Below are 57671 nucleotides of genomic sequence, written 5' to 3' on the forward strand. Positions count from 1 at the left end.
GGGAACGATCGAGTTCGGCAGGGATCGGGTAAGGCACGGCCGCCCTGCCCCAGATAAGCTGCACCAGTTCGACCAGCACATACGACAGGCCGAAGGTAAACAGCAATTCGGGAATATGTCCGAATTTGTGCACCGAACGCAGGCCATAGCGTTCGACAACCGCGCCTATGACGCCGACCAGAAGTGGCGCCACCACGAGTGCGGGCCAGAAGCCGATCGTGGTACTGATTGCGTACGCGAAGTAAGCGCCGAGCATGTAGAAACTGGCATGCGCGAAATTCAGCACACCCATCATGCTGAAAATAAGCGTCAGACCCGACGAAAGCATGAACAGCAAGAGCCCATAGCTCAAACCGTTAAGCAAAGTAATTAGCGTGAACTCCACGTAGTGCCCCTATTCGGAATATTCTTGTACGACCGTACTTTTTTGAACGAAAAAAAAGCAGCGCGACACCCTCCCGGTGTCACGCCGCACATTTGGTACTGATTAACCGCCAGGACGCTTCATCTGGCAGGACGTCGGCTGGGCTGCAACGTAGGTATCAAGTTTGACGTCGGTCTTCCAGCCGTAGCCGGTGTTTTCCTGGTCGAACTTCACATCCTTGCCGTTCACCTTGGTCCATGTGGAGATATACAAAGGCTGCTGCAACTGGTGATCCGTCTTGCGCATCTCGACTTCGCCGTTCAGGCTCTTGTACTTCATGCCTTCCAGGGCAGGTGCCACCTTGACCGGATCGGTTGATTTGGCCGTCTTGAATGCCTGGGCCAGCATGCCAACCGCGGTGTAAGTCGCCATCGCATAATAATCGTCGTTGTACTTCTTCTTGAAGCTTTCGACGAGTTCCTGTCCGACAAACTTCTCGTTGTTGACGTTCCAGTAGCCGACCGACTTCACCTTGCCTTCGCCGGCCGCGCCCATTGCGGTAGGAACGCCGGTGGTCGCGCCGTAATACGTGTAGAAGTTGGCTTCCAGTCCCGCATCCTTCGCGGCCTTGATCAGCAACGCCAGATCGGCACCCCAGTTGCCGGTAATCACCGTATCCGCCCCGGATTGCTTGATCTTCGCAACATAGGGAGAAAAGTCCTTGACCTGCCCGATCGGATGAAGGTCATCGCCGACGATCTGGATATCCGGACGCTTGCGCTTCAGATAGTCCTTTGCGGCACGAGTAACCTGATGCCCGAACGCATAGTTCTGGCCAATGATGTAGACCTTCTTGATATTCTGGTTCTGCTGCATGTAGGTCGTCATCGCCTCCATCTTCTGATCCGAGTTGGCATCGAAGCGGAAGTGCCAGTAACTGCACTTGCTGTTGGTCAGATCGGGATCGACCGCCGCATAGTTGATGAAGATGACTTCCTTGCCGGGATTGCGCTCGTTATGCTTGTTGACCGCATCCAGGATCGCGGCTGCCGCACCGGAACCATTGCCTTGAATGAGATAGCGATAGCCCTGGTCGATCGCCGTCTTTACTTGCGTCAAGGATTCTTGCGGGCTGGCCTTGTTATCGAAGCCGACGACTTCAAAGGTATGTTCGCCGCCCCACTTCTCCTTGTTGGCCAATTCGGCTACGTGTTGCCAGCTTCTGAGAATGTTTTGGCCGACTGGTGCGAAGGGGCCTGAGAGAGGATCGATGAACGCCATTTTGACGTTTTCCGCCTGTGCGCCAGCCGAGGAGAAAGCAGCTGCCACCGACAGGGCCATTACGAGTGGACGTAACTTGAGTGTCATTTGTCTCTTCCTTATAGATATTGAGTTTATAGAATATCGGCGGTTGTACCCGCTGTAAAGCTAAGACACGTTACGCGCTCGATTTGCGCGATGATGGTGCATTTCACGCAGGCCGAACCTTCTGGCTTCCAGGCAATTCGGCATGCGGGGAATGCTTGATCACGAAATCGGCACGGTGCTTCACACCATGGCGACGCCTACCTGCTTCAACGTTCAGGGGCGTGGATTAGATGACATCGATTATCTCCGCGGGGACGATGCGGCAAACTATCTGCCGCATCGTCGTCAAGCGGCTTACTTGGACGGACGCTTCATCTGGCAGGAGGTCGGCTGCGACGCGACGTAGCTATCGATCTTCTGATCGTTGCTCCAGCCGTAACCGGTGTTCTCCTGATCGTACTTGACCTTCTTGCCGTCGACCTTGGTCCAGGTCGAGATGTAGAGCGGCTGCTGCAACTGGTGGTCCGCTGCACGCATTTCCACGTCACCATTGATGGCCTTGACCTTCATGCCTTCCATGGCAAAGGCGATCTTGACCGGATCGACGGAATTCGTGTCTTTGGCTGCCTTACCTACCATCTGCATGATGGTATAGATATCGCTGACATAGAAGTCGTCGTTGTACTTTTTCTTGAACGCTTCGACGATTTCCTTGCCGGCGAATGTCTCGTTGTTCGGTATCCAGTATGCAACCTGCTTGACCAATCCTTCGGTCGCGCCACCCATCGCCGTCGGAACGCCGGTTGTGCCGCCGTAATAGGTGTAGAACTTCGCGGTCAGGCCGGCATCCTTGGCGGCCTTCACGAGCAACGCAAGGTCGGCGCCCCAGTTGCCGGTAATGACCGAATCGGCACCCGAAGCCTTGATCTTTGCGACGTAAGGCGCGAAATCTTTCACTTGCGCGATCGGATGCAGGTCATCGCCCACGATCTGGACGTCAGGACGCTTGCGCTTCAGGTAATCCTTCGCTGCACGCGTCACCTGGTGGCCGTGTGCATAGTTCTGACCGATGATGTAGACCTTCTTGATGTTCTGGTCCTTCGCCATGTAGGAGGTCAGCGCCTCCATCTTCATATCGGAGTTGGCGTCGAAGCGGAAGTGCCAGAAGCTGCACTTGCTGTTGGTGAGATCCGGATCGATCGCGGAATAATTCAGAAAAACAATTTCCTTGCCCGGGTTACGTTCGTTGTGCTTGTTGACCGCGTCGATCAATGCGGCTGCGACGCCGGATCCGTTGCCCTGGGCGATGAAGCGATAACCCTGATCGATGACGGTCTTCAGCTGGTTCAGCGATTCCTGCGGGCTGCCCTTGCCGTCGAAAGCCTGCACGTCGAATGTGTGGTTACCGGCCCATTTCTGCTGGTTCGCCATTTCCGTGAACATACGGAATGTATTCAACTGGTTCTGTCCAATCGGAGCAAATGCGCCCGACATGGTTTCGATCATCGCAATCTTGATCGTATCTGCGTGCGCGGCCGGAGCAGCAAAGGCGGCTGCAACCGAGCATGCCAGAACCAAGGGGCGAATCATTTTCATCATCTGTCTCTTCCTTTTATGTGGATACTGAAATAAACACTGGCCGTCGGCCTGTTGGTGTTGCTGTGAAATTCGAATGCAAGAAGTTATGCCGTAGGCAGTTTGTACTCCTTGAACTGCTCCCTTATCCTGTTTTTGAGGATCTTGCCGGTGGCGCCGATCGGCAGCGCATCGACAAAGGTTACGTCGTCCGGCGTCCACCATTTTGCGATTTTGCCGTCGTAGAACTTGATGAGTTCTTCCTTGGTCACTTCGACGCCCGGCTTCTTGACCACGACCAGCAGCGGGCGCTCGTCCCACTTCGGATGGAAGATGCCGATGCAGGCAGCCTGCTGAACAGCAGGGTGTGCCATCGCGATGTTTTCAAGGTCGATGGTGCCGATCCATTCGCCGCCGGATTTGATGACATCCTTGCTGCGGTCGGTGATCTGCATGTAGCCTTCGGGGCTGATGGTGGCAACGTCGCCGGTCGGGAACCAGCCGTTTTCCAGCACGTCGCCGCCTTCATTCTTGAAATAACTGCTGATGATCCATGGCCCCTTCACGTACAGGTTGCCATATGTCTTGCCGTCCCACGGCAGTTCCTTGCCGGCATCGTCGACGATCTTCATGTCGACACCGTAGATCGCGTGCCCCTGCTTCTCCAGCACCGCTTGCTGCTCTTCGTCGGACAGCTTCAGATGGCGGCTTTGCAGCGTGCACGCCGTACCGAGAGGCGACATCTCCGTCATGCCCCATGCATGCACCACTTCGATGCCGTACTGGTGGCGGAAGGTTTTCATCATCGCAGGCGGACAGGCGGACCCGCCGATCACGGTGCGCTTGAAACTGGAGAACTTGAGGTTGTTCTGGCCGACATAGGTCAGCAGGCCGAGCCACACGGTGGGAACACCGGCGGAAAAGGTGACCTGCTCCTGCTCGAACAACTCGAACAAGGACTTGCCGTCGAGCGCCGGGCCCGGAAATACCATCTTTGCGCCGGTGAGCGGCACGGAATACGGCAGGCCCCATGCATTCACATGGAACATCGGCACTACTGGCAATACCGCATCTCGTGCGGACACGTTGAGTGCGTCGGGCATCGTCGATGCATAGGAATGCAGGATCGTGGAGCGATGGGAATACAGCGCGCCCTTCGGATTGCCGGTCGTGCCCGACGTATAGCACAAGCTCGACGCGGAATTCTCATCGAACAGCGGCCATTCATAATCTGCCGAGTTTTTCTCGATCAAATCTTCATAGCACATCAGGTTGGGAACCTTGGTTTCCTGCGGCATGCGATCGCGGTCGCACATCATCACGAAGCCTTTTACCGTCTTGCAGTGGGCGGCAAATGCTTCCACCAGCGGAAGGAAGGTCATGTCGAAGAACAGGTATTGATCTTCGGCATGATTGACGATGTATGCAATCTGTTCGGGATGCAGGCGCGGGTTGATGGTATGCATGACTGCGCCGGAACCTGAAATCGCGTAGTACAGCTCCATGTGCCGGTAGCCGTTCCATGCCAGGGTGGCGACGCGGTCGCCCATCTTTACGCCGAAGCCGCCGAGTGCGTTCGCCATCTGGCGCGAACGGCGGTGGCAATCGCGGTAGGTATAGCGGTGAATGTCACCTTCCACGCGCCGTGAAACTATTTCATTCGCACCGAAATATCGGTCGGCATGTTGGATGATGCTGGAGATGAGCAAAGGCTGGCTCATCATCTGCCCCATCAGGGGGCTCATCGGATACTGCGCCATCATGTCTCCTGTCGTTATACGAGCGTCTAACAAAATGCCTCTGGCAGACGCGTGCCTGCCAGAGAACGCTACGCTGGCGTTCAATCATTTTGTTAGACGCCCATTAGAATGGTTTTTCTAATCAAGGCATGATTTTTGAACGACCGTACTAAACCGTCAACGACTTTCGATGGTGCGCCGCATCAATGTCACCTACGCGACTTTTTCCTCCGTAACCGCTTTGTAGATTGAATTTTTGGGTCGCGCCATTACGCGGCGCAGCATGGGCTCGAAAAACGATAAGGGCAAGGTGTCGTAATCGGGGTCAAACGCCGGCGCATCATACTTTTCGCAAAACTCGAGTGTGATGTCATACAGTTTCTGCCCCGCAAACTGTTCGCGCAGATTTCGGTCCATGCCGAGATGATGGAAGAAGTAATAGCCCTGGAAGATGCCGTGCTTTTCCACCATGGTGAAATTCTCTTCGCTGACGAAGGGCTTGAGGATCGACGCAGCGATGTCCGGGTGATTGAAGCTGCCGAGCGTATCGCCGATGTCGTGCAGCAGCGCACAGATCACATATTCCTCGTCGCGTCCGTCGCGGAAGGCCCGGGTCGCGGTCTGCAGGCTGTGGGTAAGGCGATCGACGGCGAAGCCGCCGCAGTCGCCTTCCAGCAGCCGAAGATGGGCCAGCACCCGGTCCGGCAGCGCAGCGGCATAAGGTTTGAATTCCCTGGAAATGATTTTCCAGTCTTCGGCGGTGCTCTGCTGCATGTCGCGGAAGGTGGCTTTCTCTTGCATGAATGTCTCCGTCGTTATTGTAGGGATCAGGTCCGGTAGGATGGATCGAGGCGATCAAGGCGACGCAACAGTGCGGGCCATGCCAGCATGCCGCCCTGCGACTTGGTGACCTTTTTCGCCGACTGCTGCGCGCCGTTGATGATCGCCGCCGGAATCGGGATCAGTTCCCCGCCGCCTGCCTGGGCGCGGATCTGGATCATGCATGCTGCTTCGAAGATATACATATTGACGAAGGCATCCGCGATGGTCTTGCCGATGGTCAACAATCCGTGATTGCGCAGCATCAGATAGTTCTTGTCGCCCAGATCCGCGACGAGGCGCGGCTTTTCTTCGTCGTTCAGCGCCACGCCCTCATAATCGTGATAGGCAAGACTCGACAACACGAAGATCGACTGCTGCGACAGCGGCAGAACGCCGTTTTTCTGTGCCGACACCGCCACGCCGTTGATGCTGTGAACATGCAATACGCACTGCGCATCATGCCGTACGGCATGGATTGCGGAGTGAATCGTAAAGCCGGCGGGATTGACCGGGAATGGCGAGTCCTCCACCTTGTTGCCATTGATGTCGATCTTGACCAGCGACGACGCGGTGATCTCGTCGAACATCATGCCGTAGGGATTGATCAGGAACTGGTCCTCGGTGCCCGGCACGCGCGCGGTGATATGCGTGAACACCAGGTCGCTCCAGCCAAAGTCCGCCACCAGGCGGTAGCAGGCGGCGAGGTCAACACGGGCTTGCCATTCCTCCGGGGAAACCCGGTCCTGGATCGAGGGGATTTGGAGTTTTTCAGGGGCGTTCATATCGGGTTTCCTCTTCTCTGTCAAAATACGGGTTGCATACGAGGCGACGCGGCGCACGCGTTCGCATAGGGTCAGTATCCATATAGTCCATTGCGGAAGACTGTCAATTTTTTTACATTTGCCATGACAAACAGGGTCACTCCCGACATCGATAAGATCGCGCTGCTGCGCTCGTCATGGCTGGCCAATTTTCCGGATGACATCATCGCGGAGGCCGCCGCCGCCGGAAGCCTGCGCGCGGTGAAGGACGGCACGCTGCTGCATGCGCGGGGGGCGGCATGCGACGGGTTTTACACGATTGCCAGCGGTTCGGTGCGCTTCTCGCGCACGACCGCCGACGGCTATGCGACCACCATCGCGGTGCTGGAAGCACCGAACTGGTTCGGCGAACTGTCGATTTTCGATGGCCTGCCGCGAACACATGACGGTCGAGCATCCGGACCCACAGTCGTTCTATTCCATGCGAAGTCGGATTTCAAGCGCTTGCTGGCCAAGCATCCGATCATTTATGAACGTTTCGCCCGCATGCTGAGCCTGCGCCTGCGAGCGACATTCGACCTCGTCGAAGAGGCGGCGATCGCGCCGCTGGCGCAGCGCCTGGCAAGAAGGCTGCTCGAACTCGCGCAGTTCGAGCCGTCGGCCATGAACGCCGCCACGACTTCCCGCGGACGCGAAGTGCCGCTCACCCAGGAGGAACTCGGCCACCTGCTCGGCAAATCCCGTCAGAGCATCGCCAAGCTTCTGCGCACCTGGGAACAGGCCGGCCTGGTGCAAACCAAGTATGGCCGCGTTTCCATCAAGAAGGCGGACGAACTGACTCGCCTCGCCTATCCGGAACGTATCTCGCTGCCCCGGTTCAAAGTGAGACTTGACGCACGGCCCAGTGCTACCAGCGTCCCACCAAGCAAGGAACCGACATGAATGCACCCGGCCTGCCGAACGGCAGTTTTCGCACCGACACGTTACCGTTTCTCAACTCGTTTGCCGGGTTGCCTCCAGCGTTTTATACGCGGCTCATGCCGACACCGGTGCCGTCCCCATATCTGGTCTGTGCAAGTGAATCCGCGGCGGCACTCATTGATTTCGACACGCGCGAATTTAACAATCCGCTTTTCGTTGAAACATTCGCCGGCAATCGGGTGCCCGAGGGGTCGGCTCCGCTTGCGGCGGTTTACTCCGGCCATCAGTTCGGCGTATGGGCAGGCCAGCTCGGCGATGGCCGCGCGCTTCTGCTTGGGGACGTTCCCGCCCCGGGCACTCCGCACCCCGGCGCACTGGAATTGCAACTGAAGGGCGCCGGCATGACGCCCTACTCCCGCATGGGTGACGGCCGCGCGGTGCTGCGCTCATCCATCCGCGAGTTCCTTTGCTCCGAAGCGATGGCCGCGCTCGGCATTCCAACCTCACGCGCGCTATGCGTCATCGGCTCCGATATGCGCGTGCTGCGCGAAACGCCGGAGACCAGTGCCATCGCTACGCGCATGGCACCGACCTTCATCCGGTTCGGCTCGTTCGAGCATTGGTTCTACAACGACCGCAAGGACGAGCTGCAGACACTCGCCGACTACACCATCGATCGCTGCTATCCTGAGCTGCGCGATGCCGCCAATCCCTATGAAGCGTTCCTTGCCGAAGTCACCCGCCGCACCGCGCGCCTGATGGCGCAGTGGCAGGCGGTCGGATTCATGCACGGCGTCATGAATACCGACAATATGTCGATCCTCGGGCTGACTATCGATTACGGCCCCTTCGGGTTCATGGAAGCGTTCGACGCCCGGCATATCTGCAACCATACCGACCAGCAGGGGCGATATTCCTACCAGATGCAGCCAGGTATCGGCCAATGGAATTGCTACGCACTCGGCCAGGCACTCTTGCCGCTGATCGGTGACGTCGATATCACGCAGGCGGCGCTGGAAGTCTACAAGCCGGAATACCAGCAACATTTCGACCGGCTGCTGCATCAAAAACTCGGATTGCGTTCCTCGCAGCCCGATGATGACAAGTTGTTTGACGCCATGTTCGGTCTGATGCAGAACAACCATGTCGATTTCACGCTGTTCTTCCGCCGCCTCGGCAGTCTTGCCCTCGACAATACGTCCGCCGACGAGCCGCTGCGGGATCTGTTCATCGACCGTCCCGCATTCGATGCCTGGGCAACACAGTACCGCGCACGGCTGCGGCAGGAAAACAGCGACGATGTCCAACGCAAAATTGCGATGAACGCGGTCAACCCAAAATATGTGCTCCGAAACTACCTGGCACAGGTCGCCATCCAGAAAGCACAGGACAAGGATTTTTCCGAGACCGAGCGCCTTTTGAAGCTGCTCGAAAAACCCTTCGACGAGCAGCCGGAAAACGAAGCCTATGCCGCCCTTCCGCCCGACTGGGCAAGCCACCTTGAAGTGAGTTGTTCCTCATGACAGAAAAAATCCGCAAGAGCGACGAAGAATGGAAATCCCTGCTGGACCCGATCCAGTACCAGGTAACCCGCCATGCAGGCACCGAGCGCGCATTCACCGGCCGCTACTGGGATCATCATGAGCATGGCATTTATACTTGTGTTTGCTGCAACACCCCGTTATTCGAGTCCGATGCCAAGTTCGACTCCGGTTGCGGCTGGCCCAGCTACTTCGAGCCGCTCAATCCCGACAACGTAGTCGAGCGCATCGACCGCAGCCATGGCATGATACGCACCGAAATCCTGTGCAATGTGTGCGACGCGCATCTCGGGCATGTCTTTCCGGATGGCCCGCCCCCCACGGGATTGCGTTATTGCATCAACTCCGCGTCGCTGCGCTTCGATCCACTACCTGTGAAAGACGACAATCCGGTATGAAGTTCCTGTTTGATCTGTTCCCCGTCATCCTGTTTTTCGGCGTATTCAAATGGGGGGAAGGCAATCCCGCCGCTGCGCAGTCCGTTGTGCAGGAAGACCTTGCGGGCATCGTTTCGGGTGGCGTGGCGGCACTGGATCAGGCGCCGATCATGCTCGCCACCGCCGTTGCAATTCTTGCGACACTGGGACAGATCGGCTACCTTTTGCTGCGCCGGAAGAAGGTTGACGGCATGCTCTGGGTCTCGCTGGCGATCATCACCGTCTTTGGGGGCGCGACGATCTACTTCCATAACGAGACCTTTATTAAATGGAAGCCGACGGTGCTCTATTGGATCTTCGGTGCCGCGTTGCTGATTAGTCAAGCATTGTTCAGGAAAAACCTGATCCGTCTGATGATGGAAAAGCAGATCATGCTGCCCGACCCGTTATGGCAGCGCCTTAATCTGGTCTGGGCCGGCTTTTTTGCTGTCATGGGTGTGCTGAACCTCTACGTCGCCTACTCGTTCTCGACCGCAATATGGGTGAATTTCAAGCTGTTCGGCTTCACTGGACTGATGTTCGCGTTCATCATTGCGCAGAGCATGTTTCTTTCCAAGCATATCAAGGACCCAAGTTGAGCGACCGCCTCGAAAAAATACGTTCCCGGCTGGTTGCAACTTTTTCACCGCTTGAATGTCAATTGGCCGATGAGTCCCACCTGCATGCCGGTCATCCGGGTGCTGCAACGGGTGGCGGCCACTATCGACTACATCTGATATCAGCTCGTTTTGAGGGCCTGAACCGCGTTGCGCGACATCGGCTGGTGTATGATTGCCTGCGCGACATGATGCAGGCCGAAATCCACGCGCTTGCCATCAATGCATTGGCACCGTCCGAAATTCAAAAAAAACAGGACGTGGCTGACTGACTTCGCCAGGCGTCACCGATATTCAACCTGTAGTAAGCTCTGCCAGGATGACTGTTTAACCCGTATAGAGACTGACACTCAATCTTCTACACTTAATTAATTACGCATTAGGACCGAACAATGACTTTACAACCCGCTCGCCTGTTGATGATTCTTCTTGCCGCCGCAGCGTTTCCGGCCATGGCGCAGAACCTTGCCGTCGTCAACGGCAAGCCAGTTCCTTCTTCACGTGCAGATGCGCTGATCAAGCAGCTTTCGACGCAAGGACAGCAGGACTCGCCGCAGCTTCGCAACATGGTCAAGGAAGAACTGATCAACCGTGAAATCCTGATTCAGGAAGCCGACAAGCGGGGCCTCAGCAATAGCCCGGATGTAAAGAATCAGGTGGAGATTGCCCGTCAGTCGATCGTTATCCGCGCGCTCGTCGCCGATTACCTCAAGAAGAACCCGGTCAGCGACGCTGAAGTCCAGGCCGAGTACGACAAGTTCAAGGCCCAGGCTGGCGACAAGGAATACCGTGCGCGCCACATCCTGGTTGAAAAGGAAGAGGATGCCAAGGGCATCATCGCGAAGCTGAAAGGCGGCGCCAAATTTGAAGATCTGGCGAAGCAATCGAAAGACCCCGGTTCGGCTGCCAACGGCGGCGACCTTGACTGGGCTTCTCCCGCGTCGTTCGTAAAGCCATTCTCGGATGCGATGACCGGTTTGCAAAAAGGCCAGATCACCGAAACTCCCGTCAAGACGCAGTTCGGTTTTCACGTGATCAAACTGGAAGACGTCCGCGCCGCCAAGATTCCGGCAATGGACGAAGTCAAACCGCAGATCGCCGAATCGCTGCAGCAGAAGAAGCTGCAAGCGTTCCAGCAGCAGCTGCGCGAAAAAGCGAAGATCCAGTAATCGCTGTTCCGCCAAGCGAAAGGGCGCTTTTCGACAAGCGCCCTTTTTGTTTGCAAACGCGGGTCGCCGCGGCTGCTCAAGTTGAATGAGCGGGATTTCAGGTAGTAAAATTCTGTTGACCTCGCCGAGCCCAGGCGGCTCGAATTGTCTCCAAGCGCTTACTCAATAAACACGATGGATTTATCACCCCCTGCCTCCGCATTGGACGCAATGCGGAAAGCAACCAGCGACCTGCATCAGGGCCTCGAACAGTCCCTGCTGGTGGCTGCTCCCGGCGCAGGACAATCCGAATATCTTTCTTATGCTGCCGCCCTGCTCGGCTGGATGGCCCCGTTTGAAGAACAGCTCTGGAACGCGCCATGGCCTGAAAACATGCGCGCCGCCGAACGTGGCGGAAAATCCCAATGGATCGAAGAGGATCTGCGCGCCGCGGGCATGAACGATGCCGCAATCGAGGATCTTCCGGCAAGCGGTTTCGCACCCCGCCTCGATACGCTCGCCGCGCGGATCGGCACCGCCTATGTCATCGAAGGTGCGCAACTGGGCACACAAGTCCTGCGAAAAAAGCTGTCCAATTCCCTGTCTTCCTGGTCGCCGCGCTGGCTGCTCGGATACGGCCCGCAGACCGCGGACAAATGGCGCAGCTTTGTCGCTTGTGCCGAGGCACATCTGAATGACGAGGCATCACGACACGAGGCGGCGATGGCGGCGCGGGATGCGTTTGCTTCGTTGTCGTCATGGTTCAAGCTGCGGGGCGCCGCTTGAGAAGGCACACGCCGACCGTGCGTTGCGTTCGATGTATTTGGTGTGAGGGCCAGTTCGAAACCGGCTATTTTTTATGGTGCAATCAATGAGCAATTCTCCCATTGACGATTCAGCGGTGGATATCGCCTTGTGCGACCGGGAGCCGATTCATATCCCCGGCAGCATCCAGCCACACGGTTTTTTGGTCGGCGTTCGGCGGGAAGATCTTTCGATATTGCAAGCCAGCAGCAATATCTATCTGTTTAGTAGCGGCGTTCCCGTTGAAGAATTGATCGGCAAGGATATCGCCGCGCTCACCGGCAGGAATAACCGCGAACAGCTCCTTACCTGGATCACTGCCGAGAATATCGAGTCGCGCATCTGCTATCTCGGCACCATGACGTTGGCGCACAGCGGGTCGTTTGACGTCCTTGCCCATGTCTCCGACGGTTTGCTGATCCTTGAATTCGAGCCGACATCGCGCCAGTCCGGTGCCGATTTCCGGCTGCTCTACCCTGTCGTGGGCAAGTTCATTTCGAGCATCAGCGATGCGGACTCCGTCCAGACGATGAGTCAGCTTGCAGTCGACCAGATCAAGTCGCTTACCGGTTTCGGCAGGGTGCTGCTGTATCGCTTCGATGCACATGGCCATGGCCATGTGTTGACCGAAGCGAAGGACGAAGCTTACCACTCCTACCTGCATCAGCGCTTCCCCGCTTCCGACGTTCCGCGCCAGGCGCGCGAGCTATATCTGGCCAATCACATCAGGCTGATTGCCGATGCCAACTATGTTCCGGCGCCATTGGTGCCCGCCGCCAATCCGCTTACCGGCGGGCCGACCAACCTCGCATTCTCGGCACTGCGCAGCGTATCGCCGGTGCATGTGCGCTACATGAAGAATATGGGGACGCTGGCATCGATGTCGATTTCGCTGGTGGTAAAGGGCGAGCTGTGGGGCTTAATCTCCTGTCATCATGTCGAACCCCGATTCGTGCCTTTCGAGGTCAGGGCCGCGTGCGAGCAGCTCGGCCAGCTGCTCGCACTGCGCATTGAAGCGCGCGAGGACATCGTCGAGTACAACGCCCGGCTGGATCTGCGAAGAATGGTCGTCGATATGCTTTCGGCGCTGAGCCAGGGAGCGGATTTCATCGATAACATGACGTCGATTTCCCATGAGCTGCTGCGTTTCGGCAGCGCCTCGGGTGCGGCGCTGGTATTCGAGGGCAGGATCATGCGCTATGGCGACGCGCCGTCGAAGGAGCAGATCCGGCAGCTGGTGGAATGGCTGGGAACGAACCTGACTGGCGATATTTTCCAGACTGACAGCCTGACACGGCACTATCCGCAGGGCGAGCGCATCAAGACGAAGGCGAGCGGCGTTCTTGCCTTGCCGATCTCGCAGATTCACCGGCACTACCTGATCTGGTTCCGGCCCGAGGTCATCCAGACGGTGGAATGGGCCGGCAATCCGACCGCAGCGGCAAAGGCCGCCGATGTCGAGAACCCCGGGCGGCTCAATCCCCGCAACAGTTTCGCCGTCTGGCGTGAAACGGTACATGCGACATCGCTGCCGTGGCGCAACACTGAAATCGAAACCGCGCTGGAGTTCCGAACCGCCGTACTCGGCATCGTCCTGAAGCGCGCCGAAGCGATGGCCGAGCTGGCGGAAGAACTCGGGCGGGCGAACAAGGAACTGGAATCGTTCTCCTATTCGGTGTCCCATGACTTGCGCGCGCCGCTTCGGCATATCGTCGGATTCACCGATCTGCTTCAGGAATTCGACGGCAAGCAGTTATCGGAACGCAGCAATCGCTTCCTGAAGAACATCAAGGATTCTGCGCGGTTCGCAGGCAAGCTGGTGGATGATCTTCTGAGCTTTTCCCAAATGGGACGAGCCGGACTCCGGGTCCAGTCTGCGGACATGAATGAGCTGGTGAAGGCCGCCATGGACCGCGTCATGCAGGAAGCACAAGGCGCCCGGGTGAGCTGGCAGATTTCGCCGTTTCCGGTCATCCAGGCCGATCCGACATTCTTGCAGCTCGCACTCTACAACCTGCTTTCAAATGCGGTGAAGTACTCGCGTACCCGCGACACCCCCGTCATTTCCATGTCACACGAGAATAGTGAAATAGAAGATATTTTTCACATCCGCGACAATGGCGTCGGCTTCAGCATGGAGTATGCGCACAAGCTGTTCGGCGTATTCCAGCGCCTGCATCGCATGGAAGAATTCGAAGGTACCGGTATCGGCCTCGCCAACGTCAAACGGATCATAGAGCGGCATGGTGGACGCGTATGGGCCGAAGGCGTCCCCGACGGCGGCGCCGTTTTTTCTTTTTCGCTGCCAAAGCAGCGGCCCCTGACTGAAGAGGATGGATATGCTTAAACCGATTCTGCTGGTTGAAGACAATCCCAACGATCTTGAATTGACGTTGATCGCACTGGAAAAAAGCCAGCTTGCCAATGAAGTGGTCGTGGTGCGGGACGGCGCGGAAGCGCTGGATTATTTGAGCATGCAGGGCGTCTGGGCGAAACGCCAGGAGGGCAATCCGGCGGTGCTTCTGCTGGACCTGAAATTGCCCAAGGTCGACGGACTGGAAGTGCTGCGCCACATCCGCTCCACGCCGTCGCTGAAAAGCCTGCCGGTGGTGATGCTGACATCGTCAAAGGAGGAACAGGATCTTCTGCGAAGCTACGAGCTGGGCGTAAATGCCTATGTGGTCAAGCCGGTCGACTTCCAGGAGTTCGTGAAAGCGATCGCCGACCTTGGTATTTTCTGGGCGGTTTTGAACGAACCGCCGCCGGGTTCAATGCGCTTCATGCGCCGTTCCTGATTTTGTTACACCGTCGGGCGGCATGCGCTGCGCCTGAAGAAGGGGCAAGGCACTGCGGCAAAACATCGCCGGGGCTGCCCCATCATCCTCTACTCTGCCGATCCACCACTCTCCTTCACATCCGAATCGCCGCAAAGTAACTGGCGGATCTTCCGTGCAAGGCTTTCCTCGGAATAGGGTTTTCTAAGCAGGCTGACCCCCGGATCGAGCCTGCCCTTGTGAACGATGCCGTTTTCCGTATAACCGGAGGTAAACAGCACCTGGACACCCGGCAGCAGCACCTGGGCCCGCTGTGCAAGCTCGACGCTATTGAGTGGGCCGGGCATGACGACATCGGTGAAGATCAGGTCGACTTTCTCGCCCCCCTCCAGCAGGGTGAGCGCGACATGCGCATTTTCCGCCTGCAATACCTGGTAGCCGAGCGACGACAGGAGTTCCGCCGTTGCAACCCGCACATCAGGCTCGTCTTCCACAACCAGAATCCGCTCCCGTCCACCTGTCATCGGGCGGATGACCATCGGCTGCGGCTCACGCAGCGGCCCGCAGGCCTTTGGCAGCAACGCCCTGATCGTCGTGCCCGCCCCCGGAACACTATCGATTTCGATATGGCCGCCGGTCTGCTTGATGAAGCCGTATGCCATGCTCAGGCCCAGCCCGGTACCCTGCCCGTTCGGCTTGGTGGTGAAAAATGGCTCGAATGCCCGCTCCACCACCTCGGGCGGCATGCCTTCACCGTTGTCGATGACGGAAAGGGATAGGAATTCGCTGTTATCGAGTCCGAGCGCCGCGGCTTCCTGCTGATCGAGCGTCACGTTGGCGACCTCGATCCTGAGCCGGCCTTTTTCGCCCATCGCATCACGCGCATTGATCGCGAGGTTCAGGATCACATTTTCCAGCTGGCTTGCATCGACCAGCGTGTTCCATGCGTCCTGCGGCACCGCCAGTTCGATTTCAACCCCGCTGCCCACGGCGCGACGGAGCATGTCGTCCATGCTGCGCAATAGCGCACCGATGTGAATGACCGTTGGCTGCAACGGCTGGCGGCGGCCGAAGGCAAGCAGCTGGGCCGCGAGCCGCGCGCCGCGCGCAACACCTTGCGATGCGGCGGCAATGCGGCGCTGGGCAGCCTCGTTGTCCGCGGTATCGTATTTCAGAAGCTGCAGATTGCCGCCGATGATCTGCAGCACATTATTGAAATCATGGGCGACGCCACCGGTCAGCTTGCCGACCGCCTCCATCTTTTGCGCATGGTGAAGAGCCGCCTGGCTTTCCTCGAGCTGGCGCGTACGCTCAAGCAGCGCCGCCTGGCTTTCGTGCAGTGACACGAATGCGTCATCGCGCTCCCGGTGCGCAAGGTAGGCGCTGGAGTGATAGCGCACCCGGGCAGCCAGTTCGAGCTTGTTCGGCCATTTGACGAGATAGTCGTTGGCACCTTCCGCAAATCCCTGGACTTTCTGTTCCGGACCATCTTCTGACGATAACAGGATGATTGGAATATCTTCGGTTTCCGCTTCGGCACGGAACTGCCGGATCAGACGGAAGCCATCGATCAACGGCATCATCAGGTCGACCAGTACAACGGTCGGCTTGAACTCGGCGGCAGCGGCCTGCGCCTGGCGCGCATCGGAAACGTACCGGAGGGAGATGTCCGCCGCATCGCCAAGCATATGGCGGATCAGTTCGGCGGCAAGACTGTCATCATCAATAAGGAGGACGCGGGAAGGAGTTTTTTTGATCAACATCGGTGGCAGCACATTCTTCGGGCTTGAATCAGGGGACCTGCAAATGCCGAACGTGCTCTTGTATGATCAAAAGTAACGTTCCCGGTATAACTTGTCATCAACCGAGGAAAAATGCTAACCCGATGCAACAAGCGGCTATGCGAGGCAGGAATTTTATTCATTTTTCCTATGCCCCGCCACCCCCTATCAGCATTCGCAATGCCATCAGGAATCAACTCATGAGATTGATCAACCTACCCACACCCTGGCGTTCCGGAACATGCGCATCCACGGAGAACATTCCCCCCACGAAGCCGGGTGCCAGGACTGCTGGACGGAACGGAACACGCGTTCGGCGTGCGGCATCAGCACGGTGAAGCGGCCGTCCGGCGTGGTCACCGATGCAATCCCTTGCGGCGAACCGTTGGGATTGTAGGGGTAGGCTTCCGTCACCTGCCCCTTGTTATCGATGTAACGCATTGCCGTAATGGCCGACGAGGCATTGCCGGTCTGCGAGAAATCCGCATACCCCTCGCCATGGGCGATGGCGATCGCGGTTTGCGTACCGGCCATCCCCTGCATGAAGATCGATGGGGAATCGGCGATCTCGACCATTGAAAACCGAGCCTCGAACTGCTCGGATTTGTTCCGGGTGAATTTCGGCCAGTCGTGCGCACCGGGGATGATCGACTTCAGGTTACTCATCATCTGGCAGCCATTGCAGATGCCCAGTGCAAACGTGTCGGTGCGATTGAAGAAGACAGAGAACTGTTCTGCCAGCTTGCTGTTGAACAGAATCGTCTTGGCCCATCCTTCACCGGCGCCCAGCACATCGCCGTAGGAGAATCCGCCCACTGCGATCACACCTTTGAAATCGTCTAACTTCGCCCGTCCCGCAATCAGGTCGCTCATGTGTACGTCGACCGACACGAAGCCGGACTTGTGCATCACGTAAGCGGTTTCGACGTGGGAATTGACGCCCTGCTCACGCAGGATCGCAACTTTCGGTTTGACGCCGGTGGCGATGAAAGGCGCCGCCACATCCTGCTGCGGATCGAAAGTCAGTTTCGGCGTGATGCCGGGATCGGCGGCATCGAGGATGCGGTCGTATTCGGCATCCGCGCATGCCGGGTTGTCCCGCAGGCGCGCGATGCGCCAGCTGGTTTCGCTCCAGGCGCGCTGCAGCTCGATGCGCGGCTGCTTGTAGATGACCTTGGCATCACGCATGAATTCGATGACATCGTTCTGATTCGGCTTCCCGATGATGTGGCTGCATGCGCCGAGATCATAGGAGCGCAGGACGTTCATCACATCGGATTTGTGCTCGGCGCGGACCTGGATTACCGCGCCCAGCTCCTCGCTGAACAAGGCGCGCAGCGTCAGTTCATTGCGGCGCTCGCCGACCTGTGTCGCCCAGTTCTTGGAATCGCCCCAGTCGTCGACATGCTCCCCTTCGAGGGTCAGGATATCGAGATTGACGGAGACGCCGCAACGTCCCGCGAATGCCATTTCACACAGCGTGGCGAACAGGCCGCCGTCGGAACGGTCGTGGTAGGCAAGAAGCTTGTGCTCGACATTGAGCTGCTGGATGGCAGAGAAGAACGCTTTCAGATCCTCCGGCCGGTCGAGGTCCGGTGTACGGTCGCCGAGCTGCTGGATGACCTGCGCAAGCGCCGAGGCGCCCATGCGGTTCTTGCCACGCCCGAGATCGATCAGGATCAGCACCGTGTCGGCCGGCTCCTTGCACAGCTGCGGCGTCAGCGAGCGGCGCACATCGTCCACCGGCGCGAACGCCGACACGATGAGCGACACCGGCGCGGTTACGGATTTGCTTTCTCCGTTGTCCTGCCAGGTCGTGCGCATCGACAGCGAATCCTTGCCGACCGGGATGCTGATTCCCAGGGCCGGGCACAGCTCCATGCCGACCGCCTTCACGGTATCGAACAATGCCGCGTCCTGTCCCGGCTGACCGCATGCCGCCATCCAGTTGGCCGACAGCTTGACGTTGGACAGGTCGACGATCGAGGCGGCGGCGATATTGGTGATTGCCTCGCCGACCGCCATGCGGCCGGATGCCGGCGCATCGATGACCGCCAGCGGCGTGCGTTCGCCCATTGCCATCGCCTCGCCGCGATAACCTTCGAGGCTCATCGCGGTGACGGCGCAGTCCGCAACCGGCACCTGCCACGGCCCAACCATCTGGTCACGCACCGACATGGCGCCGACGGTCCGGTCGCCGATGGTGATCAGGAAGGATTTGTCGGCCACTGCCGGCAGGCGCAGCACGTGCGTCGCAACCTCGTCGAGAGCAATGCCGGTCAGGTTCACCGGCGGGAAGTCGTTCTTCACATGCACGACATCGCGATGCATCTTCGGTGGCTTGCCGAGCAAAACCTCCATTGGCATGTCGACCGGGTTGTTGCCATGCTGCGGATCGACGACCTTCAGCTGGCGTTCCTCGGTCGCCGTGCCGACGACGGCAAACAGGCAGCGCTCGCGTTCGCACAAGTAGCGGAACAATTCCAGGCTTTCCGGCGCGATCGCAAGCACGTAGCGCTCCTGCGACTCGTTGCTCCAGATTTCCTTCGGCGACATGCCGGTCTCTTCGAGCGGCACCTTGCGCAGGTCGAAGATCGCGCCGCGTTTGGCGTCGTTGGTAATTTCGGGGAAGGCGTTCGACAGGCCGCCGGCGCCGACATCGTGAATCGACAGGATGGGATTGTCGTCGCCCATCGCCCAGCAGGCATTGATGACTTCCTGGGCTCGCCGCTCCATTTCCGGGTTTCCCCGCTGGACGGAGTCGAAGTCGAGGTCGGCGGTATTGGCGCCCGTTGCCATCGACGATGCGGCGCTGCCGCCCATGCCGATACGCATGCCGGGACCGCCCAGCTGGATGAGCAGGCTGCCGACCGGCAGATCGTGCTTTTTCGTATGCTTGGCGGAGATGTTGCCGAGGCCGCCCGCGATCATGATCGGCTTGTGGTAGCCATACACAGTGCCGTTCGCTTTTTGCTCGTAGGTGCGGAAATAGCCGGCAAGGTTGGGACGGCCGAATTCGTTGTTGAACGCCGCGCCGCCGATGGGGCCGTCGATCATGATCTGCAGCGGCGACGCGATCCGCTCCGGCTTGCCGTAGATGCCGGCCTGACCGCGCGCCAGCTCGCGCGCTTCGGCGGACTTGGTCACGTCGAGCGCGTTTTCCCAGGGCTGCACCGCATGCGGAATCATCAGGTTGGAAACAGTGAACCCGGTCAGGCCGGCCTTGGGCTTGGCACCGCGCCCGGTCGCGCCTTCGTCGCGGATCTCGCCGCCGGCGCCGGTGGAGGCGCCGGGAAAAGGCGAAATGGCCGTCGGGTGATTGTGGGTTTCCACCTTCATCAGGATGTGGGTCAGCTCTTCCGAGTCCTGGTACACATTGCCCGATTTCGCGCCGCGCGGATAGAAACGCGATACCGTCGCGCCTTCGATGATGGAGGAATTGTCGCTGTAGGCGACCACCGTGCCTTGCGGGTGCAACTGATGGGTATTGCGGATCATCGCGAACAGCGATTTTTCCTGGCGCTGCCCGTCGATCGTCCAGTCGGCATTGAAGATCTTGTGGCGGCAGTGCTCGCTGTTGGCCTGGGCGAACATCATCAGTTCGACATCGGTCGGATTCCGTGCGGCCTGAGTAAATGCATTGACAAGATAATCGATCTCATCGTCCGACAACGCCAGGCCGAGTTCCGTATTGGCTTCGACCAGCGCATTCTTTCCGCCCGCCAGGACATCGACGAACGCCAGCGGGCGCGCTTCGAGTTCGTTGAACAGCGCAGCGGCATCGTTCGCGCCGCGCAGGACCGTCTCGGTCATGCGGTCGTGCAACAGCGCGGCGACGGCCTGGACCGCCGCGTCCGGCAGCTTTTTCTTGCCTCCCAACAGACCGGATTTCATGGCTATCCGGTAGGCAACGCCGCGCTCGATACGACGGATATGCGCCATGCCGCAGTTGTGGGCAATGTCGGTCGCCTTGCTTGCCCATGGAGATATCGTGCCGAAGCGCGGGATGACAATGAATTCATCGCCCTCTTCGCTGCCGGTGAACGGTTCGCCATAGGTGAGCATGGCGTTCAGGCGGCCCGTATCGTCAGCGTCCAGCGGCCTGGAGGCGTCGATGAAATGGAGAAAGCGACCGGTGACGCCGACAATGCCGGGTTCGATTGCTTGCAGTTGGGATAGGAGACGTTGGGTACGGAAGGCAGACAGGGCGGAGGAGCCCGGCAGAATCAGCATGGCGGCAAGAGGAAAGAAGCAGCGTGGCCGGCACAGGCAGCCCGGCTGCGGGTTGACTCGGAAACCGCGATTATACCGCGACGCCGCATCATGGCGTCTTGCCAACGGCGCGCCCCATGCCGCCAGTTGGTAACGCCGGCAACTACGGCAGGCGTGCTGTGCTATCGTTTTCTTCCTTTCTGCACACAAGCCATTCGAATGACAAATCCGATTTCGACTCCCATAACCAATCTGGCATCAATTTCCCGTGCTCCGCTGATCGAGCAATGTATCGCGCACGCGGAAACCGCCACCGCGGTGTTCACCCGTCTTTATCCCGAAGCCGCCCGCGTGGCCGCCTCCCATGCGGATGCGATGCATGCGGCGGGCGTCCGGCTTTCTCCGCTGGCCGGATTGCCGGTGTCCGTCAAAGACCTGTTCGATGTCGCCGGCGAGACGACGCTTGCCGGTTCGGTGGTGCTGAAGGAGCGCCTGCCTGCACAATCCGATGCCCCCGTCGTCGCCAGGCTGAGGCAGGCAGGGGCGGCGATTCTCGGAAAGACCAACATGACCGAGTTCGCTTTCTCGGGCGTCGGCCTGAATCCGCATTACGGCACGCCTGCCAATCCTGCCGATACCACGCTTGCGCGCATCCCGGGAGGCTCCTCCTCCGGCGCGGCCGTCTCGGTCGCGGCCGGTCTCTGCGTCGCGGGGCTCGGCTCGGATACGGGCGGTTCGATCCGCATACCGGCCGCCTTGTGCGGCATTGTCGGCTTCAAACCGACTGCGCGCCGCGTGCCATCCGCCGGCGCAATCCCGCTCTCGACGACGCTGGATACCATATGCGCCATGACGCGTTCCGTCGCTGACTGCGTCACGGTCGACGATGTGATTGCGGACGATACGCTGTCTGTTCGCGAGATTCCACTGCGGGGCCTGCGGCTGATGGTTCCTTCCACCGTCGTGCTGGACACACTGGAACCGCACGTCGCGGCATCGTTTTCGTCCGCCCTGTCGCGTCTGTCGGCCGCGGGTGCGGCCATCATCGAGACACCGCTTGCGCCTCTGACGGAAGCAGCCGAACTCAATCGTTTCTCCGGCGCGGAATCGTACACATGGCATCGCGACGTTCTGGCTGCGCGGGAATCGGATTACGACGCTCGCGTTGCAAAGCGCATCAAGACCGGCATCGCGATGAGCGCCGCCGATTATATTGACCTGCATCGCAGGCGGCGTGACTGGATCGCGCGCATGGAGCAGGCGCTTGCGCCCTACGATGCGCTGATCATGCCGACAGTGCCGGTCGTCGCGCCGGAGATGGCGCCGCTGGAGGTCTCCGAGGAAACGTTTTTCCATTTCAATGGATTGCTGTTGCGCAACACTTCCACCATCAATCTGCTGGACGGCTGCGCGATATCGATGCCCTGCCATGCGCAAGGAACATTGCCTGTCGGACTGTCCGTTGCGGGCCCGGCGATGTCGGACGCGCGCATCCTTGCGGTCGCACTCGCGATTGAACGCGCGCTGACTACACCATGATCGCCGGCATTGGTATCTCCCCGAAAGGCAAGGCACGATGAAATGTGCAAAAACTTCTATACTTTGGCACAGCCCCACCGACATCCACCTCACCTTCGGAGACAACAAATGCCAAATAAGAACATGATGAAATTGTTGGCTGTGATTTTCGCCAGCGTCGCGGTATCCGCATGCAGCGGCCCGCAGCAGCAAACGCAAGCCGGCGCCGGTCCGGCCGCCGCCTCCACTGCAGCGCAGGGCGGGAAGACGCAGGTGCAATGGCTGGGACAAGCCGCCACCAAGATCACCACGCCGGGCGGAAAGGTGATCGTTATCGATCCCTGGCTGACCAGCAACCCGAAAACGCCGCCGCAGTACAAGGATCTTGCGGCGCTCGGCAAGGTGGATCTGATCCTCGTGACCCATGCTCATTTCGACCACTATGCCGACGCGCCGGCGCTCGCGAAGATGCATAACGTTCCTGTGTACGGTCCGGCAGGCATGAACCAGTCGATGATCACGCTCGGCATCCTGCCTCCGGCGTTATCCCAGCGCTTCGGCAAGGGCGGCACCATCATGCCTTTCGGCCCCGGTGGCGTGCGGATCACGGCCACCCGCGCCGAGCACAGCTCCGAACTGGTATGGCGCAATCCAGCGACGGACAAGGATGAAACCCACGTCGGCGGGGAGCCGGTCGGCTTCATTATCGAGCTGGAAAACGGCTTCAAGATTTATCACATGGGCGACACCGGACTATTCGGCGATATGAAATTCATCGGCGAGTATTACAAGCCCGACCTCGTCATGATTCCCATCGGCGGCCACTTCGTGATGGACCCAAAAGATGCAGCGGTCGCCACCAGGGATTTCCTGAAACCGAAGTTCGCCATCCCGATCCACTACGGCACCACTCCCGTGCTCAAGGGCACGCCGCAGGAATACACCACCGCACTGGGCAACGCGCCGGTCAAGGTACTGTCGATGCAACCGGGCGACAGCATGGCGTTCTGACGGTTTTTAATTGGAGAGTCAGGACGGCGCAGGCGGCGTCCACCCGAACACTTCGGCGAGCGCCTGCCGGTATTCTTCCGAGCCGACGCGCATGCTGTTATTATGGGTTCCGCCCTCGACCAGCAGCAAGCGCTTCTCACCCGAAGCGGCATCGAACAACTCCTGGCTGAAACGTGCCGGCACAAAACGGTCCCGGGTGCCGTGCACGAAGAGCATCGGCATGCGCACGTCGTCAATCTTGTCGATCGAGTCGAATTTCTGCGACATCAGCAGCTGCAGCGGCAACCATTCCGATGTCAGCGCGCGTGCAATGTCGGCCAGCGAAGTGAACGACGATTCCACGATCAGGCCGCGAGCCTGCGGCTGATCCGACTTGCTCAGCTCTGCCGCGAGATCCACGGCAATTGCGCCGCCGAGCGAATGGCCGTAGATGAACCTGCGCGCCGAATCCGGCTGAAGGCTGGCCATCTGTTTCCAGGCGACGCGCGCATCTTCGTACACCGTCTCTTCCGAGGGCAGGCCGCCGTCACTTTGGCCAAAGCCCCGGTAATCGATCGCCAGCACCGAAAAGCCGAAGTCATGCAACTGTTCGATGCGAAATGCCTGGCCGGTCAGGTTCCAGCGCGACCCGTGCAAATACAGCACGGCAGGCGCGTCCGGAGAGTCGGCGGGCCACCACCAGGTATGGATGTTTTCAGTCTTTCCCTTATTGTCGACCTGCAGGACCGATTCGGTCACGCCCTCGGGAAGACCGCCGTACCAGCTTGCGGTGCCGGCGGCGATGCGGAAGGTCAGCTCCCGCTCTTTCTGTGCAAGATGGCTGCAACCGGGACCGGCCAGCGCAACACCGAGGCCTGCAATCACGGCTAGCCGGATGCCGCGACGACGCACCCATTGCAGGGCAGATGAAACGAATGGTTGATTTGGCATGTAAAACGAAGAAGTGCAGTTACGAATCGGATATCGGCAAAGGATTATCGTTGCTCATTCTGCGAGCATCGACAAACTTTCTTCAGATCCGAAAATCGCCAAAACGTTCTGCCTTGAGCGAAGTAATGGGCGCGCCTCAGCCGCCGTACCCATAGATTTCCTGCATCCGCTTCTTCTCCTCTTCATCCTCCCGCGACGGCGGCGGAGGCGGATTGCCGAAGATCGGTGAACCGCCGAAAAGGCGTTCCCAGAAACCCTTCGGCCTCTCGATGCCCACCGACTCCACCGCATTTGCTTTCAGATATTCCTGGTACATCCAGTCGCCATTCGCCTGAACCAAGCCGGCCGGCACCGGCATTTGTACCTCGGGTTTCCCGCGCAGCGCGGTACGCATGTAATTGATCCAGATCGGCAGCGCCAGCGTGCTGCCGAATTCGCGATTCCCCAGCGAACGCGGATTATCGAACCCCATCCACGCAACCGCGACGATGTTGCCGCCGTAACCGGCGAACCAACCATCGAGCGCGTCGTTGGTGGTGCCGGTTTTTCCTGCCAAGTCATTCCTGCGCAGCTTCTGACTGGCGGAGTAGGCGGTGCCCGACCTGACCACGTCGCGCAGCATGCTGTCGACCACGAAGGCGTTGCGCGGATCGAGAACGCGGGCCGCCTGATCGCCTGCGCGCACCGGCACCGCCTCGGAAAGCAGATTGCCGCGCGCGTCGACGACCTTGCTGATCAGGTAAGGCGACGTCAGATAGCCGCCGTTGGCGAAGGCGGTGTACGCGCCGGCCATCTGCAACGGCGTGACCGCACCGGTCCCGAGCGTCATGGTCAGGTTGCCGGGATGCCGTTCGGCGTCGAAGCCGAAACGGGTGATGTAGTCGAGCGCATATTGCGGCGTGATGGTTTGCAGGATGCGGATGGAGACGAGGTTCTTCGAGCGCGTCAGGCCGGTGCGCATCGTGACCGGACCATCGAAGCTGCCGTCGTCGTTCTGCGGCTCCCAGGCCGGCGATCCGTTATTGCTTTCGATCGCCAGCGGTGCATCGTTGATCATGGTGGACGGCGACAGCCCCTTCTCCAGCGCTGCCGAATAAATGAACGGCTTGAAGGTCGATCCCGGCTGCCGCCATGCCTGCGTGACGTGGTCGAATTGGTTGATGCCGAAATCGAATCCACCGACCATGGCGCGGAAAGCACCGTCCTGGGCATCAAGCGCCACGAATGCAGCGGCGACTTCAGGCAGTTGGGTGATGGACCATTTTTCCTTTGAATCCTGCACGATCCGGATGATCGAGCCGGGACGAAGCCGGATCTTGTCGCGCGCCTTCGCCGCCAATGCAGATGCGGCGAAGCGCAAACCTTCTCCGGTTATCGTGATTTCCTCGCCGGACAGCATCGCCGCCCTCACCTGCTTGGGCGTCGCCGACAATACGACCGCGGAACGCAGATCATCGCTGTCGGGATGCTGGAGCAGCGTCTCGTCGATTACCTGCTGCCGCTCTTCGGCATCGCCGGGCAAATCGACGAAGGCCTCCGGTCCCCGATAGCCATGGCGCCTGTCATAGTCGAGCACGCCTCGACGCACGGCTTCATAAGCAGCATCCTGGTCCGCCTTCGTCAGCGTCGTATAGACCGAGATGCCGCGGGTATAGGTTTCCTCCTTGTACTGCGCGAACATCAGTTGGCGCACCAGTTCGGCGGCGTGTTCCGCATAGGTGCCGAAGCGCTTTCCGCTGGGGACCACCTTGATCGGTTCCTCGCTTGCCTTCGCATGCTGCGCTTCGGTGATGTAGCCGAGATCCCGCATGCGCTTGAGCACCTGCCGTTGCCGTTGTTTGGCGCGCTTCGGATTGACGACCGGATTGGCGGCGCCCGGCGCCTGCGGCAGACCGGCAAGCATCGCGGTTTCGGCCACGGTCAGCTGGTCCAGCGTCTTGCCGAAGTACACGCGTGCCGCCGTGCCGAACCCATAGGATCGGTTGCCCAGGTAGATCTGGTTCATGTACAGCTCCAGGATCTGGTCCTTCGTCAGCTTCTGCTCGATGCGATAGGCGAGCATGATTTCCTGCAGCTTGCGGGTATAGGTCTTTTTCCGGGTGAGGAAGAAGGTGCGTGCCACCTGCATCGTGATGGTGGATGCGCCCTGTGACCGGGCGCTGCGCAGATTGGCGATGCCGGCGCGTACGATACCGACCAGATCGACTCCGCCATGTTCATAGAACCGGTCGTCCTCGATGGCGATAACCGCCTGCTGCATCGATTTCGGAATATCGGCGATGGCTACGAATTCGCGGCGTTCATCGCCGAATTCGCCGATCAGTACGTTATCGGCGGTGTAGACGCGCAGCGGCTCCTTCGGACGGTAGTCAGCCAATGCATCGACCGACGGCAGGGTCGGCGCCAGTCCGATGAGCGCATACGCCAGCAACGCGGCAATGGCAATACCGAAGACAGCGCCAAGGGCGAGCACCCCATGCAGAATACGCCGGCCGACCGACAGCGTGGACCAGCGGGTGAGGTAATTCGAGATCAGTTTATTTACGCGCACTGCGATTTCCTGTGACGTTGCCGCGACAGGGCGACTTTAGCAGTCGGCGCGGCGCGGCGGCTTGCGGCATTCGGGATTCGATGCCGGCATTGCGCCGCGCCGCCGAAGTACGGCCGTTTAATAGCGATAGGCGCGGTCGTTTTCGATGCGAACGCGGCTGCCGACTTGCAGGTCCGCGACATTGTCCTGCACGATGGTGCGGTAGGCGCCATTGTCGAGACGCACGCCGATCTGGTAGGTATTGCGGGAACCGGTGTTATTGCGCTGTTCCATCTGATGCCCCACCACTGCGCCACCGACCGCGCCGGCAACGGTAGCCGCTTTCCTGCCGGTACCACCGCCGACCTGATTGCCCAGCAATCCGCCCACTACGCCACCGACCACCGCGCCAACCCCGACTCCACCGTTATTGCCGGCTTCGGCCTGGTTCATATAGATGGAATCGACGATGCCGACCGTGCTTGCGCTCGGCCGGCTGGGGTAAGTCTGCTGTGGATAGGTTTGCTGAGGGTATGTTTGTTGCGGATAGGCCTGCTGCGGGTACTGCGAGACCGGCACGCTGGAGTAGTTGGGTGTTGCACATCCGCTGAGGGCGAGGCTTACGAGCACCACGGCGGACAGGATGGTTTTGGATTGTTTCATGACAGCTCCCATTGACGATTGAGCTTATTAAACGCGCTGGGAGACGGGCAAGCCACTGTCATTCGGTAAAGATTGCAACAAGTTGTTTCATCTTGCGGGCTGCGCGCCGCCGACTTGTGAATATTCAAGCGCATTGTCGGTCAGCCAGCGCTGTGACAACTCGCTTTCATGCTGGTTCGGATGGAAATCCGGCCGGATGTAGTCGCGCCACGGCTGGAATGTCTGGCGGATCAGGCCGCGACGGCCAAACAGATAGGTGGCTGCGCTTCTCCATGTGCGCCATTGCCATAGCGTACCGTCATCCTTGAGGTTCTTTACCGTCTGCCGGATCGTATCCCCAAGAAATACCAGCGTGATTCGCTTGAACCATTTGATCCGCCATTCATGATTGCCGCCTAATGCCTGGTACAGATCGAATGCGGTGCTTTTATGCTCCGATTCCTCGGCGCTGTGCCACAACCACATGGTTTTGAGCCGAGGCTCGCATCCGTCGAGCAAATCATGATGGCGCAGCATCCATTCGGCGAGGATGGCGGTGAAGTGTTCATTTGCGGCGGTAATTGCCAGCCAGTGACGTGAATCGACGCCTTCCATCAGTTTCAGGCGGGCTTGCGCACGCGGCCCCCATTCATTCTTCAAACCCTGCTTTTCCAGATGCGTATTGAACAGGCTGTGTATGCGCCGGTGGGTTGCTTCCTGCCCGATGAATCCCTGAACTTCAGCTGCGAAACGTTCCTGCTTTTCAGGCGGCAACGCCTTGAAGCCATTTCGTACCGAGTCGATGAAGAATTGTTCGCCTACCGGAAAACTCATGGATAACGCGTTGAATAGTGCCGTGCGGAATGCATCGCCACCACACCAATGGCGCGCGAAAGGAGTCTCCAAGTCAATCAACAGCCGGCGTACTACGAGGGTGGTCATTCAAAAGCTCCATCTGAACAGTGTTTCATTAACGATAAACCAATGAACCGGAGGTGTAAATACATGCCGTCAAATTAGAGTCTCTCCACCATTGTGCATTCGATTTTCCAATATATTCGCTATTTTCTTGCTTTTCCGGATATGGAGTATAAAATCTCCACAAAAGGAGAATCTTGAAATGAACCTTGCCTTTGCTTATCCCCGCAGCCGCTTCGAACCGGCGGTCTTTGTCGATCTCAATGACAAATCGGAAAGAGAACGGCTCTCCAAATCCGCACTAAAGGGATTCTTCAAACTGGCCGAAGCATGGAAGCTTCGCGATGAAGATGCCCGCGAATTGCTGGGCGGCCTATCCAGCAGCGCCTTCTACGAATGGAAAAAAAATCCGGACCGGTTGCTCGAGGTAGACCGAATCACGCGCATTTCCTATCTGATCGGCATCTACAAGGCACTGCATATCATCTATGGCAAAAAACTGGCGGATGAATGGGTCACTCTACCCAATAAAAACGTCATCTTCGCCGGCCGTACACCTTTGGCCTATATGCAGGCGGGAGGCCTGATTGCAATGCAAACCGTGCGCAAACTGCTCGATGCGCGGCGCGGCGGTTTATGACCTCGGCCTTCCTGCCTGATCAACCCGCGATTACGCTACTCCGCCAGTTCGACACCTGCCGCCTGATTCCGTCGCGTTTCGTCGATACCGAGGATTCGGTCCTTGCGCCGCTTTCCGAGAATGCAGACCATCTGCGCGACCTGTTCGATCTGGACAACGCCACCAATGAACGTTTGCTCGGCGAGCATGGCGGATTGCCGGGAATCGGCATCGACGAACTGGTGTTCGGGGTGCCGAACTTTCGCATCATCAATGCCGCATTCACTTATCCCCGTCCTGAAGGAAGCCGGTTCAATAACGGCGACCGCGGCGCATGGTACTGCGCCTTCGAAATCGAAACCGCGCTGGCCGAAGTCATTTTCCACAAGACGGTCGAGTACCAGGAAATCGACCGCTTTGACGATTGCGTGACTTATCAGACCCTGCTCGCCGATTTCACCAGTGAATTTCATGACCTGCGCGGCTCGAACGCATTCCTGCCCTGCCTGGACCCGAACAGTTATATCGCGTCACAGCAACTTGCGGTGCAACTGCTGGAAGAGGGATCGCTCGGGATCATCTATCCCAGCGTGCGGCGCCCGGGCGGCACCAATCTCGCATGTTTCCGCCCTGCCCTGGTCGGCAACGTGCGGCGCGGCATCGCATACGACCTGATCTGGTCAGGCACACCCAAACCCGAGGTCCGGCCATTACGGCGTTAGTCAGGAATCGACCTGACTTTCCCTGCCGAGCGTCGTCAGCACATGTCGCGTCATGTTGAGCGCAAGTTCATGCTCACCGATGAAGACCTTGCCGGCGCTTTCCTTATTAAGCAGGCGCGCCTCCTCTTCACTGTGCGTACGCACCACGTTCTCGATTGATGGATTGAGCGCACGGGCGATCTCGATCATCTTGCGTACCTGAAAGGTTTCGGGTGTCGCGATCACCAGCATGCGTGCCCGTGCGATATGCGCCTGGATCAGCACGGCCGGTTCGGCTGCATTGCCCGCCACGGCGGGCACGCCTTCCTTGCGCAGGTGCTCGACGATGTCACGGTTCTGTTCAACCACCACGTAGTCGACACCGCATTGGGCCAGCGCCGCTGCGATACGCCGCCCGACCCGTCCGTAGCCGACCAGCACGATTTGCCCTGTAAGCTTGCTTTGGTCGACGGTGAATGGCAGTTCGGACAATGGATCGGTGCCCCGCTCGAACTTGCCTGCCAGCGGAGAGCGGGCGCGCAGCCAGGCCTGCAATGGATCGATCGCCTTGAAAATCAGCGGATTGGCTGCGATGGAGATGATCGCGCCGGCGAGAATGAGACTCTGTCCTTCGGTCGACAGCAGACCGAGCGACACGCCAAGCGCGGCCAGGATGAAGGAAAATTCCCCGATCTGGGCAAGGCTGGCGGAGACCGTAAGCGCCGTATTTACCGGATAGCGCAGGATGATCACCAGCAGGAAGGCGGCAAGCGACTTGCCGAAAATCACGATCGCCACGACAGCCAGCACCTGCATCGGCATCTGGACCAGCACCGCCGGATCGAACAGCATGCCGACGGAGACAAAGAACAGCACCGAAAACGCATCACGCAGCGGCAGCGATTCTTCCGCCGCGCGATGGCTGAGTTCCGACTCGCGCATCACCATGCCGGCGAAGAAAGCGCCCAGTGCGAACGACACGCCGAACAGTTCGGATGAACCATAGGCGATGCCGACCGCGGCAGCGATCACGCACAGCGTAAACAGCTCACGCGATCCGGTGCGCGCCACCTGCCAGAGCATCCAGGGAAACAGCCTGCGCCCGACTACCAGCATGAAACCGATGAATGCCGCCACCTGGCCGAAGGTAATGGCCAGCGTCTGCCAGAGCGGCGCTCCGTGTCCTGCGCCTTCGCCCTTGAGCCATTCCGCCAGCGGTGGCAACAGCACCAGCACCAATACCGTGACAAGATCTTCGACAACCAGCCAGCCGACAGCGATGCGGCCATTGACGGACTCCAGCAGCCCCCTGCCCTCGAGTGCACGCAGCAGGACCACCGTGCTGGCAACCGACAGCGCCAATCCGAACACCAGTCCGGCACCGATGGGCCAACCCCATAGCTGGGAAAGCCCCATGCCGAGGCCGGTGGCGACGATGATCTGGATCATCGCGCCGGGCAAAGCGATTCCTTTTACTTCGAGAAGATCCTTGAGCGAAAAATGCAGACCGACGCCGAACATCAATAACATGACCCCTATTTCAGCAAGCTGTGCCGCCAGCTCCACGTCCGCGACGAACCCCGGCGTGGCCGGGCCAATTGCGATACCTGCGGCAAGATAGCCGACCAGAGCCGGCAGCTTCAGGCGAACAGCGACCATGCCGAAGACGAGGCCGAAACCTAGAGCAGCGGCAATGGTGGTGATCAGGGTGATGTTATGGGGCATTCGGTCGGAGTTTCCTTTCTGATATCAACACAGGCGGCGATAAAGCGGAATTGCCGGAAAGTTAAAAGGGACAGATTTTAACAGCCGACGTACCCCTGACTTCCCTTGGAAACCCGGCAATGGAACTGGTATTGCCCAGATGGTCTAACTGACAACCGATCCGGATGGCAAATTACAACTTACAACCATGGCGCTAGTCACCATCAGCGAAGCGGCAAAGCTTGTCCGCAAGAATCGCACTACCATTTACCGCGACATCGAACGCGGACGTTTGAGCAAAACTGTTTCGCCCGAAGGCGAGACGAAGATCGACACTTCCGAATTGCTCCGGGCTTATGGACGCCTTCACCAGGAAGCGGAAGGCGACGAACCGTCGCGCGACAAGATACAGATCGCGTTACTCGAAGAAAAAAACCGCTCGCTGGAACGCGCGCTTGCGCTGGAAGCGGAATTGCGGCGCGTAAAGGATCAGGTCACCAATGAATTGCGGGCCAGGCTCGCCGACAAGGACAGCGTGATCAAGGTACTGGAAAGCAAAGTGCTTTTTCTCGAGTACGACAAACAGGTTGAAGCCTCTTCCGAACCGGAACAGGGTGAGCTTATGAAGACGCCACGGCCTCCCGATCCGGGTCACAGGAAAAAAAGCTGGTGGTCACGGCTGATCGGCAGGTAGCCGGGTGCCGGCAACCCACCTTACCTTGTCATGCTGCTTTTTACATGACCGGCGGACAGACCGCCTCGATCGCATTCTGCAATTGATCCAATCCGTAAGGCTTGGGCAGCAAGGTAAATTTGAAACTGGTCTTGTCGGTAACCAGGTAATTGAAACCGGAGGCGAAGATCACCTTGATGCCCGGTGTGGTTTTCACGGCGATTTCTGCGAAATCGATGCCGGACATGCCGGGCAACTGGATATCCGCAAACAGAATGTCAAAATGCCGGGTCTTGAGCGGTTCGTCCGCCTCTTCCGCACTGCTTACGCAATGAGGATGGTGGCCGAGCAGACCAAGCATCTGGCAGAGCATTTCCTGGGTACTTTTGTCGTCTTCGACGACGAGAATATGAAACGATGAATTTGACGAACTAGTGGTCATTGACAGGATTTCGATTGAACAATCGGCATGTGGCTGCAAAATGCCGGCATCGGAATGCCGAGATGACCGCAGACTAACGGTACGTTTTCCACTTAACTACGCAGGCTTTAATTTCCACATGGAAAAATCTGCTTTCACGAGGCGCAATTTTCGCCCGATTCCGTAACAACGACAAGACACTTTTGTTTGATTTTCGGAAACGGCTGATTTTTATCAATGTCCTGTGTTTTTTGATGAATTCGGGTTGGTGCCACTTCCGTTTCTATGCCAGCAACTCGTCAACCATGGAATAGCCTTTCACGAATCCCGCTTCAACGGCAGCTTCTTCTGACGGATAGTCTCCATCGTCGCCCGAACGGTCCGACAGTTCGCTGGCACTCCCCGCATCTTCGCCGGGCTGGGCGATGCGAACGCTAAAGTCCCAGCTTCCGTCGGCGCGTGGCAGTGCGGTGACATGCACGTCCATGCCCTTGTACGACTCGGTATGCCAATCCTGTCCATCATTCATGCTGCGCTCCTGTATAAGGTGTCGTTAAGGTGTCCCGCCATGGTAGCGTCGTACCGCCGGCGGGCATTGACCCCGCTCAGCCTGATGTTTCCTCGGACGCGTTGCGTGCAGCCGCGCCGGCGCTGCGCCGCCGGGCGAAGTCGATGAAATAAGTCAGGCTTCCGGGGTTGGCCATCGCATCCGGATTGGCCACCTGCTCGACCGCCATGCCCAGCAGCAGCTTCTTGACCGGCAATTCCATCTTCTTGCCGGTGAGCGTGCGCGGCACCTCCCCTACCGCAAACACGTCGTTGGGGACATGGCGTGCCGATAGCGCGCTGCGGATGCTGTCATTGATGCGCTTTACGAGTCCGTCGTCCAGAACGACGCCGGGGCGCAGTACGACGAAGAGTGGCATATAGGATTCGCGGCCGAGATATTCGAGATCGACCACGAGGCTGTCGAGCACTTCGGGCAGGCTTTCCACCACGCGGTAGATCTCGCTGGTGCCCATGCGGATGCCGTAACGGTTGATGGTGGTATCGGAGCGGCCGTAAATCACCGCACCGCCGCGCGGCGTGATGCGCAGCCAGTCGCCGTGGCGCCACCAGCCGGGATAGGTGTCGAAGTAGCTTTCGTGGTAACGCTTCCCGTCCGGATCGTTCCAGAAGTACAGCGGCATCGATGGCATCGGCTTGGTGACGACCAGCTCGCCGACTTCATCGGTCAGCGGCCGGCCTTGATCATCCATCGCGTACACCGCGATGCCGAGGCCGCGGCACTGCATTTCGCCCGCATACAGCGGCAAGGTGGGGCAGCCGCCGACGAATGACGCTGCAATGTCGGTCCCGCCGCTGATCGACGCGAGCAGGATGTTTTGCCCGAGCTGCTCATATATCCAGGAGAATGCTTCCGCCGGCAGCGGCGAGCCGGTCGAGCCAATGGTCCTGAGGCGGCTGACATCGGCAAGTTTCGCCGGTTCGATGCCCGCTTTCATACAATTGGCATAGTACGCGGCGCCGGCACCGAAGACGGTGAGCTTCGCGGCGTCGGCGAATTTCCAGAGGGTGCCGAGATCGGGGTACCCAGGGTTTCCGTCGTAGATGCAGATGGTCGCGCCGACCAGCAATCCGGTCACCTGGCTGTTCCACATGATCCAGCCGGTGGTCGAGAACCAGAGGAAGCGGTCGGATTCGCCGATGTCGTTTTGCAGGCCGTGCCCCTTCAGGCTTTCCAGCAACGTGCCGCCCTGTCCGTGCACGATGGGCTTCGGCATGCCGGTGGTGCCCGACGAGTAGACCACCCACAGCGGATGGTCGAAGGGAAGCTGTTCGAAAACCGGGTCCAGGTCATGGCCCAGCAGGGATTGCCAGTCGTGTGCACCGGCAACCGGGCTGTCCGGGTTCAGGTAAGGCAGGGAGACGACGTGCTCCAGTGTAGGGAGCGACTTGATCAGCGTTGCCAGCACATCGCGCCGGTCGAAATCCTTGCCGCCATAACGGTAGCCGTCAACCGCAATCAGTACCTTCGGTGCGATCTGCCCGAACCGGTCCACCACGCTGGCCGTGCCCATATCGGGCGAACAGCTCGACCAGATCGCACCGATACTTGCACAGGCGTAGAACGCGACGACGGTTTCAGGGACGTTCGGAAGGTACGCGACCACCCTGTCGCCCGGACCAACGCCCATGCCGCGCAACGCGTGGGCCACGGATGCAATCTGGCGCCGCAATTCGCGCCACGACATCTCGGTCAGTGGACGCAGCTCGGATTGCGAGACGATTGCAGCCCTGTCCAGATCGTCCAGATGAAAACGGAAAAGCTGCTCGGCGAAATTCAGGCGCGCTCCTTCGAACCATTTCGCGCCGGGCATTTTTTCTTCATCCAGTACGCGGGTATATGGCGCGGAATGACGGATATCGAAATAACGCCAGATGGATGTCCAGAAGGCGGACAGGTCATCCACCGACCATTGCCACAAGGCGTGATAGTCGGCAAGCGCGAGATTGTGTTCGCGTCCAAGCCATTTGATGTAATCGTGGATCCGGCTTTGCGCAATGCGTTCGGGGCTTGGAGTCCAGAGTAGTTGCGGTGTGGGGCTCATGTTTTCGTCTCCGTTGGTTTTCGTATCTGGTACCACCCAATTTCTTGGTCTATTCATGACATATCAATTTACTGCGCAAGACACGTTCTCCCTGCAAGGAAGGAGGCGCTTGAACTTCAGGCACTGCGCGCCGGCAGTCGTCGGCTCATCCGTACCGACAGGATCAATATCCCTACTGCCCCGCTCAGCATCACCGCCGCCGTGCCCATCGCGCCGACAAGCAACCCCGCTGCGCCGACACCCGCCGACTGCCCGAGAAAAAAGCAGCACGCAAATGCCGAAACAGCCGCACCGCGCCGCTCGGGCGCCATCTGGGTTGCATTGGTTTGCAAGGTATTGTGCAGCATGTAAAAGCCGACGCCGGCGAACAGGCATCCGGGCACTCCCCACCACCAGGCAGGCGCGACGCCGATCACCGTCAGCGCCGCTGTAATGAACAGGCCGCCCCACAAGGCGAGGCCGCGCTCGCCGAGTCGCCTGACCAGCGTCGCGGACAGCATCGCAAACAGAAAGCCGCCGAGTCCGAACAACATCACCAATCCGCCGGCTGCCGTCAGCGACAAATCGAAGCGCACATGCATATGCGATGCAATGAAGGCGAAGGCGCCGTACAGGAACGCGCCTTCCAGGAAAACCGCCAGCAGCAGCGTGCGGGCCCAGGGCAGTGCCAGCACCTGCCCGAATTCGGAGGCCATGCGCTTCAGGCTGAAAGCCTGTTCACGACGCGAGATGCGTGCATGGGCCGGGAGGCGGCGGTTCAGCCAAAGCAGGGAAAGCGCTACCACGATGAAGACAACCGCCACGCCGAAGAACGGCATGCGCCAGTTCATGCGGTCCGCCGCCGCCCCGCCGACGAGCACCCCTGTTGCAAGGCCAAGAATCTGACCGATGAGGAAGCGGGCGAGAACCGGCTGCCGCCGCTGGTAAGGAACGACATCGCCGATCCATGCCATCGCCAATGGAATGATTGAAGCCGCTGTCGCGCCCGCCATCAACCGCGCGAGCAGCAGCATCGGAAAGCTCGGCGCCAATGCGCACAAGGTCGCAGTCACGGCGCATGCCGCGCTGCCGCATGCGACGATGAAGTACTTGCCGTAACGATCTCCGACCGGCCCGAAGAAGAGCTGGGACAATCCGTAAGCCACCGAGAAAAAAGTGATGACCAGCGACGCGTTGCCCAGCGAGACGCCGAACTCGCGCGCAAACAGCGGCAGCTGCGGATCGCATACCCGGAGGGAAATCCCGCTGGCGAACGCGGCAAGCGAAAGGAGCGGAACGGCGGCGGTCGGAATCGTTGGCAGCGGCTCGGTAATGGCTGCTTCAGGGGGCGTCATCAGGTAACCGGGCTTTCATTTCTTGGCGGGGACATTGGTGCATACCCGTCACTCTAGCCAAATTCCGCCGTTGCCGCTTGGACCGCTACGCCGGCTTGGCGACCATCAGGTAAAACACGATCACCAGCGCAAAAAACGCCGGTATGCCAAGCAATACCCAGATGCGCAGATAACGCCAGTAGATCGGTGGCAGCGGCTCATTGCGCTCCACTGCCTCCTGGGCAAAACGGCGCATGCGGATCTGCATCCACACGACCGGCAGCCAGCATGCGCCGGCGACGAAATACAGCACGATGGACCAGACGATCCAGCTGCTCGTCATTGGAAAGCCGGCAAGATGGATCAGGTAGAAACCGGTCAGCGGCTGGAGGATGATGGTCGGCGTGGTGAACAGCCAGTCGGCGAGCACGACGTAGCGCACTACGACAGCCGTGGCGCGCACATCCTTGCTTAGACTGGTGAACAGCATGTAGAACGCGGAACCCAGCCCGGTGCCGAACAGGAAGGTCGACGACAGGATATGCAGCCATTTCACGGTGACGTAGTCCATCACTTCTCCTCAAGTTGCAGCAGCATCCAGATGGCCGCGAGCATCGGCAGATTTTTCAACAGCGGCCCGTATGGATGCAACCAGAATTCCGGCAGCCTCCAGCTGATGATGGCGGTGTAGAACAGGATCGCCGCGAGCTGGGCCAGCCACAATAGGCGGCGACGGCGCATGACCAGCGTGGCGATGCCGAATCCGATATCCATCAATGCGGCGCCATACAACATGACGGGCGCGAGCATGCCGGTGATGCCGACCCGCGCAAGAAGAGCATAGCTCTCTTCGACCGGGTAAAGTCCGAGCGAGACGATGCCGGTGATGATCCATACCAGGGCAATGCTGACGCTGAGCATCGGCAGGAGCCAATCGAGCTGAGCACGCAGGCGAAACGATGGTACCTGTTCACGCCCGATGAACTCGGCGGCACTGCGCGGCGGCCTTCCAAGAATCTCCTGAATCGCCGACGCATCGGCAGTATTGCCGCGTTCAAGCATCTGCAGCGTTTCAGGATCGAGCAATCCACCAGGCAAGGCGCTTCCCAGTTTTGCTCCCATGCGAACCAGGGGCATTGGCATCGGCAGAAAGCGCGCCCTGCCCAAACCGATCGTTGTCCGCAGCGTGGACAGGTAGGTACGCAGCGTCATCGGTTGCGGACCGGCCACCGGCAGCGTACGGCTTCCCGTCGGAAGCGATTGTTCCGAAGCCAGGCAATCGACCAGCGCCCCGATGGCGGCAACGACATCACCCACGTGCACCGGCTGGATCATTTGACCGCCATTGCCGGGCAACGGAATCAAGGGGAGTGCCGCCATCGTCCCGAACAGCCGTGCGCTTGCGCCGTCCGCACCGAACACCAGCGAAGGCTGCACGATCACCGAGGCGAGCGGCAGTCCGGCGAGAAAATCGTCGGCGGCCTTCTTGCTGAGATGGTAGCAGCTGCGCGCATGTTCGTCGGCGCCGAGTGCGGATATCTGGATGACCAGCTTCACGCCGGCGGACGCACATGCTGTGAACAAGGCGCACGGCGCCTGCCGATGCAGGGCATCGAAGGTTTGCACGCCCTGCTCGCGAATGATGCCGACCGCATTGATGACCACGTCGACGCTCTTCAGTCGCGGCAGCCACACGGCGGGATCGGTATCGCGAAGGAAATCCGCCTGCAGGGCATTGCCGCGCAGTCGTTCATCGATGATGCCCCCGGGGTTGCGTACGGCGCATATCACCCGGTGCCGCGATACCAATGCTTCGGCGATGTGCCGTCCGATGAAACCGCTGGCGCCGGTCAGCAGTATGAGCAATCGATGATCCTTTCCGTGGCATGGGAACCGTCACCTGCGGTTCGCATCTGAATTCAAAAGTGCATGTCGGTACGACCCATCGCCCATGGGGCGAGTTCATTCGAGCTTATTCAACCTGATCAAGGAGTATGCATGAAGTCATGGACCCAAGCCTTGCGTGACGGCGCCATATCTGGCAGTGCAGGCAGCGCATTATCGACCGTGATGCTGTCCGCCTGCGGAGAGCAGGAAGCAGATGCGCCCCTTGCGCCGACCAACGCGATCAGCCACTGGGTATGGGGAGACAGGGCGCTCGCCCATGAAGAGGCGAGCATCCGCCATACACTGCTGGGCTACGCCATCCATCACGGCGCATCGACTTTATGGGCAGTCGTCTACGAAAAATGGTTTGGCGAGCATGCGGAAAACAAGGCGCTGACGCCGGCGGTCGCCGGCGGCTTTGCGGTCGCTGCCCTCGCCTGCTTCGTCGACTACCAGCTGACCCCGCGTCGCCTTCGTCCCGGATACGAGCATCATCTTTCCAAGCGCTCTCTCTTCCTCGTGTATGCATCTCTCGGTATCGCCTTGCCGATCCGCGGTTACCTCGCTGCTGACCAAGACAAATAGTGCACTGCAAAAGAAATGAATTTCCACGTGCATGTTTCATGCATTTTTGCATGAAGATGCTGTCAGTTAATTTTTGAACCATTTTAAAAAAGGAGATTCAGAATCGTTCCATTAACTGACTTGAAGGAAATATTTTGTCCACTTCAATTGCTCAACGTGTCTTCAAGGCATCCCTGTGTTGTGCTGCCGTGGTAACGGTTCTAAACGCTTCCGCTCAAGAAAGAAATTCCGGCGCTGCCAACATTTCCCCGTTTTCCAATTCACCCTCGCGTTCCGCCCCCGCTGCATCAGACTCCGCTGGCCCGTTTGGCCAAGATGCATCGGCATACACCCTTACTTTCTCCGATGAATTTGAAAACGGTTTCAATAGCAGCGTCTGGAACGAAGCTGCCGATGAAAATTACAGCAATGCAGTAACTAACTTCGCAGTCGAAGACGGCTCGCTGAAAATCTGGCCTGCACGCGGAAGGAACGGCGAGTTCTTCAACCGCATCATCGATACCAATGGAAAGTTTTATCAGCGCTACGGCTACTTCGAGATGGAAGCCAAGCTGCCGATAGGAAAAGGCACATGGCCGGCGTTCTGGCTGTTCAACTACATTAACGGCCAGAAACCCGAGATCGACATCATGGAGGCATATGGTGGCGGCTCGGCAAGCGGCTGGTCGGACGACAACTATCATCCGACCGGTTACGCTCCGGTGGTCTGGCGCGATACCAACGATCGTGCCGGATTCGCGCTCCTGTTCGGACTCGGCGACCTTTCCGCGGACTATCACAAGTACGCCGTGAAATGGGAACCGGGCAAGCAGACGTTCTACTTCGACGGCCGCGAGGTCTACTCGGTCAATGCCAACATCGACCATCCGCTCTACATCAAGCTCGACTTGCTCTACGGCAGTGCCGCAGGCAGACCTGATGCGAGCACGCCAACCGGCCCCGGCAATTCCTTCGACATCCGCTACGTGCGCGCCTGGCAGTTCAGATAAGCCGCCCGCCATGTCGTGAAATCCTATAGGGAACACGTCCCGTCCGGCCAGGGCGGGACGCATTGATGTATCGGTGATGATGTATTCACTTCGTTGATGCATTCACGCTGAAGGATCGAACTGATGGATCGGTTCGATGAAGATTCAGGAGCAGGCACGTCGTATTCTGTTGCGTTCGTGTCGTGCTCGCCATGACGCTTTGACTTTCGACAAGGAGCAATCACACCCGCATTTACAAAGCCGGCAGTCGTCCAATACTGGATTTGAGGAGGATCAAAAAATAAATCCCCAACACCAGACCGGAGACCACCCATGGCTACGCATGATCACCGCTCCCACGAGCGCGCGAATACATTCCTTACGCTTTCCCCCTCCCGCTCCTCCTTCCCGTTCCGTTCCCCCTTGCGATTGCGACCCCGATCCAGCCTGCTTGCCCTGGCAATCGCCGGCCTGCTGAGCGCCTGCGGCGGCCGCGACACAGGCCAGGCAAGTGCGGGCAGCTCCGTTGTCGCCAGCAGTCACCAGGCCGTACCTGTTCCGGAACTGAACACACTTACCGGCCCGACGAAAGAAGTCACTGTCACCTTCAGCGAAGGGACCAACATGGCCGCAACGGCTTCGCCGGATGGTCAGCACATTGCGTTCACCGCGCAGGGTGCGCTATGGGTTATTCCGGCAGCGGGCGGCAATGCAACACGGATCACCAGCTGGGAGCTTGAGCCGACCGCCCCGGTGTGGTCGCCCGACGGCAAAGTGATCGTATTCCAGAACTATGCGCCGACCGGCAACTACCACCTCTATATGATCGAGCCGAACGGAGCGAACGTCCGCGCGCTGACATCCGGGCCGCACGACGATCGCGAGCCTGCATGGTCGCCCGACGGTCTATCGCTGGTGTTTGCATCTGACAGAAGCAATGACGGCCAGTACAAGATCTGGCGCCTCTCGATGGAGGACAACACACTTACCCAGGTGACCAGAGGCCCAGGCGCGGAGAGCAATCCCGTCGTCAGCCCGGACGGAACGCAGGTTGCGTATGCCGACACCGGCAAGGTTTACAGGGCACCCATATCAGGAAATGGCGCTCCGGTTCTTGCCGGCGATGGAACATTTCCCGCATGGGCGCAGAACGGGACCGACCTGATTTACCAGAATGCAGCCAGGTCGCTGATCATCGGCGGGCGGGAAGCGGTCACGGGAGAGGATCTGTTTCCTTTCCCCGTACGCTCGATGGTCGGCGGCAAGCTGCTGTATACGTCGGACGGAAAAATACGGACACGCGATGCCAGCGGCGCCAACGTGAAGGATGTCCCGTTCACCGCAGCGATTACCGTCAAGCGGCCTACTTTCGAAAGATCGCGCGACCGCGGCTTCAACGATCTCGGCCAGCGCCAGGCAATGGGCATCAGCGCCCCGGCTCTCTCACCGGACGGAACACGTATCGTTTTTGTTGCACTCAATGATGTATGGGTAATGACCATCGGTGAAGCACCCGTGCGGCTGACCAATGACAAGGACCGTGACGGCAATCCGCAATGGACGCCGGATGGCAAAGCAGTGTATTTCTCGTCCGAAAAGGGAAATGCAGGCGCGCTGGCCGTGGATCAGGTTGATGTCGATTCGAAACGCAGGACAAGGCTTGCATCGATCACGGCAAAGTCCATGGTCACGCCAAAAATGTCTTCGACAGGGGACCGCATTGCTTATACAACTTTGTCGGGGCAATTGGAAATTTGGGATGTTGCTTCAAAAACTGCGCAGACAATTATTACTTCGGTGAGTACGCAGGTCAGTACGCCGTCTTGGACACCTGACGGTGCAAGGATCATGCTCGTCGACAATGAGCGCATCAACAACCGCTTCCGTGAAGGCTACAACAAGCTGCGCGTGATCGAAATCGGCAGCAAGCAAGCCACCTTCTACCCCGTCGCCACGCCCCCGCAGCAGATATCGGAACGCGATGAGGGTGCCGCCGCGCTGTCCCCGGACGGAAAGACAGTCGCCTTCATCATGGATTCGGTGCTGCATGTCATGCCGGTCAATCCGGATGGATCTCCTGCAGGTGCAGCCCGCGCCATCACGACCGAGGTAGCCGACCTGCCCTCATGGAGCGGCGATTCACAAACGATTCTGTATAAATCCGCCGGCAAGCTGAAGACCATACAGGCCGATGGCGGCGGTGCGCGTGAGGTACCGGTGAACCTGCCCTGGACCCAGGCCGTTCCGCAGGGAACGACGATCATCCGCGCCGGCGCGGTATGGGACGGTGTCAGTCCGCAGGTGAAGCAGGATATGGATATCGTCATCACCGGAAACCGCATCACCGCGATAAGGCCGCATCAGGAAGGTGCCGAGCGATCGGCCGACCGCTATATCGATGCGACCGGAATGACGGTGATGCCGGGTCTGTGGGATCCGCATATCCATCCCCTCACGCTATACCAGGGTGGCCAGTATGGCCAGATCGCGGCACTCATGCTTTCCTATGGGATCACGTCGACGCAGTCAGTCGCCGGTCCGCTCCATCAAAGCATCGAGATGCGCGAAGCGCTCGAAGCAGGCAACCTCAACGGTCCGCGCTTGTTCGTATCCCCGCCGCTATGGGAAGGCAACCGACTCTTCTATAACTTCGCCCGCACGCTGCGCACGCCGGAGATCGCCGACATGGAGATCGAGAAAGCCAAGGCGATGGGAACGGACTATATGAAGTCCTATGTTCGTGCGCCGATTCCGATCATGGTGAAGATTGCGCAGGGCGGGATCGACCTGGGCGTACATACCGGCACGCACATGCTGTCGCCGGGATCGGCAACCGGGCTGGGCGGAACCACCCACTTGTCGGCGACACAGCGCATGGGCTACGGCTGGTCGAAGTCGGTCGGGGGCTACACCTATCAGGATGCGGTGGATCTTCATGCCAAGAGTGACTTCCGGCTGGTCGACACGCTGTTCTCGTCAACGGCACTGGTCGGGCAGGACCCCGGCCTGATCGCCGGCGACCGTTTCCTGCTGGTCCCGCCCAACTTCGTGACCGGTCTGCAAACGGCACAAGCCCCGACGCCGACCCAGATGGCGACCATCCGCAGGGATGCCGAGCAATCGGCGAAGGTAATGCGGGCCGGTGGACTGCTCGCCTACGGTACCGACTCGCCGCTGGTGGCGCCGGGCATCGCGCTGCATACGAACCTGAGGGCGGCGGGCATGGTAATGAATAACCATGAGGCACTGCAGACGGTGACCATCAATGCGGCGAAGATGAGCCTGGTGGACAAGGACCTCGGATCGATCGAGGTGGGCAAGCTGGCGGACCTCGTCATGGTAAGAGGCAATCCGCTGGAAGATCTGAAGGCGGCGGCAAATGTTGAATACGTGATGAAAAACGGCTTCAACTATTCAATCGCCGAGATCGTCGAGCCCTTCAAGACCAGGGCGGCACTGGCGGCACGGAAGAAAGCCATCCTTGCCTACAAGAAGATGTGTGCGAAGGACCATGAGGCTTGCGGGCATGGGATACATGCGCATTGAGCTGGCTGGGTAATCAGTAGCCACCTGCGTTCGCAACATCATTGTCGGGCTCCGCCCCCTTCGAGGGGGCGGAGCAGTGATTCGGACAGCATGCTGTCCGCCTGAGAGGGAAACGGTTAGTTCCCTTTTTGCCGCTTCTTGCGTATAGGAAGTTTGTTAACGTCCTACTTCTTCCCGATCACCTGGGCATTCTGCGCTCCCAGTTCCGCACCCGTCTGCGGGTTGGCGGTAGGGTCCGACTTGGTACGCATCGCGGTCTTTTCGACCACCGCCATTTCGGCCGTCGTCAGCTTGACCGACGCTTCACCGCTGCCGCCATCCACGCCCGCGATCTCGGACGGATTGGACACGAACTGCCATTGGTCGCCCTGGTTCCACGAGCCGCGAAGATCGCCATCGCCTTGCGACATATTGAAATACACATTCGTGAAGCGCGGGTCGCCCTGCAGCTTACCGGGCGGGAAATTCGATTCAATCGAGTACAGCGCCTTCTCGAAGGATTTCTGGTGGGCGATTTCACGGGTCATCAGAAAGCCGAGTGCTTCTTTCACGCCCGGGTCGTCGGTGAGGTTGATCAGACGCTCGTAGACAATCTTCGCCCGTGCTTCGGCCGCAATATTTGACCGCAGGTCGGCGGTCGGCTCGCCGATGGAATCGATATACCCGGCATTCCAGAGTTGCCCGCCCGAATTGATGAGCGCCGGTCCGCCGCCGTAAAGCACCTGTGTAACATGGCTGTCATTCCCGGCGCCGTTGATCGAGCGATACAGCTCCGCCTCTTCCTCCACGCCTTCCGCCAGCCGGCCCTTCGCGCCCTTGTTCAGCATGGCGATGATCGAACCGATGACTTCGAGGTGGCTGAGTTCTTCGGTTGCGATGTCGTACAGCATGTCCTTGCGGCCTGGATCATCCTCTGCAACCGCTTGCGTGAAATAACGCATCGCCGCCGCCAGTTCGCCTTGCGGACCGCCGAACTGCTCGAGCATGAGATTGGCCAGTCCAGGATTGGATCCGCTTACACGTACCGTGTATTGCAATCGCTTGTTATGTACAAACATAAAGCTCTCCTATAGATGCCTTGTTGAAATTGAATGGTTTGATTCAACTCAAGGACCCTATGCAACGCAAGGCGTGTGCCTGCTGGCGATAAACCGCCAATATTCACTTCCCGTGGGTCCCGGCCCGACCGGAACCGACGCCGGACCCGCATTGTGGAACAGCTGTTTTGTAGCGAGGTCGGTTTCTGAGGTAAGAATTACACCGGTTTCACGAACGGCGCCCTGCAATACGCCCTGGAAAGTAGGATGGCGACGGCGTGCAGGACAAGGCATGGATTTCGCGTATACGAAACGGTCCGAATTGCCATGACAGGAAGTCCCATGAACGACAGCGGCTCGCACAGCAACAGCGAAACCCTTCAAATGCAGTTCAAGCCCATGCCATGGCAGCGCTGGGTGATTGTTGCGCTGATGCTCGGCGCGGTTGTCCTGGTGTTCGTGAACGCGCATCGCTACTTCGTCTCCTACGATTCACGGATCGCGGGAGCGCTTCAGGGCGGCGCATTGGCCGCCGCAGCAACTTTTCTCGGCACCGTACCGGTCCTGCTGTCGCAGAATTTTTCACAGCGCGCGTATGACACCATGCTGGGCTTCGGGGCCGGCGTGATGCTGGCGGCAAGCGCGTTTTCTCTGATTCTGCCGGCGCTGGAGTCCGCTTCTGAACAGGGGCACGGTTCCTGGGCTGCCAGCAGCATCGTCGGCATTGGCATCCTGATCGGCGCGGCCTGCCTGTTGCTGGTCGACCGGATCGTTCCGCACGAGCATTTCATCAAGGGTGTGGAAGGGCCGCAGGCACGGCTCATCAAGCGAACATGGCTTTTCGTGCTGGCGATTGCCCTGCACAATTTTCCTGAAGGCCTCGCAATCGGCGTCGCCTTTGCTGGACCAGACTTGGATGCCGCGCGCTCGCTTGCCACCGGCATCTCCATACAGGATGTGCCGGAAGGACTTGTGGTCGCGCTTGCATTACGCGGTGTCGGCTATGGACGGCTGACGTCGGCGGGACTCGGCGCGGCCTCGGGACTGGTCGAGCCAATTGCGGCTGTGTTCGGGGCGGCGCTGATCAGTGTGTCGACGGGCTTGTTGCCATGGGGACTCGCCATCGCCGCCGGTGCCATGTTGTTCGTCATCAGCCACGAGATCATCCCTGAGTCGCATCGCAAAGGGCACGAAGCGTTCGCCACTTGCGGTTTGATGCTCGGTTTCGTATTGATGATGCTGCTCGACACGGCCTTGTAAGCGCACATAAACGTTTCATTCGATCTTCGGCACGATATAACCAAGAAATCAAAATCGGCAGCATTGCGGTTCTGCAATGCAGAACCGCGTTCCAATTTCGTTGACTGTATTTAGCGTATACGTTAATTTCGCTCTGGAGCAGAGAGCAGAACCAACATCAACCGCATTGCCCCACTCCCCTTTTTTGCAGCAACGACTCCGGTCGGAACATATAAAACGAATCCATCACAGGAGACAGCAATGAGCTTTAACCGTCGTAAATTCAACCGCCTTTTGCTCGCAGGCACCGGCGCCGTCGTCGCCGCGCCCTTCGTGCGTGCCCAGGGCGCATGGCCGAACAAGCCAATGCGCGTGATCGTTCCTTATGCGCCGGGCGGCTTTACCGATGTCATGGCGCGCCTGGTTTCGCAGCATCTATCGACCCGCCTCGGACAGCCCGTGCTGGTCGAGAACAAACCCGGCGGCGGCAGCTTGATCGGCGTGGACGCGATCGCCAAGTCGCAGCCCGACGGCTATACCTTCGGCGTGGTGATCGCCGCTTACGCCGCCAACATGACGCTGTACCAGAAACTGCCGTATGCGCAGAAAGACTTGCAGCCGGTATCCCTGATCGGCGTCTCGCCGCTGGTAGCGGCGGTGAACAAAGATCTGCCCTACAAGACCGCGCAGCAAATGATTGCCTTCGCCAAGGCGAATCCCGGCAAGATCAGCTACGGCTCCTCCGGCAACGGCTCGGCCGTACACCTCAGCACCGAACTGTTGAAGATGCTGACCGGCACTTACATGCTGCATATTCCCTATCGAGGCGCGGCACCGGCGCTCAGCGACCTCATCGGCGGCCATATCCAGCTTTTCATGGATGCTGCCTCCGGACTCATTCAGCCGATCAAGACCGGCAAGGTTCAGGGTATCGGCGTGGCGAGCGACAAGCGGCTGCCCGCGCTGCCGGATGTGCCTACCTTCATCGAACAGGGCATCAAGGGATTCACCGGCAGCACCTGGGCAGGCATGCTTGCCCCGACAGGCACGCCGCCGGAAGTGATCAAGCGCGTCTCCGACGAGATCGCGCAGATCGTTAAGCTTCCGGATGTCGTCAGCCGTTTCGAGACCATGGGTGTTATCCCATCCGGCTCGGGGCCGCAGGAGTTCGACCGCTTTATCGAAGAAGAAATCAAGAAATGGGGCAACGTGATCAAGACCGCGAAAATCACCGCCGATTAATCGTCAGGCGGACCGGTTTTGAATGATGCGGCCGGAATTGCTGAAACAAAAAGGGGAATGCCGTGCAAGGCATTCCCCTTTTTCTATTTTCCGTCAGCGGCAGGTCAAGGAATATCATGGCCGCCGTGCCGCAGCATGATGTCCGATGCGCGGGAAGCCAGGCCGTCATCCCCGGCGTCGACAGTCAGGAGGATATTGCTCGGCTGGAGCGGGTCTGCGAAGTTGCGATCGTAGACGGTGCCCGGGTTCTCGCCATCCGGGTCGCCGTTCCCGACCGCGAAGTTGCCGGCCGTCGGGCCGGCTTCGCTCTGGATCGATTCGAGATGCACGCTGTCGGCGGAAAAGCCCGACGAAAGAAGTTCGTTGCGTGCATTCTCGGCATGCGAAAGCTCGTTATAGATTTTTGCGACGGGTCCGTTCATTGTGTCTCTCCAAAATCAAAGAAGACACGCCGATCCGCGTTCCGTTCACATCAGTCGAGCGGCACCGACCGATAACGCTGCACGTCGGCCGGACTCACGATCGATGCCTGGTTCCCCCATGCATTGCGTGTATAGGAAACCAATGCCGCAACCTCCTGGTCGTTGAGCAGCGAACCGAATGGCGGCATGCCGTATGGACGGGGATTGCCTTTGGTGCTGGGCGGATAGCCACCGTGCAGCACCATCCGGATCGGATTCACCGCGGAGCTCATTACCACCGCCCGATTGCCTGCAAGCGGCGGGAACCCCGGCGGCTCGCCCTGCCCGTTCGATTGATGGCACGCAACGCAATGTTCCTCGTACAGCTTCGCTCCCAAGCGGAGAAAGTCGCTGTCCTCCGGCGCCGCGCCGCGTTTTGGCGGCGACTCGGTTTGCGGAAGCGCCTTCAGATAAACAGCCATTGCGCGCACATCGCTGTCGCTCAGGTACTGCAGGCTTTCACGTACCACCTCCGCCATCGGACCGGACGCGGCGGCACGATCCGATACGCCGGTCTTCAGCAGGCTGACGATCTGCTGCGTTTCCCAATCGCCGAGCCACGCTTCGCCGGCGGAAGTCAGCGACGGCGCATACCAGTTCAATATCGGGATCAGGCCGCCGCCGAGCGGATCGTTTTCGCGTGTCGCGCCGAGTGCATTGCGTTCGGTGTGGCAAGCGCTGCAATGACCGAGTCCTTCTACAAGGTAGGCACCGCGATTCCATTCGACGCTCTGCGCCTGTTGCGGACGCTGCACTTCGGGACGGAAGTACAGCGCCCGCCAAGCCGCCAGCAGGATGCGCTGGTTGTAGGGAAAGCGCAGCTCGGGCGTGCGATTGGCCTGTGCCACCGGTTCGATCGTTTTCAGATACAAGTACATTGCATCCGAATCGGCGCGCGTCACCTTGCTGTAATTCGGATAGGGAAAGGCGGGATACAGCAGGCTGCCGTCGCGCGACTTCCCGTTATGCATCGCGCGCCAGAAATCGTCGGCGGTCCAGGCGCCGATGCCGGTGTCCGGATCGGGCGTCAGGTTGCTCGAATAGATCGTGCCAAACGGCGTCTGGATTCCTCTGCCGCCGGCATAGTCGGCGCCGCCGCGCGTGGTATGACAGGTCATGCAATTGCCGACCCGCGCGAGGTAGGCGCCGCGCGCGACCAGTTCCGGCGAAGCGACAGGCGACGGTGCGACGGCATCGGTTCTGTCTTCCGCCAGCCCCAGATACAAGGTCAGGCCAAGCAACGCCGCGACGAGAAGAACAAGGAATAGCGGGATGCGCTTCATTGTCATGACTCATTGCCTCCCGTAGCTGCCGCATGGGATCGGCAGTTTGACGCTGCCGAATGCGACCGGCGCATAATCCTTCGGGACCGGCTGCGTGGAGAGCCATGCGGATGCGGCGCTGATTTCATCGACCGTCAATTGCTTGGTGATCTGCGCCATGCAGTCCGGTGCCGCGGCGCGGCGGGCCCCGTCGCGCCATGCGCCGAACTGCGCATTGATGTAGTCACGGGGCAATCCGAGCAGACCGGGAATGCTGGGCGCCACGCCGGTCAGCGTATTGCCGTGACAGGCAATGCATGCAGGCATATTCCGGCCCGGGTCGCCTTCGAACACCAGCGCCCTTCCCTTCTGAAGAACCGCATCCGACACATTCACCGATTGCGGCGGTGGATACGGGGGATTTTGATTTGCGAAAAAGGTCGCCATCTCCATGAGGTAATCGTCTGACAGATGCTGGACCATGTAGGTCATCAGGGCGTACTGCTTGCGGCGGCCGTCACGAAAATTGACGAGCTGGTTGTACAGGTACCCGGCAGGCTTGCCGGCGATGCGCGGGTAATACCCGTCGCTTGCGGCCTTGCCTGCTTCGCCGTGGCATGCCATGCATGGGGCGACGCGTTTGGTCATGGGGTCCTGGGCGGATGCGGGGGTAGTTGGCAGGAACAGGGCTGCGGCGGCGAGAGTCAAGTATGGGATGGGATGCGGCATGGAGGTGGGACAGTAAATCGGTAAGGTGGTTGCAGGTTTGACAGGGCGATAGCTTAATGGGAAATGGGGGTTTGTGTTTGAGTGCGGCTTCTTTGGCGATGCGATTAGGGGTGCTGGTTCAAGAGACTTGCTGGAAACGGGCTTGGCGAGCGACTTGGACATGTCGTTTTTGGGCGGGGTTTTGCGAGGGGGAAATCCAAACCTGCGGCGTGTCTCCGGCAATCCATCAGCCTGTCATTCCCGTGAAGACGGGAATCCAGAGTTGCGGCGTGTCTCCGGTAATGCAACTCTTTCTGTTCTCCGAAGAGACTAACCGGGACTGGCCCCGGCGGGCCACCTTCTTTTTTTGCTTCGCCAAAAAAGAAGGCAAAAAAGGCGACCCCGTTATCGCCGCCCCTTCGGGGTGCCCAAAAGTGCCACGCTCAAAACGGGAAGTGAAACAAACTCGCCTGCGGCTCAGACAGGTTTCACTTCTATTTCCGTTTTGACCGCGTCACTTTTGGCGTCGCTAAAAGGGGAAGCGGCCAACCCCATCCCCACCCTGGCCCTCCCCTTGAGGGGAGGGAAATAACTGTTCTTTACTTTGCTGCTTGCTGTGACAACTTGGACTGTTCGTTTTACTTTCTAACTAAGCCAGCAAGGTAAAGGACAGGTCAGTTCCCTCCCTTTCAAAGGGAGGGCCAGGGTGGGAATGGTGTGCGCAGTTCTCCCCTGCTGGCGACGTCAAAAGCAGGCGTGCTGAAACGGATAAAGAAGCGAAATCTGTCTGAGCCGCAGGCGAGTTTATTTCGCTTCCCGTTTCAGTACGCCTGCTTTTGGGAACCCCGAAGGGGCGTCGACTGGCTTCGCTGGAGCAGTGCTCCAGCCCTTTCTTTGCTTCCTTTCTTTGGCGAAGCAAAGAAAGGAAGTGGCCCGCCGGGGCCAGTCCCGGCAAGTCTCTTCGAAGAGCCGCACGCATTGCATCATCGGAGACACTCCGTCGCTCTGGATTCCCGTCTTCACGGGAATGACAGGCTGATGGATTACCGGAGACACGCCGCAAGTCTGGATTTCCCCCTCGCAAAACCCCGCCCAAAAACGACATGCCGTACTGCGCCAAAGAGAAAAACACCCCCTACCCGTCAATATGCGCAATCAACGGCAAATGATCCGATGCCACCCGGGCCAACGGCGTCGCATGCACCTCCACATGCACCAGCCGATGCCGCGGGCTGATCCAGATCCGGTCCAGCGCAAACACTGGTAGCCGTGACGGAAAGGTCGCCGGCGCCGGTACCGCTTCGAAATGCGACTCCAGCCACCGCAACGTACGCCCCCACGCAAACCACTCGTTCACATCCCCCAGCAGAATCACCGGCATGCGATCGGTGTCGAAAGCCTGCAGCAAGGTGCGGATCTGCGCCCGCCGTTCCGCCGGGCGCAGTCCGAGATGGGTTGCGATGACGCGCAGCGGATGGCCATGGCAATCGATGTCGGCGTCGAGCGCGCCACGCGGTTCGCGGCTGCCGAAGGACAGGTCGATATTTCGGGTTGCAAGGATGGGGTAACGGCTCAGGACGGCGTTGCCGTAGCGGCGCTTTGGTCCGTTCTTCGTCGGGCCTTCGACGGCGGTAAAGCCGGTCGCCTGCTGCAGCATTTTCAGGACGTCGGGCCAGTCGGTGCCGCCGAGCGGCACTTCCTGCAGGGCGATGATGTCGGCACTGATCTCGCTCAGCACACCGGCCACCCGCTCCGGCGAGAACCGGCGGTCGGCGCCGACCGCACCGTGGATGTTGTAGGTGGCGATCGTCACCGGCCACGGATTCATATCCGGGGTGATGGCTTCTTCAACGGGCGTTAGCAGATTGGCGTCAGTGAATTTCATCGTGCCTCGACATTGTCTTTGCGGGAGAACAGGCGCTGCAGGCCGAATGCCGATCCGATCAGTAGCGCCGCGACCAGCGCCAGAACGGCGATCGTGCCAGGGCTGGGGTTGCGAATCGCTTCCGCAAGGTGATGAACGAAGGTGACGGTGATGATAATCCCCGGGGTCATGCCGAGCAGCGTGCCGAGCATGTAGTCACGGAAGCGGATATGCGATGCGCCGGCGATGACATTGACCACGGTGAACGGCGCAATCGGCAGCATGCGCACGACGACCATCGCGATGATGCCGCGGCGGGCGATGCGGCGGCTGAGGCGGTTGATGCGCGGCCCGACAAGCTGGTGCACCGTGTCGCGGCCCAGCCATCGCCCGAGTCCGTAGGTGACCATCGCGCTGAGCAGCGTGCCGCCGATCGCGTACAGGGCGCCGGCGACAGGACCGAACACGATGCCGGTGACGCCGATCAGTAAGGTGACCGGCACCATGACAAGGCCGGCGATCGCATAGCTGCAGATCACCGCGACCGGCGTGAACGGCAATGCTTCGAGGCTGCGCGCCAGCGACACCAGCGAAGCCAGGTTGATCCATTCGCTCAGCGGAGTCCAGCGCCATGCCACCGCAAACAAGGCCAGCACGACCGCCAGCGTGCCGAGGCCGATCATTCTGCGCGGCACCGGGCGGCGCGCATCCTCGGGCACGAACTGCTCCACCAGCTCATCCGGGTCAATCGGCCTTTCCGGATCGAACACAGCCTGCGGCGGGACCAGTGCTTCCAGTTCCGGCGTAGTGACCGGATCGAACGCCGCCATCGAACGGCCGGGCCGCCGCAGCGCATCCACGGTCGCGTGGAGGCTGCCGGTGCGGCCGATGGCGGCAGTTACCTCATCCGGCTCGGTCGCCAGATGCTCGGCAAGCAGGCGGTTGCGCATGTGGCTGATGGCAGCGCGAATGCGGGAACGCGTGTCTTCCCGACCACAGGCTTCGATGACCAAGTTGCATTCGGTGTCGAACGCCATAGAACGGTTGCTGAGATTGGCCGAGCCGATGGTGATCAGGTCATCATCCATCGTGAAGACCTTGCTGTGCACATTCAAGCAACTGTTCTCCTTCAGCCCCGGCAAGGTCGGACAATACATGCGGTAACGCCCGAGCGCATCGGCTTCCTTCAGGCGATGATGCACACGTGCACGCAGTACGCCCATGGTGGCCTGCTCCAGCCAGCCGCTCTGGTTGTGAGGGGAAACGATCATGACTTCCGGCGCCTGTTCCTGCGTCAATCGGGCAGATAGCGCATTGCAGATCAGGTCCGAGGTGAAATACTGGTTTTCGAAGAACAGATGATTCCTGGCACGGGCGATCGCATCCAGGTGCAGCTGCCGTATTTCAAAGACACCGACCTGCCCGTCAAACGCCGGCTCGGTCCTCGCGATGGCGACATCGATATCCGTCAGATCGGGGACGATCTGCGCCGGCCAGGGGTCGCGCGCGCGTTCGATCGTCGCGGTTACCGGCACCATGCCGGTAGCGCGCTGCCAGCGCTGGCGGGCGAGTTCGCCGAGCGCCCGGGCGACATCGCCGTCGACCATCGCCTGCACATCGTGGAAAGGGTCGTGCGGCTTGCCGTCGCTGTCGCAGCGCAGCGGCGAGTCGCAGGCATGCTCCGAGGTATCCCAGCGGGCACGTGTCAGATCCAGGCCACCGACGAAGGCGAGCTTGTCGTCGATCACCACGACTTTCTGATGATGCGATCCGCCGACCGGATGATGCCCGTCCATATGGAAGGCAAGCCGGTGATGCGTTCGCCACCCCAGTTTGTAGGCCGGCAGCCATTCGCGCTCCAGTGCATAGAGCATGGCGAAGTCCCAGTTCAGCACATAGGCGCGCAGGCCGGGTCGGGATTGCACCACCGCGTGCAGAAAGTCGCCGAGCGGTTCCGGGAAGCCGTCGTTGGCGCCTTCCGGCACGAGCCGGACGCGCGAATCGATATCCCAGCTGAGGATGAAAATGCTGTGGCGGGCGGCGCGAATGGCTTCGCGTACCGCACGGAAATAAACGTCGGCATCGACCAGCATGCTGAAACGCTCCGCATGCTCGATGCGCCAGCAATTGCGCCCGGGTTGCAGCAGGCGTGAAGAGGAGGATGTTGCAGCGGAGGACGTCCCTGTTACAGACATTCAGGCATAACCGAAAGAAATGTTGATATTTCTTCGACGCCCCGGCGCACGGATGGTTTCTGCCAAGTGCCGCGCAAAATCAACCGGATGGCGATTATCGGGCCGCCCCGACCAGTATGGCGACCCGGGCCGTCATGCCTGACGGTGAAACTTGCGCCGGCGCTAGTCCTTTTTCTGGCGCAAGCGGATCAGCCCTTCCTGCGCCACTGTTGCGACGAGGTCGCCGGCGCGGTTGTACACATAGGCCATGCACAAGCCCCGGCCGCCCGATGCGTTGGGGCTTTCCATCGCGAACAGCAACCATTCGTCCATGCGGAACGGACGGTGGAACCAGATGGTGTGATCCAGGCTGGCAATCTGCAGGCGCTTGTCGCCCATCACCACGCCATGCGGCTGCAGCGAGGTCCACAGCAAGCCATAGTCGGATACGTAGGCGAACAGCGCCTCATGCGTGAGAGGTTGATCGGGCAAGGCGATCGGTGCCTTCGTCCAGACCTGCTTGGTGGTCGCCCCCTGGTTGCCGCCGAAAATATCCCCTGCATGATCGGCGCGGAAATCGACGGGGACCGGCTGGTACGGCCGCGCAGTATTGGCGGCGCGTTCCTTCCAGGTCTGGAGATTGGACTTCAGCTGCTCAGGATCGGCGTGCCCCGGTGCCGTCTTCTGGTGCGACAAGCCCTCTTCTTCCGTCTGGAACGAGGCCGACATCACGAATATCCGGCGGCCCTCCTGGATCGCCACGACCCGGCGGGTGCTGAACGTGCCGCCGTCGCGCACCCGCTCGACTTCGTACTCGATCGGCAGGCGGTGGTTGCCCGGCAGGATGAAAAGAGAATGCAGTGAATGCGGACGGCGGCCTTCCACCGTCACGCTGGCCGCGTAAAGGGACTGGCCCAGCACCTGGCCGCCAAATACATTGGGACTGCCCATGAAGTGGCTCTGGCCGCGAAACCGGTCTTCGCCGGTCTGCTCCAGCGTCAGCAGACGCAGGATTTCCTCGGTATTGAAAAGTGTCGTATCTAGCATGTTGTTTTATTTGCAGCGTAATGAATCGGGCAACCGATCATAGTGCATTTCCGAAACGGAGAATGTCGCGTAGTTCACGTTTGACAGCACTTCGGCGGTCCTGAAGCCGCTTCGTATCTCGCTGCGCCGCCCGGCCGCGATCCGTGCCCGGCGGGCTGCACGCAACTAGTCGTCAAGCGCCTTCCACGGCTGCGTCTTCCGCCAGCCCGCAACCCAACCGCGAGGCATGGCGAGGCTAAACGCGCCGACATCCGCGACCAGCCCTTGCAGCATCGCCGGCATGATCTTCACGCCACGCGTAATCGCCGGCAGGCGGGAGGCGATTTCCTGCTGGACCGTCTCGGTGAGCCAGTCACCATGATGTGTCCAGACGCTGCCGCCGATAACGAACACCCGGGTGTCGAGCACTGCCGTCACGTTGTACAGGGCACGGCCGAAACGGCGCGCCGCTTCCAGCGCCAGTTCGCGCGCCTCCGGATCGCCCGCACGCGCCGCGTCGAAAACATCCTGCGTCGATTTGCCGAGGCGGTTGCCGAGATTGCGGCCGGAAATGAGGCCTTCCACATCACCGACATTGCCACACCCGCATTGCGCATCCGAGGTTTCGCTCATCAGCATGTGGCCGGCGTGACCGGCGTTGCCGCCTTTGCCCCGCAACAAATTTCCATCGACGCAAAGACCGAAACCGACGCCGGTGCTCCAGGTGACATAGACGCAATTCGGCTCATCCTGCAGGGCACCGAAGGTGCGTTCCGCGGCCAATGCGGCGACGCAATCGTTTTCGATCGGCACATGGGAAAATCGCTCGCTCAGTACCTGCTGCAGCGGGATCGCCTTCCAGTCATTCGGCAAGTCCGCCGCGCCTTCCTCGCCGCCGCAAATGTTCGGAGCTGCCAGTCCGATGCCACCATCAAGATCGACGAAGGGGCCACAGGAACTGACGCCGACCGAATTCAGCAAGGCGGGATCGACGCCCGCCCTTGCACAAGCGGCTTCCAGCAGTCCGATCGCCTGTTCGGGCAATGCGCGCACTGTGCCGCTTTTGGCTGTGGGAGCGGTGAGACGGGCAAGCGGGCCGCGTTCGTTGGCGATGCTGGCGGCGATTTTGGTGCCGCCGATATCGAGTGCGCCGATGATGGTGGGTTTGGGCATGGTGAGATTCAGCTAGCGATTGTGATGGGTGATCATTGTCGTTTCCTGCGAAAGAATACCGGCTCGCAAGCCGGCACGCACCCTGCCAGCGGAAATCCGGAGATGCAGCGCCCGCTTCGATAAGGAGCCGAATGCATTCCGGAGTCCCGCTGGATGAAATGATGAGGCTCCATTCTCTATTGCGCGCTGGAAATCCCGCGCCGAGCATCGTGCCGCATCAAGCCATCATCGCCCCTTGCACAGATTCCGGCAAGGCAAGCAACCATACCGGTCTCTGCAGGAATCGCGTTTGTCAGTGATTTGCCGCAGGCTTCCACCGCTTGGGATTTGTCGCCCCGAATGCACGCAGACGCGTAATCAACTCGTCCAGCAGTTGCGTCATGTCATCGAACCGCGGCAGGAAAAACTCCGCCGCGCTGTCGGGATTTTGCTCCACGCGCACCGACAGCAAATCCGGCCGACGCACGCGGAAAACATCTTCGTCGGTGACATCGTCGCCGGCATAAATCACTCCGCTTGCCCCGGTACGGCTAATGAGCTGTTGCAGTGCGCTGCCCTTGTCCGCCGCATCCGGCGGGAGCAGGTTGAAAACGAATTTGCCATCGACGATCCGCGGCGACGGCTGCAACTGCGTAAAGACCTGCTGGAGCCGGGCACTGGTCGTTGCCGGATCCGCCGCATTCCGGTAATGCACCGACAGCGAGTAGCGCTTGTTCTCAAGCATCACGCCGCTGCCGAATCCGTCCGCCGCGGCCAATGCGTCGCTGACCTGCTGTTGCCAGGTTCCGCACATGTCCTTATACGCTTGTGCCGATTGCTCCCAGCCGGGCATGCCTTCGATACCGTGATTGCCGATCAAATAGTCAGGCGAGAAAGACAGGCGTGATTGAATGTCTTCCAGCGAACGGCCTGTAATGATGGCGACCGGTGCGAGCGCGGCGAGTTCGTCGAGGCGGCGCACCATGTCGGAGGACAAGCGTGCCTGCGCCGGATCGCGCACGATCGGCGCAAGCGTGCCGTCGAAATCGAATGCGCATAGTAGACCGGGACTGACGATGCGATCGAGTCGCTCCAGCCCCTGTTCGGAAAACAGTGGGATCATGGTATTAAACGCTTGGCTCAAACGACGCGGCGCAGAGATTTCCGGCTATGCGAGCGGATCTTGGTGGTGATCCGTTCGCGGCGGCGCAGCCGGGAGGCGTCCAGCAGCATGCGGCCGGCCCAGCGGTAGATATTGAAATCCTTGACCAGCAGGCGCATGCTGCGCATCCGTTCCCGCTGCTCAACCTCCGGCATCGTCACCGCGCGGTATATGGCATCGGCGCTCTGTTCTATGTGATAAGGGTTGACGATCAATGCTTCGTGAAGTTCCCTCGCGGCACCGGTGAACTGGGAGAGCACCAGCACGCCACGCTCGTCATCGCGGGCAGCAATGAATTCCTTTGCGACAAGGTTCATGCCGTCATGCAGGCTGGTGACGAGGCATACGTCGGCCGCGCGGTAGTACCGGTTGACCTGATCGGTATCGTGATGTTCGGTCTTGAGGATGATGGGTTCGTAGCTGCCGCTCGAAAAGCGCTTATTAATCTTCTGCACCAGCGTTCGCACGCGGTTTTCGAAGTTCTGGTATTCGTCCAGGGAAGTACGGGTGGGTGCCGCGATCTGTACCATGGTGAACCGGCCGACCATGTCCGGATATTGTTCCAGCATTCTTTCCACTGCTTGGAAACGCTCGATGATGCCCTTGGTATAGTCAAGCCGGTCGACACCGACCCCCAGCAGCCGGTCGGCCGGCAGGCCAAGCTCGGAACGCACGGACTGCCTGCTGTCGGCAATGTCCGCATGGGCGCCGTCTTCCGGCCAGGCGATGGAGATCGGGTAGTTCTCCACCTGCGTCAGCTTGCCGCCATAGGAGACGGTCGAGGTTTCATGCTCGATGCGTGTTTCCAGATAGCGATCGACGGTTTCCAGAAAGTTCTTGCAATGGAACTGTGTATGGAAACCGAGGATCGTGCTTCCCAGAAGCCCTTCCAGGATCTCCTCCCGCCATGGACAGATGCCGAACGATTCAGGATTCGGCCAGGGAATATGCCAGAAAGTAATGATGGTTGCCTTTGGCAGTAC

Annotated in this window: 48 protein-coding genes (1 of these 48 running past the window's edge); 19 read left to right on the forward strand and 29 right to left on the reverse strand. The window is 59.6% G+C overall.

The features are described from left to right. The 6 genes from VGU61_RS11015 to VGU61_RS11040 form a co-directional block, all read right to left on the reverse strand. Positions 1–385: branched-chain amino acid ABC transporter permease (locus VGU61_RS11015; RefSeq protein WP_414691622.1), on the reverse strand; the 385-nt coding region annotated here is incomplete at its 3' end. Positions 386–487: 102 nt separating this feature from the next. Next, positions 488–1732 (reverse strand): branched-chain amino acid ABC transporter substrate-binding protein, encoded by a 1245-nt coding sequence (locus VGU61_RS11020; RefSeq protein ID WP_326859172.1) that lies wholly within the window; start codon positions 1730–1732, stop codon positions 488–490. A 294-nt stretch (positions 1733–2026) separates the two neighbouring features. Further along, on the reverse strand, positions 2027–3268 hold the full coding sequence (locus VGU61_RS11025; protein ID WP_326859173.1) for a branched-chain amino acid ABC transporter substrate-binding protein: 1242 nt from the start codon (positions 3266–3268) through the stop codon (positions 2027–2029). An 86-nt stretch (positions 3269–3354) separates the two neighbouring features. Further along, positions 3355–5007: a 3-(methylthio)propionyl-CoA ligase gene (locus VGU61_RS11030; RefSeq protein WP_326859174.1), complete on the reverse strand. Its 1653-nt coding sequence runs from the start codon at positions 5005–5007 to the stop codon at positions 3355–3357. Between the two features lie 192 nt (positions 5008–5199). Further along, positions 5200–5787 carry an HD domain-containing protein gene (locus tag VGU61_RS11035; protein WP_326859175.1) on the reverse strand — a complete coding sequence of 196 codons (588 nt, stop codon included), beginning with the start codon at positions 5785–5787 and terminating at the stop codon, positions 5200–5202. A 26-nt stretch (positions 5788–5813) separates the two neighbouring features. After that, the gene (locus tag VGU61_RS11040; RefSeq protein WP_326859176.1) at positions 5814–6590 is read right to left on the reverse strand and encodes a class II aldolase/adducin family protein; all 777 of its coding nucleotides are present in this window, start codon (positions 6588–6590) and stop codon (positions 5814–5816) included. Positions 6591–6713: 123 nt separating this feature from the next. Between VGU61_RS11040 and VGU61_RS11045 the strand changes: the two genes are divergently transcribed. The 9 genes from VGU61_RS11045 to VGU61_RS11085 all read left to right on the forward strand — a co-directional run bounded on the left by VGU61_RS11045 (position 6714) and on the right by VGU61_RS11085 (position 14811). Beyond that, entirely contained in the window at positions 6714–7511 is a 798-nt protein-coding gene (locus tag VGU61_RS11045; protein WP_326859177.1) for a Crp/Fnr family transcriptional regulator, read from the forward strand. Continuing rightward, on the forward strand, positions 7508–9013 hold the full coding sequence (locus VGU61_RS11050) for a protein adenylyltransferase SelO (protein WP_326859178.1): 1506 nt from the start codon (positions 7508–7510) through the stop codon (positions 9011–9013). Before VGU61_RS11045 ends, VGU61_RS11050 begins: the two co-directional genes overlap by 4 nt. After that, entirely contained in the window at positions 9010–9429 is a 420-nt protein-coding gene (gene msrB / locus VGU61_RS11055; protein WP_326859179.1) for a peptide-methionine (R)-S-oxide reductase MsrB, read from the forward strand. Before VGU61_RS11050 ends, msrB begins: the two co-directional genes overlap by 4 nt. Continuing rightward, entirely contained in the window at positions 9426–10046 is a 621-nt protein-coding gene (locus VGU61_RS11060) for a septation protein A (protein WP_326859180.1), read from the forward strand. Before msrB ends, VGU61_RS11060 begins: the two co-directional genes overlap by 4 nt. Further along, positions 10043–10336, forward strand: coding sequence for a BolA family protein (locus VGU61_RS11065; RefSeq protein WP_326859181.1), 294 nt, complete (start codon positions 10043–10045; stop codon positions 10334–10336). Before VGU61_RS11060 ends, VGU61_RS11065 begins: the two co-directional genes overlap by 4 nt. Positions 10337–10456: 120 nt before the next feature. Then, complete coding sequence (locus tag VGU61_RS11070) at positions 10457–11233, forward strand: peptidylprolyl isomerase (protein ID WP_326859182.1); 777 nt, start codon at positions 10457–10459, stop codon at positions 11231–11233. Between the two features lie 174 nt (positions 11234–11407). Further along, a complete protein-coding gene (locus tag VGU61_RS11075) occupies positions 11408–11998 on the forward strand; it encodes a biliverdin-producing heme oxygenase (protein WP_326859183.1) in 591 nt (196 codons plus the stop codon). An 85-nt stretch (positions 11999–12083) separates the two neighbouring features. Further along, positions 12084–14363, forward strand: a complete 2280-nt coding sequence (locus VGU61_RS11080; protein WP_326859184.1) for an ATP-binding protein — start codon at positions 12084–12086, stop codon at positions 14361–14363. Further along, on the forward strand, positions 14356–14811 hold the full coding sequence (locus tag VGU61_RS11085) for a response regulator (protein ID WP_326859185.1): 456 nt from the start codon (positions 14356–14358) through the stop codon (positions 14809–14811). The genes VGU61_RS11080 and VGU61_RS11085 overlap by 8 nt, the downstream gene beginning before the upstream one ends. An 89-nt stretch (positions 14812–14900) precedes the next feature. Here VGU61_RS11085 and VGU61_RS11090 read toward each other — a convergent pair whose 3' ends face one another. After that, entirely contained in the window at positions 14901–16553 is a 1653-nt protein-coding gene (locus tag VGU61_RS11090) for a response regulator (RefSeq protein WP_326859186.1), read from the reverse strand. Between the two features lie 228 nt (positions 16554–16781). Beyond that, entirely contained in the window at positions 16782–20804 is a 4023-nt protein-coding gene (gene purL / locus VGU61_RS11095; protein ID WP_326859187.1) for a phosphoribosylformylglycinamidine synthase, read from the reverse strand. A gap of 198 nt (positions 20805–21002) precedes the next feature. Here purL and VGU61_RS11100 point away from each other — a divergent pair, with 198 nt between their 5' ends. Together VGU61_RS11100 and VGU61_RS11105 are read left to right on the forward strand one after the other, a co-directional pair. Next, a complete protein-coding gene (locus tag VGU61_RS11100) occupies positions 21003–22322 on the forward strand; it encodes an amidase (protein ID WP_326859188.1) in 1320 nt (439 codons plus the stop codon). 108 nt (positions 22323–22430) lie between these two features. After that, positions 22431–23312: a metal-dependent hydrolase gene (locus VGU61_RS11105; protein ID WP_326859189.1), complete on the forward strand. Its 882-nt coding sequence runs from the start codon at positions 22431–22433 to the stop codon at positions 23310–23312. Positions 23313–23330: 18 nt separating this feature from the next. On the opposite strand, the gene VGU61_RS11110 is transcribed toward VGU61_RS11105, so the two are convergent. The 4 genes from VGU61_RS11110 to VGU61_RS11125 all read right to left on the reverse strand — a co-directional run bounded on the left by VGU61_RS11110 (position 23331) and on the right by VGU61_RS11125 (position 28356). Then, on the reverse strand, positions 23331–24242 hold the full coding sequence (locus VGU61_RS11110; RefSeq protein ID WP_326859190.1) for an alpha/beta hydrolase: 912 nt from the start codon (positions 24240–24242) through the stop codon (positions 23331–23333). 136 nt (positions 24243–24378) lie between these two features. Continuing rightward, a complete protein-coding gene (locus tag VGU61_RS11115) occupies positions 24379–26778 on the reverse strand; it encodes a penicillin-binding protein 1A (RefSeq protein WP_414691623.1) in 2400 nt (799 codons plus the stop codon). Between the two features lie 132 nt (positions 26779–26910). Continuing rightward, positions 26911–27435 (reverse strand): glycine zipper 2TM domain-containing protein, encoded by a 525-nt coding sequence (locus VGU61_RS11120; protein ID WP_326859191.1) that lies wholly within the window; start codon positions 27433–27435, stop codon positions 26911–26913. Between the two features lie 87 nt (positions 27436–27522). Then, positions 27523–28356 (reverse strand): metal-dependent hydrolase, encoded by an 834-nt coding sequence (locus VGU61_RS11125; protein WP_326859192.1) that lies wholly within the window; start codon positions 28354–28356, stop codon positions 27523–27525. Between the two features lie 178 nt (positions 28357–28534). Between VGU61_RS11125 and VGU61_RS11130 the strand changes: the two genes are divergently transcribed. Continuing rightward, positions 28535–28972, forward strand: a complete 438-nt coding sequence (locus tag VGU61_RS11130; RefSeq protein ID WP_326859237.1) for an antitoxin Xre/MbcA/ParS toxin-binding domain-containing protein — start codon at positions 28535–28537, stop codon at positions 28970–28972. Then, on the forward strand, positions 28969–29673 hold the full coding sequence (locus tag VGU61_RS11135) for an RES domain-containing protein (RefSeq protein ID WP_326859193.1): 705 nt from the start codon (positions 28969–28971) through the stop codon (positions 29671–29673). The genes VGU61_RS11130 and VGU61_RS11135 overlap by 4 nt, the downstream gene beginning before the upstream one ends. Here the strand turns inward: VGU61_RS11135 and ybaL are convergent, their stop codons facing one another. After that, positions 29674–31377, reverse strand: a complete 1704-nt coding sequence (gene ybaL / locus VGU61_RS11140; protein WP_326859194.1) for a YbaL family putative K(+) efflux transporter — start codon at positions 31375–31377, stop codon at positions 29674–29676. It lies immediately after the preceding gene. A gap of 187 nt (positions 31378–31564) precedes the next feature. Here ybaL and VGU61_RS11145 point away from each other — a divergent pair, with 187 nt between their 5' ends. Continuing rightward, a complete protein-coding gene (locus tag VGU61_RS11145) occupies positions 31565–32050 on the forward strand; it encodes a hypothetical protein (protein WP_326859195.1) in 486 nt (161 codons plus the stop codon). Between the two features lie 40 nt (positions 32051–32090). Here VGU61_RS11145 and VGU61_RS11150 read toward each other — a convergent pair whose 3' ends face one another. The 6 genes from VGU61_RS11150 to VGU61_RS11175 form a co-directional block, all read right to left on the reverse strand. Next, positions 32091–32471, reverse strand: a complete 381-nt coding sequence (locus VGU61_RS11150; protein ID WP_326859196.1) for a response regulator — start codon at positions 32469–32471, stop codon at positions 32091–32093. Positions 32472–32733: 262 nt separating this feature from the next. Further along, positions 32734–32979, reverse strand: coding sequence for a hypothetical protein (locus tag VGU61_RS11155; RefSeq protein WP_326859197.1), 246 nt, complete (start codon positions 32977–32979; stop codon positions 32734–32736). 76 nt (positions 32980–33055) lie between these two features. After that, entirely contained in the window at positions 33056–35062 is a 2007-nt protein-coding gene (locus VGU61_RS11160; RefSeq protein WP_326859198.1) for an acetoacetate--CoA ligase, read from the reverse strand. Between the two features lie 116 nt (positions 35063–35178). Next, the gene (locus VGU61_RS11165; RefSeq protein WP_326859199.1) at positions 35179–36396 is read right to left on the reverse strand and encodes an MFS transporter; all 1218 of its coding nucleotides are present in this window, start codon (positions 36394–36396) and stop codon (positions 35179–35181) included. An 85-nt stretch (positions 36397–36481) separates the two neighbouring features. Beyond that, positions 36482–36946, reverse strand: coding sequence for a DUF2269 domain-containing protein (locus VGU61_RS11170; protein ID WP_326859200.1), 465 nt, complete (start codon positions 36944–36946; stop codon positions 36482–36484). Further along, positions 36946–38241 (reverse strand): NAD(P)H-binding protein, encoded by a 1296-nt coding sequence (locus VGU61_RS11175; RefSeq protein WP_326859201.1) that lies wholly within the window; start codon positions 38239–38241, stop codon positions 36946–36948. Before VGU61_RS11175 ends, VGU61_RS11170 begins: the two co-directional genes overlap by 1 nt. A gap of 132 nt (positions 38242–38373) precedes the next feature. Between VGU61_RS11175 and VGU61_RS11180 the strand changes: the two genes are divergently transcribed. From VGU61_RS11180 to VGU61_RS11190, 3 genes are all read left to right on the forward strand, one after another. Further along, positions 38374–38847: a hypothetical protein gene (locus VGU61_RS11180; RefSeq protein WP_326859202.1), complete on the forward strand. Its 474-nt coding sequence runs from the start codon at positions 38374–38376 to the stop codon at positions 38845–38847. A 134-nt stretch (positions 38848–38981) separates the two neighbouring features. Beyond that, the gene (locus VGU61_RS11185; RefSeq protein ID WP_326859203.1) at positions 38982–39836 is read left to right on the forward strand and encodes a glycoside hydrolase family 16 protein; all 855 of its coding nucleotides are present in this window, start codon (positions 38982–38984) and stop codon (positions 39834–39836) included. A 312-nt stretch (positions 39837–40148) separates the two neighbouring features. Continuing rightward, positions 40149–43361 carry an amidohydrolase family protein gene (locus VGU61_RS11190; RefSeq protein WP_326859204.1) on the forward strand — a complete coding sequence of 1071 codons (3213 nt, stop codon included), beginning with the start codon at positions 40149–40151 and terminating at the stop codon, positions 43359–43361. A 164-nt stretch (positions 43362–43525) separates the two neighbouring features. On the opposite strand, the gene VGU61_RS11195 is transcribed toward VGU61_RS11190, so the two are convergent. Then, positions 43526–44419, reverse strand: a complete 894-nt coding sequence (locus VGU61_RS11195; RefSeq protein ID WP_326859205.1) for a manganese catalase family protein — start codon at positions 44417–44419, stop codon at positions 43526–43528. 363 nt (positions 44420–44782) lie between these two features. On the opposite strand from VGU61_RS11195, the gene VGU61_RS11200 reads away from it, so the two are divergent. Together VGU61_RS11200 and VGU61_RS11205 are read left to right on the forward strand one after the other, a co-directional pair. Beyond that, positions 44783–45658 (forward strand): ZIP family metal transporter, encoded by an 876-nt coding sequence (locus VGU61_RS11200; protein WP_414691624.1) that lies wholly within the window; start codon positions 44783–44785, stop codon positions 45656–45658. Positions 45659–45898: 240 nt separating this feature from the next. Continuing rightward, entirely contained in the window at positions 45899–46879 is a 981-nt protein-coding gene (locus VGU61_RS11205; RefSeq protein WP_326859207.1) for a tripartite tricarboxylate transporter substrate binding protein, read from the forward strand. Positions 46880–46983: 104 nt separating this feature from the next. Here the strand turns inward: VGU61_RS11205 and VGU61_RS11210 are convergent, their stop codons facing one another. The 9 genes from VGU61_RS11210 to VGU61_RS11250 form a co-directional block, all read right to left on the reverse strand. Further along, positions 46984–47301 (reverse strand): hypothetical protein, encoded by a 318-nt coding sequence (locus VGU61_RS11210; RefSeq protein ID WP_326859208.1) that lies wholly within the window; start codon positions 47299–47301, stop codon positions 46984–46986. Positions 47302–47351: 50 nt separating this feature from the next. Further along, the gene (locus VGU61_RS11215) at positions 47352–48623 is read right to left on the reverse strand and encodes a cytochrome c (protein ID WP_326859238.1); all 1272 of its coding nucleotides are present in this window, start codon (positions 48621–48623) and stop codon (positions 47352–47354) included. Positions 48624–48632: 9 nt separating this feature from the next. After that, entirely contained in the window at positions 48633–49250 is a 618-nt protein-coding gene (locus VGU61_RS11220) for a cytochrome c4 (RefSeq protein WP_326859209.1), read from the reverse strand. A 1195-nt stretch (positions 49251–50445) separates the two neighbouring features. Next, positions 50446–51195: an endonuclease/exonuclease/phosphatase family protein gene (locus VGU61_RS11225; protein WP_326859210.1), complete on the reverse strand. Its 750-nt coding sequence runs from the start codon at positions 51193–51195 to the stop codon at positions 50446–50448. Next, the gene (locus tag VGU61_RS11230; protein ID WP_326859211.1) at positions 51192–53369 is read right to left on the reverse strand and encodes a VTT domain-containing protein; all 2178 of its coding nucleotides are present in this window, start codon (positions 53367–53369) and stop codon (positions 51192–51194) included. The genes VGU61_RS11225 and VGU61_RS11230 overlap by 4 nt, the downstream gene beginning before the upstream one ends. 162 nt (positions 53370–53531) lie before the next feature. Continuing rightward, a complete protein-coding gene (locus VGU61_RS11235) occupies positions 53532–54395 on the reverse strand; it encodes an acyl-CoA thioesterase II (protein ID WP_326859212.1) in 864 nt (287 codons plus the stop codon). 165 nt (positions 54396–54560) lie between these two features. After that, on the reverse strand, positions 54561–55547 hold the full coding sequence (locus VGU61_RS11240) for an ROK family protein (RefSeq protein WP_326859213.1): 987 nt from the start codon (positions 55545–55547) through the stop codon (positions 54561–54563). Between the two features lie 292 nt (positions 55548–55839). Beyond that, positions 55840–56649: a trehalose-phosphatase gene (gene otsB, locus VGU61_RS11245; RefSeq protein WP_326859214.1), complete on the reverse strand. Its 810-nt coding sequence runs from the start codon at positions 56647–56649 to the stop codon at positions 55840–55842. Between the two features lie 17 nt (positions 56650–56666). Next, positions 56667–57671, reverse strand: the 3' portion of a protein-coding gene (locus VGU61_RS11250; protein WP_326859215.1) for a trehalose-6-phosphate synthase. The gene runs 1281 nt beyond the window's last position; only the last 1005 of its 2286 coding nucleotides appear in the window; the start codon falls outside the window, past its right edge; the stop codon is at positions 56667–56669.

Origin of the sequence: Noviherbaspirillum sp. (assembly GCF_035944575.1) — a bacterium.
In the GTDB taxonomy this organism is placed as follows: Bacteria; Pseudomonadota; Gammaproteobacteria; order Burkholderiales; family Burkholderiaceae_D; genus Noviherbaspirillum.

Bases quoted from the DNA above. Each gene is read 5' to 3' on its own strand.
- VGU61_RS11020 (WP_326859172.1), bottom strand. From the start codon at position 1,732: ATGACACTCAAGTTACGTCCACTCGTAATGGCCCTGTCGGTGGCAGCT.
- VGU61_RS11025 (WP_326859173.1), bottom strand. From the start codon at position 3,268: ATGAAAATGATTCGCCCCTTGGTTCTGGCATGCTCGGTTGCAGCCGCC.
- VGU61_RS11030 (WP_326859174.1), bottom strand. From the start codon at position 5,007: ATGGCGCAGTATCCGATGAGCCCCCTGATGGGGCAGATGATGAGCCAG.
- VGU61_RS11035 (WP_326859175.1), bottom strand. From the start codon at position 5,787: ATGCAAGAGAAAGCCACCTTCCGCGACATGCAGCAGAGCACCGCCGAA.
- VGU61_RS11040 (WP_326859176.1), bottom strand. From the start codon at position 6,590: ATGAACGCCCCTGAAAAACTCCAAATCCCCTCGATCCAGGACCGGGTT.
- VGU61_RS11045 (WP_326859177.1), top strand. From the start codon at position 6,714: ATGACAAACAGGGTCACTCCCGACATCGATAAGATCGCGCTGCTGCGC.
- VGU61_RS11050 (WP_326859178.1), top strand. From the start codon at position 7,508: ATGAATGCACCCGGCCTGCCGAACGGCAGTTTTCGCACCGACACGTTA.
- msrB (WP_326859179.1), top strand. From the start codon at position 9,010: ATGACAGAAAAAATCCGCAAGAGCGACGAAGAATGGAAATCCCTGCTG.
- VGU61_RS11060 (WP_326859180.1), top strand. From the start codon at position 9,426: ATGAAGTTCCTGTTTGATCTGTTCCCCGTCATCCTGTTTTTCGGCGTA.
- VGU61_RS11070 (WP_326859182.1), top strand. From the start codon at position 10,457: ATGACTTTACAACCCGCTCGCCTGTTGATGATTCTTCTTGCCGCCGCA.
- VGU61_RS11075 (WP_326859183.1), top strand. From the start codon at position 11,408: ATGGATTTATCACCCCCTGCCTCCGCATTGGACGCAATGCGGAAAGCA.
- VGU61_RS11080 (WP_326859184.1), top strand. From the start codon at position 12,084: ATGAGCAATTCTCCCATTGACGATTCAGCGGTGGATATCGCCTTGTGC.
- VGU61_RS11085 (WP_326859185.1), top strand. From the start codon at position 14,356: ATGCTTAAACCGATTCTGCTGGTTGAAGACAATCCCAACGATCTTGAA.
- VGU61_RS11090 (WP_326859186.1), bottom strand. From the start codon at position 16,553: ATGTTGATCAAAAAAACTCCTTCCCGCGTCCTCCTTATTGATGATGAC.
- purL (WP_326859187.1), bottom strand. From the start codon at position 20,804: ATGCTGATTCTGCCGGGCTCCTCCGCCCTGTCTGCCTTCCGTACCCAA.
- VGU61_RS11100 (WP_326859188.1), top strand. From the start codon at position 21,003: ATGACAAATCCGATTTCGACTCCCATAACCAATCTGGCATCAATTTCC.
- VGU61_RS11105 (WP_326859189.1), top strand. From the start codon at position 22,431: ATGCCAAATAAGAACATGATGAAATTGTTGGCTGTGATTTTCGCCAGC.
- VGU61_RS11110 (WP_326859190.1), bottom strand. From the start codon at position 24,242: ATGCCAAATCAACCATTCGTTTCATCTGCCCTGCAATGGGTGCGTCGT.
- VGU61_RS11120 (WP_326859191.1), bottom strand. From the start codon at position 27,435: ATGAAACAATCCAAAACCATCCTGTCCGCCGTGGTGCTCGTAAGCCTC.
- VGU61_RS11125 (WP_326859192.1), bottom strand. From the start codon at position 28,356: ATGACCACCCTCGTAGTACGCCGGCTGTTGATTGACTTGGAGACTCCT.
- VGU61_RS11130 (WP_326859237.1), top strand. From the start codon at position 28,535: ATGAACCTTGCCTTTGCTTATCCCCGCAGCCGCTTCGAACCGGCGGTC.
- VGU61_RS11135 (WP_326859193.1), top strand. From the start codon at position 28,969: ATGACCTCGGCCTTCCTGCCTGATCAACCCGCGATTACGCTACTCCGC.
- ybaL (WP_326859194.1), bottom strand. From the start codon at position 31,377: ATGCCCCATAACATCACCCTGATCACCACCATTGCCGCTGCTCTAGGT.
- VGU61_RS11145 (WP_326859195.1), top strand. From the start codon at position 31,565: ATGGCGCTAGTCACCATCAGCGAAGCGGCAAAGCTTGTCCGCAAGAAT.
- VGU61_RS11150 (WP_326859196.1), bottom strand. From the start codon at position 32,471: ATGACCACTAGTTCGTCAAATTCATCGTTTCATATTCTCGTCGTCGAA.
- VGU61_RS11155 (WP_326859197.1), bottom strand. From the start codon at position 32,979: ATGAATGATGGACAGGATTGGCATACCGAGTCGTACAAGGGCATGGAC.
- VGU61_RS11160 (WP_326859198.1), bottom strand. From the start codon at position 35,062: ATGAGCCCCACACCGCAACTACTCTGGACTCCAAGCCCCGAACGCATT.
- VGU61_RS11165 (WP_326859199.1), bottom strand. From the start codon at position 36,396: ATGACGCCCCCTGAAGCAGCCATTACCGAGCCGCTGCCAACGATTCCG.
- VGU61_RS11170 (WP_326859200.1), bottom strand. From the start codon at position 36,946: ATGGACTACGTCACCGTGAAATGGCTGCATATCCTGTCGTCGACCTTC.
- VGU61_RS11180 (WP_326859202.1), top strand. From the start codon at position 38,374: ATGAAGTCATGGACCCAAGCCTTGCGTGACGGCGCCATATCTGGCAGT.
- VGU61_RS11190 (WP_326859204.1), top strand. From the start codon at position 40,149: ATGGCTACGCATGATCACCGCTCCCACGAGCGCGCGAATACATTCCTT.
- VGU61_RS11195 (WP_326859205.1), bottom strand. From the start codon at position 44,419: ATGTTTGTACATAACAAGCGATTGCAATACACGGTACGTGTAAGCGGA.
- VGU61_RS11200 (WP_414691624.1), top strand. From the start codon at position 44,783: ATGCAGTTCAAGCCCATGCCATGGCAGCGCTGGGTGATTGTTGCGCTG.
- VGU61_RS11205 (WP_326859207.1), top strand. From the start codon at position 45,899: ATGAGCTTTAACCGTCGTAAATTCAACCGCCTTTTGCTCGCAGGCACC.
- VGU61_RS11210 (WP_326859208.1), bottom strand. From the start codon at position 47,301: ATGAACGGACCCGTCGCAAAAATCTATAACGAGCTTTCGCATGCCGAG.
- VGU61_RS11215 (WP_326859238.1), bottom strand. From the start codon at position 48,623: ATGAAGCGCATCCCGCTATTCCTTGTTCTTCTCGTCGCGGCGTTGCTT.
- VGU61_RS11220 (WP_326859209.1), bottom strand. From the start codon at position 49,250: ATGACCAAACGCGTCGCCCCATGCATGGCATGCCACGGCGAAGCAGGC.
- VGU61_RS11225 (WP_326859210.1), bottom strand. From the start codon at position 51,195: ATGAAATTCACTGACGCCAATCTGCTAACGCCCGTTGAAGAAGCCATC.
- VGU61_RS11230 (WP_326859211.1), bottom strand. From the start codon at position 53,369: ATGTCTGTAACAGGGACGTCCTCCGCTGCAACATCCTCCTCTTCACGC.
- VGU61_RS11235 (WP_326859212.1), bottom strand. From the start codon at position 54,395: ATGCTAGATACGACACTTTTCAATACCGAGGAAATCCTGCGTCTGCTG.
- VGU61_RS11240 (WP_326859213.1), bottom strand. From the start codon at position 55,547: ATGCCCAAACCCACCATCATCGGCGCACTCGATATCGGCGGCACCAAA.
- otsB (WP_326859214.1), bottom strand. From the start codon at position 56,649: ATGATCCCACTGTTTTCCGAACAGGGGCTGGAGCGACTCGATCGCATC.